The organism is Halomicrobium sp. HArcel3 (genome assembly GCF_058933135.1).
The window spans coordinates 610,829-665,638 of sequence record NZ_JBZYDN010000001.1; the positions used below are offsets into that span (position 1 = coordinate 610,829).

The 54,810-nt window shown below is 66.4% G+C and carries 56 protein-coding genes, 1 tRNA gene, 3 rRNA genes and 1 pseudogene (2 of these 61 only partly in view); 24 read left to right on the forward strand and 37 right to left on the reverse strand.

The window, feature by feature from the left end; all coding sequences use genetic code 11:
• Both AC5FRV_RS03055 and btuC read right to left on the reverse strand, forming a co-directional pair.
• Positions 1–308 carry the 5' end (the start) of an ATP-binding cassette domain-containing protein gene (locus tag AC5FRV_RS03055; RefSeq protein WP_493559648.1) on the reverse strand. The gene continues 931 nt to the left of window position 1, outside the view, so the window shows 308 of its 1,239 coding nt (coding positions 1–308); the start codon lies at positions 306–308; the stop codon falls past the left edge of the window.
• Positions 305–1,396, reverse strand: a complete 1,092-nt coding sequence (gene btuC / locus AC5FRV_RS03060) for a vitamin B12 ABC transporter permease BtuC (protein WP_493559649.1) — start codon at positions 1,394–1,396, stop codon at positions 305–307. The genes AC5FRV_RS03055 and btuC overlap by 4 nt, the downstream gene beginning before the upstream one ends.
• Before the next feature lie 160 nt (positions 1,397–1,556).
• Between btuC and srp19 the strand changes: the two genes are divergently transcribed.
• The 3 genes from srp19 (at position 1,557) to AC5FRV_RS03075 (ending at position 3,233) form a co-directional block, all read left to right on the forward strand.
• Positions 1,557–1,835 carry a signal recognition particle subunit SRP19 gene (gene srp19, locus AC5FRV_RS03065; RefSeq protein ID WP_493559650.1) on the forward strand — a complete coding sequence of 93 codons (279 nt, stop codon included), beginning with the start codon at positions 1,557–1,559 and terminating at the stop codon, positions 1,833–1,835.
• Positions 1,832–2,059, forward strand: a complete 228-nt coding sequence (locus AC5FRV_RS03070; protein WP_493559651.1) for an H/ACA ribonucleoprotein complex subunit GAR1 — start codon at positions 1,832–1,834, stop codon at positions 2,057–2,059. Before srp19 ends, AC5FRV_RS03070 begins: the two co-directional genes overlap by 4 nt.
• Positions 2,060–2,162: 103 nt before the next feature.
• Positions 2,163–3,233, forward strand: a complete 1,071-nt coding sequence (locus tag AC5FRV_RS03075) for a presenilin family intramembrane aspartyl protease PSH (protein ID WP_493559652.1) — start codon at positions 2,163–2,165, stop codon at positions 3,231–3,233.
• Positions 3,234–3,245: 12 nt separating this feature from the next.
• Here the strand turns inward: AC5FRV_RS03075 and AC5FRV_RS03080 are convergent, their stop codons facing one another.
• Together AC5FRV_RS03080 and AC5FRV_RS03085 are read right to left on the reverse strand one after the other, a co-directional pair.
• Positions 3,246–4,256, reverse strand: coding sequence for an ornithine cyclodeaminase family protein (locus tag AC5FRV_RS03080; RefSeq protein ID WP_493559653.1), 1,011 nt, complete (start codon positions 4,254–4,256; stop codon positions 3,246–3,248).
• A 102-nt stretch (positions 4,257–4,358) separates the two neighbouring features.
• Positions 4,359–4,568, reverse strand: coding sequence for a DUF8015 family protein (locus tag AC5FRV_RS03085; protein ID WP_089817131.1), 210 nt, complete (start codon positions 4,566–4,568; stop codon positions 4,359–4,361).
• 416 nt (positions 4,569–4,984) lie between these two features.
• Between AC5FRV_RS03085 and AC5FRV_RS03090 the strand changes: the two genes are divergently transcribed.
• The gene (locus AC5FRV_RS03090; protein ID WP_177227491.1) at positions 4,985–5,149 is read left to right on the forward strand and encodes a DUF7331 family protein; all 165 of its coding nucleotides are present in this window, start codon (positions 4,985–4,987) and stop codon (positions 5,147–5,149) included.
• Between the two features lie 152 nt (positions 5,150–5,301).
• Here AC5FRV_RS03090 and AC5FRV_RS03095 read toward each other — a convergent pair whose 3' ends face one another.
• On the reverse strand, positions 5,302–5,715 hold the full coding sequence (locus AC5FRV_RS03095) for a DUF3054 domain-containing protein (RefSeq protein WP_493559654.1): 414 nt from the start codon (positions 5,713–5,715) through the stop codon (positions 5,302–5,304).
• Positions 5,716–5,853: 138 nt separating this feature from the next.
• Here AC5FRV_RS03095 and AC5FRV_RS03100 point away from each other — a divergent pair, with 138 nt between their 5' ends.
• Positions 5,854–6,393: a GNAT family N-acetyltransferase gene (locus AC5FRV_RS03100; protein ID WP_493559655.1), complete on the forward strand. Its 540-nt coding sequence runs from the start codon at positions 5,854–5,856 to the stop codon at positions 6,391–6,393.
• A gap of 36 nt (positions 6,394–6,429) precedes the next feature.
• On the opposite strand, the gene AC5FRV_RS03105 is transcribed toward AC5FRV_RS03100, so the two are convergent.
• Entirely contained in the window at positions 6,430–7,296 is an 867-nt protein-coding gene (locus tag AC5FRV_RS03105) for a DUF8054 domain-containing protein (protein ID WP_493559656.1), read from the reverse strand.
• Between the two features lie 142 nt (positions 7,297–7,438).
• On the opposite strand from AC5FRV_RS03105, the gene fen reads away from it, so the two are divergent.
• The 5 genes from fen (at position 7,439) to rrf (ending at position 14,319) form a co-directional block, all read left to right on the forward strand.
• Complete coding sequence (gene fen / locus AC5FRV_RS03110) at positions 7,439–8,419, forward strand: flap endonuclease-1 (RefSeq protein ID WP_493559657.1); 981 nt, start codon at positions 7,439–7,441, stop codon at positions 8,417–8,419.
• Positions 8,420–9,167: 748 nt separating this feature from the next.
• Positions 9,168–10,641: ribosomal RNA gene (locus AC5FRV_RS03115) — 16S ribosomal RNA — on the forward strand.
• 138 nt (positions 10,642–10,779) lie between these two features.
• Positions 10,780–10,847 (forward strand) — tRNA-OTHER (locus AC5FRV_RS03120).
• Positions 10,848–11,137: 290 nt separating this feature from the next.
• Positions 11,138–14,061: ribosomal RNA gene (locus AC5FRV_RS03125) — 23S ribosomal RNA — on the forward strand.
• Between the two features lie 136 nt (positions 14,062–14,197).
• Positions 14,198–14,319, forward strand: a 5S ribosomal RNA gene (gene rrf / locus AC5FRV_RS03130).
• The 16S, 23S and 5S rRNA genes sit together here with 1 tRNA gene alongside, the layout of an rRNA operon.
• A 91-nt stretch (positions 14,320–14,410) precedes the next feature.
• Here the strand turns inward: rrf and AC5FRV_RS03135 are convergent.
• Positions 14,411–14,962: a cupin domain-containing protein gene (locus tag AC5FRV_RS03135; protein ID WP_493559658.1), complete on the reverse strand. Its 552-nt coding sequence runs from the start codon at positions 14,960–14,962 to the stop codon at positions 14,411–14,413.
• Positions 14,963–15,067: 105 nt separating this feature from the next.
• On the opposite strand from AC5FRV_RS03135, the gene AC5FRV_RS03140 reads away from it, so the two are divergent.
• Positions 15,068–16,474 carry a class II fumarate hydratase gene (locus AC5FRV_RS03140; protein ID WP_493559659.1) on the forward strand — a complete coding sequence of 469 codons (1,407 nt, stop codon included), beginning with the start codon at positions 15,068–15,070 and terminating at the stop codon, positions 16,472–16,474.
• Here AC5FRV_RS03140 and AC5FRV_RS03145 read toward each other — a convergent pair.
• Positions 16,471–17,304 (reverse strand): hypothetical protein, encoded by an 834-nt coding sequence (locus tag AC5FRV_RS03145; RefSeq protein ID WP_493559660.1) that lies wholly within the window; start codon positions 17,302–17,304, stop codon positions 16,471–16,473. The genes AC5FRV_RS03140 and AC5FRV_RS03145 overlap by 4 nt on opposite strands.
• A 49-nt stretch (positions 17,305–17,353) precedes the next feature.
• Positions 17,354–18,220 (reverse strand): hypothetical protein, encoded by an 867-nt coding sequence (locus AC5FRV_RS03150; RefSeq protein ID WP_493559661.1) that lies wholly within the window; start codon positions 18,218–18,220, stop codon positions 17,354–17,356.
• A 101-nt stretch (positions 18,221–18,321) separates the two neighbouring features.
• Between AC5FRV_RS03150 and gatE the strand changes: the two genes are divergently transcribed.
• Complete coding sequence (gene gatE, locus AC5FRV_RS03155) at positions 18,322–20,190, forward strand: Glu-tRNA(Gln) amidotransferase subunit GatE (RefSeq protein ID WP_493559662.1); 1,869 nt, start codon at positions 18,322–18,324, stop codon at positions 20,188–20,190.
• Positions 20,191–20,256: 66 nt separating this feature from the next.
• Positions 20,257–21,462: an outer membrane protein assembly factor BamB family protein gene (locus tag AC5FRV_RS03160; RefSeq protein WP_493559663.1), complete on the forward strand. Its 1,206-nt coding sequence runs from the start codon at positions 20,257–20,259 to the stop codon at positions 21,460–21,462.
• A 33-nt stretch (positions 21,463–21,495) separates the two neighbouring features.
• Here AC5FRV_RS03160 and AC5FRV_RS03165 read toward each other — a convergent pair whose 3' ends face one another.
• From AC5FRV_RS03165 to AC5FRV_RS03175, 3 genes are all read right to left on the reverse strand, one after another.
• On the reverse strand, positions 21,496–22,146 hold the full coding sequence (locus tag AC5FRV_RS03165) for a YqjF family protein (protein WP_493559664.1): 651 nt from the start codon (positions 22,144–22,146) through the stop codon (positions 21,496–21,498).
• A gap of 94 nt (positions 22,147–22,240) precedes the next feature.
• Positions 22,241–22,957, reverse strand: coding sequence for an RNA methyltransferase (locus AC5FRV_RS03170; protein ID WP_493559665.1), 717 nt, complete (start codon positions 22,955–22,957; stop codon positions 22,241–22,243).
• Positions 22,954–23,481, reverse strand: coding sequence for a DUF8114 family protein (locus AC5FRV_RS03175; protein WP_493559666.1), 528 nt, complete (start codon positions 23,479–23,481; stop codon positions 22,954–22,956). Before AC5FRV_RS03175 ends, AC5FRV_RS03170 begins: the two co-directional genes overlap by 4 nt.
• Positions 23,482–23,593: 112 nt before the next feature.
• On the opposite strand from AC5FRV_RS03175, the pseudogene folP reads away from it, so the two are divergent.
• Together folP and AC5FRV_RS03185 are read left to right on the forward strand one after the other, a co-directional pair.
• Positions 23,594–24,451 (forward strand): annotated as a pseudogene (gene folP / locus AC5FRV_RS03180) (dihydropteroate synthase); the annotation flags it as partial.
• Between the two features lie 357 nt (positions 24,452–24,808).
• Positions 24,809–25,507, forward strand: coding sequence for a 6-hydroxymethylpterin diphosphokinase MptE-like protein (locus AC5FRV_RS03185; RefSeq protein WP_493559667.1), 699 nt, complete (start codon positions 24,809–24,811; stop codon positions 25,505–25,507).
• Positions 25,508–25,543: 36 nt separating this feature from the next.
• Here the strand turns inward: AC5FRV_RS03185 and AC5FRV_RS03190 are convergent, their stop codons facing one another.
• Complete coding sequence (locus tag AC5FRV_RS03190; protein ID WP_493559668.1) at positions 25,544–25,666, reverse strand: hypothetical protein; 123 nt, start codon at positions 25,664–25,666, stop codon at positions 25,544–25,546.
• A 44-nt stretch (positions 25,667–25,710) separates the two neighbouring features.
• Positions 25,711–26,715: a TIGR04024 family LLM class F420-dependent oxidoreductase gene (locus AC5FRV_RS03195; RefSeq protein ID WP_493559669.1), complete on the reverse strand. Its 1,005-nt coding sequence runs from the start codon at positions 26,713–26,715 to the stop codon at positions 25,711–25,713.
• A gap of 206 nt (positions 26,716–26,921) precedes the next feature.
• Here AC5FRV_RS03195 and AC5FRV_RS03200 point away from each other — a divergent pair, with 206 nt between their 5' ends.
• Positions 26,922–27,938 (forward strand): phosphotransferase family protein, encoded by a 1,017-nt coding sequence (locus tag AC5FRV_RS03200; protein WP_493559670.1) that lies wholly within the window; start codon positions 26,922–26,924, stop codon positions 27,936–27,938.
• Between the two features lie 28 nt (positions 27,939–27,966).
• On the opposite strand, the gene AC5FRV_RS03205 is transcribed toward AC5FRV_RS03200, so the two are convergent.
• The 15 genes from AC5FRV_RS03205 to AC5FRV_RS03275 form a co-directional block, all read right to left on the reverse strand.
• The gene (locus AC5FRV_RS03205; protein WP_493559671.1) at positions 27,967–28,887 is read right to left on the reverse strand and encodes an ATP-dependent ribose-1-phosphate kinase; all 921 of its coding nucleotides are present in this window, start codon (positions 28,885–28,887) and stop codon (positions 27,967–27,969) included.
• 117 nt (positions 28,888–29,004) lie between these two features.
• A complete protein-coding gene (locus AC5FRV_RS03210; protein WP_493559672.1) occupies positions 29,005–29,514 on the reverse strand; it encodes an HTH domain-containing protein in 510 nt (169 codons plus the stop codon).
• 96 nt (positions 29,515–29,610) lie between these two features.
• Complete coding sequence (locus AC5FRV_RS03215) at positions 29,611–30,678, reverse strand: methionine synthase (RefSeq protein WP_493559673.1); 1,068 nt, start codon at positions 30,676–30,678, stop codon at positions 29,611–29,613.
• Entirely contained in the window at positions 30,678–31,673 is a 996-nt protein-coding gene (locus AC5FRV_RS03220) for a 5-methyltetrahydropteroyltriglutamate--homocysteine methyltransferase (protein WP_493559674.1), read from the reverse strand. Before AC5FRV_RS03220 ends, AC5FRV_RS03215 begins: the two co-directional genes overlap by 1 nt.
• A 63-nt stretch (positions 31,674–31,736) precedes the next feature.
• Positions 31,737–32,552 (reverse strand): CPBP family intramembrane glutamic endopeptidase, encoded by an 816-nt coding sequence (locus tag AC5FRV_RS03225; RefSeq protein WP_493559675.1) that lies wholly within the window; start codon positions 32,550–32,552, stop codon positions 31,737–31,739.
• 71 nt (positions 32,553–32,623) lie between these two features.
• Positions 32,624–33,217 (reverse strand): HemK2/MTQ2 family protein methyltransferase, encoded by a 594-nt coding sequence (locus AC5FRV_RS03230; protein WP_493559676.1) that lies wholly within the window; start codon positions 33,215–33,217, stop codon positions 32,624–32,626.
• A 4-nt stretch (positions 33,218–33,221) separates the two neighbouring features.
• Complete coding sequence (rsmA, locus tag AC5FRV_RS03235) at positions 33,222–34,169, reverse strand: 16S rRNA (adenine(1518)-N(6)/adenine(1519)-N(6))-dimethyltransferase RsmA (RefSeq protein ID WP_493559677.1); 948 nt, start codon at positions 34,167–34,169, stop codon at positions 33,222–33,224.
• Positions 34,166–34,741, reverse strand: coding sequence for a DUF655 domain-containing protein (locus AC5FRV_RS03240; protein WP_493559678.1), 576 nt, complete (start codon positions 34,739–34,741; stop codon positions 34,166–34,168). Before AC5FRV_RS03240 ends, rsmA begins: the two co-directional genes overlap by 4 nt.
• 104 nt (positions 34,742–34,845) lie before the next feature.
• A complete protein-coding gene (locus tag AC5FRV_RS03245; RefSeq protein WP_493559679.1) occupies positions 34,846–35,835 on the reverse strand; it encodes an mRNA 3'-end processing factor in 990 nt (329 codons plus the stop codon).
• A 232-nt stretch (positions 35,836–36,067) separates the two neighbouring features.
• Complete coding sequence (locus AC5FRV_RS03250; protein WP_493559680.1) at positions 36,068–36,424, reverse strand: RNA polymerase Rpb4 family protein; 357 nt, start codon at positions 36,422–36,424, stop codon at positions 36,068–36,070.
• Between the two features lie 3 nt (positions 36,425–36,427).
• Positions 36,428–36,718: a 50S ribosomal protein L21e gene (locus tag AC5FRV_RS03255; protein WP_493559681.1), complete on the reverse strand. Its 291-nt coding sequence runs from the start codon at positions 36,716–36,718 to the stop codon at positions 36,428–36,430.
• A gap of 117 nt (positions 36,719–36,835) precedes the next feature.
• Positions 36,836–37,102 carry an elongation factor 1-beta gene (locus AC5FRV_RS03260; RefSeq protein ID WP_089817229.1) on the reverse strand — a complete coding sequence of 89 codons (267 nt, stop codon included), beginning with the start codon at positions 37,100–37,102 and terminating at the stop codon, positions 36,836–36,838.
• Positions 37,103–37,104: 2 nt separating this feature from the next.
• A complete protein-coding gene (locus AC5FRV_RS03265) occupies positions 37,105–37,284 on the reverse strand; it encodes an HVO_2753 family zinc finger protein (protein WP_089817230.1) in 180 nt (59 codons plus the stop codon).
• A gap of 86 nt (positions 37,285–37,370) precedes the next feature.
• Positions 37,371–37,973, reverse strand: a complete 603-nt coding sequence (locus tag AC5FRV_RS03270) for a DUF2391 domain-containing protein (protein WP_493559682.1) — start codon at positions 37,971–37,973, stop codon at positions 37,371–37,373.
• A complete protein-coding gene (locus AC5FRV_RS03275) occupies positions 37,970–38,887 on the reverse strand; it encodes a 3-hydroxyacyl-CoA dehydrogenase family protein (RefSeq protein WP_493559683.1) in 918 nt (305 codons plus the stop codon). Before AC5FRV_RS03275 ends, AC5FRV_RS03270 begins: the two co-directional genes overlap by 4 nt.
• Positions 38,888–39,011: 124 nt before the next feature.
• On the opposite strand from AC5FRV_RS03275, the gene AC5FRV_RS03280 reads away from it, so the two are divergent.
• The 3 genes from AC5FRV_RS03280 (at position 39,012) to AC5FRV_RS03290 (ending at position 42,447) form a co-directional block, all read left to right on the forward strand.
• Positions 39,012–39,965, forward strand: coding sequence for a transcription initiation factor IIB (locus tag AC5FRV_RS03280; protein WP_089817232.1), 954 nt, complete (start codon positions 39,012–39,014; stop codon positions 39,963–39,965).
• Positions 39,966–40,225: 260 nt separating this feature from the next.
• Positions 40,226–41,716, forward strand: a complete 1,491-nt coding sequence (locus AC5FRV_RS03285; protein ID WP_493559684.1) for a protein kinase domain-containing protein — start codon at positions 40,226–40,228, stop codon at positions 41,714–41,716.
• Positions 41,713–42,447 carry a hypothetical protein gene (locus tag AC5FRV_RS03290; RefSeq protein WP_493559685.1) on the forward strand — a complete coding sequence of 245 codons (735 nt, stop codon included), beginning with the start codon at positions 41,713–41,715 and terminating at the stop codon, positions 42,445–42,447. Before AC5FRV_RS03285 ends, AC5FRV_RS03290 begins: the two co-directional genes overlap by 4 nt.
• Positions 42,448–42,456: 9 nt before the next feature.
• Here the strand turns inward: AC5FRV_RS03290 and AC5FRV_RS03295 are convergent, their stop codons facing one another.
• Positions 42,457–43,116 (reverse strand): glycerophosphodiester phosphodiesterase, encoded by a 660-nt coding sequence (locus AC5FRV_RS03295; protein WP_493559686.1) that lies wholly within the window; start codon positions 43,114–43,116, stop codon positions 42,457–42,459.
• A 96-nt stretch (positions 43,117–43,212) separates the two neighbouring features.
• Here AC5FRV_RS03295 and AC5FRV_RS03300 point away from each other — a divergent pair, with 96 nt between their 5' ends.
• A complete protein-coding gene (locus AC5FRV_RS03300; protein WP_493559687.1) occupies positions 43,213–43,920 on the forward strand; it encodes an SDR family oxidoreductase in 708 nt (235 codons plus the stop codon).
• Positions 43,921–44,041: 121 nt separating this feature from the next.
• Here AC5FRV_RS03300 and AC5FRV_RS03305 read toward each other — a convergent pair whose 3' ends face one another.
• From AC5FRV_RS03305 to AC5FRV_RS03315, 3 genes are all read right to left on the reverse strand, one after another.
• Entirely contained in the window at positions 44,042–44,944 is a 903-nt protein-coding gene (locus AC5FRV_RS03305; RefSeq protein ID WP_493559688.1) for a CPBP family intramembrane glutamic endopeptidase, read from the reverse strand.
• A 66-nt stretch (positions 44,945–45,010) separates the two neighbouring features.
• Positions 45,011–45,457 carry an SHOCT domain-containing protein gene (locus AC5FRV_RS03310; RefSeq protein ID WP_493559689.1) on the reverse strand — a complete coding sequence of 149 codons (447 nt, stop codon included), beginning with the start codon at positions 45,455–45,457 and terminating at the stop codon, positions 45,011–45,013.
• A 75-nt stretch (positions 45,458–45,532) separates the two neighbouring features.
• On the reverse strand, positions 45,533–46,159 hold the full coding sequence (locus tag AC5FRV_RS03315) for a uracil-DNA glycosylase family protein (protein ID WP_493559690.1): 627 nt from the start codon (positions 46,157–46,159) through the stop codon (positions 45,533–45,535).
• A 233-nt stretch (positions 46,160–46,392) separates the two neighbouring features.
• Here AC5FRV_RS03315 and AC5FRV_RS03320 point away from each other — a divergent pair, with 233 nt between their 5' ends.
• The 4 genes from AC5FRV_RS03320 to AC5FRV_RS03335 all read left to right on the forward strand — a co-directional run bounded on the left by AC5FRV_RS03320 (position 46,393) and on the right by AC5FRV_RS03335 (position 51,356).
• A complete protein-coding gene (locus tag AC5FRV_RS03320; protein ID WP_493559691.1) occupies positions 46,393–47,943 on the forward strand; it encodes an acyl-CoA carboxylase subunit beta in 1,551 nt (516 codons plus the stop codon).
• Between the two features lies 1 nt (position 47,944).
• Entirely contained in the window at positions 47,945–48,247 is a 303-nt protein-coding gene (locus AC5FRV_RS03325) for a DUF8022 family protein (RefSeq protein WP_493559692.1), read from the forward strand.
• A gap of 233 nt (positions 48,248–48,480) precedes the next feature.
• Entirely contained in the window at positions 48,481–50,319 is a 1,839-nt protein-coding gene (locus tag AC5FRV_RS03330; RefSeq protein ID WP_493559693.1) for an acetyl-CoA carboxylase biotin carboxylase subunit, read from the forward strand.
• A 104-nt stretch (positions 50,320–50,423) separates the two neighbouring features.
• A complete protein-coding gene (locus AC5FRV_RS03335) occupies positions 50,424–51,356 on the forward strand; it encodes a biotin--[acetyl-CoA-carboxylase] ligase (protein WP_493559694.1) in 933 nt (310 codons plus the stop codon).
• A gap of 15 nt (positions 51,357–51,371) precedes the next feature.
• Here AC5FRV_RS03335 and AC5FRV_RS03340 read toward each other — a convergent pair whose 3' ends face one another.
• From AC5FRV_RS03340 to AC5FRV_RS03355, 4 genes are all read right to left on the reverse strand, one after another.
• Positions 51,372–51,854, reverse strand: a complete 483-nt coding sequence (locus AC5FRV_RS03340) for a universal stress protein (RefSeq protein ID WP_493559695.1) — start codon at positions 51,852–51,854, stop codon at positions 51,372–51,374.
• 33 nt (positions 51,855–51,887) lie between these two features.
• Complete coding sequence (locus AC5FRV_RS03345; protein WP_493559696.1) at positions 51,888–52,913, reverse strand: amidohydrolase family protein; 1,026 nt, start codon at positions 52,911–52,913, stop codon at positions 51,888–51,890.
• 20 nt (positions 52,914–52,933) lie between these two features.
• Positions 52,934–54,157: an HD domain-containing protein gene (locus AC5FRV_RS03350; RefSeq protein ID WP_493559697.1), complete on the reverse strand. Its 1,224-nt coding sequence runs from the start codon at positions 54,155–54,157 to the stop codon at positions 52,934–52,936.
• A gap of 104 nt (positions 54,158–54,261) precedes the next feature.
• On the reverse strand, positions 54,262–54,810 hold the 3' portion of the coding sequence (locus tag AC5FRV_RS03355) for a protein-tyrosine phosphatase family protein (RefSeq protein ID WP_493559698.1). 3 nt of this gene lie beyond the right edge of the window; only the last 549 of its 552 coding nucleotides appear in the window; its start codon lies beyond the right edge, outside the window; it ends in the stop codon at positions 54,262–54,264.

Consider the following 54,810-nt stretch of genomic DNA (forward strand, 5'->3'; position numbering starts at 1 on the left):
TGAGGTGTCCGCCCCATCGCGACGACGTCCGCGACGTCGAAGGCGAACCGGACGCTCGTGTCCTGGGGGACTGTCGCGACGCGGCGACTCGCTGCCCGCGAGGACAGGTCGTGGATCCGGTCCTCGCCGACGAACACGTCACCCGAATCGGGGGTCAGCGCGCCGTTGACCGTGCGCAGCAGCGTCGTCTTGCCGGCGCCGTTGGGGCCGACGAGGCCCACGAACTCCCCTGCCTCGACCGTGAGGTCGACGCCGTCGAGCACCTCGACGTCGCCGAACGCGACGTGGACGTCGTCGACGCGGATCACACCGTGTGCACCTCCTTGCGCCGCAAGAGGTAGAGGAAGAAGGGCGCGCCGACCGCCGCGGTGACGATGCCGACCGGCACCTCCGCAGGTCCGGAGCGTGCGAGCGTATCGGCGGCGACCAGGAAGGTCGCGCCCGCGAGTGCGCTCGCGGGGAGGAGTATGCGGTGGTCCGGGCCGACGATCAGCCGGAGGACGTGGGGGACGACCAGGCCGACGAAGCCGATGACGCCGGCGACGGCGACGGCGGCGGCTGTGATGACGCTCGCGACGGCGAGCAGGATACGCTTGGTCCGCTCGACCTCGATACCGAGCGCGTGGGCGTCCTCTTCGCCCATCAGGAGGACGTTCAGGTCGTGGGCGTAGACGTGCAGGACGGCGAAGGCGAGGAACGCGGCGGGCAGGGTCACCTCCACCTCACCCCAGGTGCTGTTCTGGAGGTGCCCCATCAGCCAGTAGATGGCCTGTTCGAGGCTCTCGCCGGCGTGGACGAGCATGTAGGAGATGACCGCACCGAGGAACGTCTGGATGGCCACGCCGGCCAGCAGCAGCGTGGCGACGGGCGTCTCCCCGTCCCGCGTCGCGATGAGGTAGACGGCGAAGGCCGCCAGTATCGCACCGGCGAAGGCCATCGCCTGGAGCGGGAGGCCGACGGCGAAGACGATGGCCGCCACCGCGCCGACGGCGGCGCCAGACGAGACGCCGATGATCGACGGGTCGGCCAGCGGGTTCCGGAAGAACCCCTGCATGACCGTTCCCGCCGCGGCGAGCGCGAAGCCCACGATGGCGCCGAGGACGATGCGGGGGAGCCGGATCTGGCGGACGATGGTCTCACTCGAGTCGGCGACCGCGAAGGAGAACGGATAGACGTACCGGAGCGAGACGCCGGGAAGGGGCACGGAAACCCCGAGGATCCGCGTCGTCCCGACGCCGACGGAGAGGCCGGCCGGGACCCCCACCGCGTTCAGCGCCGCCTTCGACACCGTGAGCAGGTCGATGCTCACCGGGCCGACCGTCGCACTCGCCAGTACCGTCGCGACGAGCGCTGCCCCCAGGCCCAGGAGTACGGGCGCGCGTGGCGGTGACTCCACTGTATCAACTACGGTTACTCTAGCCCAATACTTATTGTATACGGTCGCTCGCCGACAGGTCCGAGCGAGGGGTGGGGAGGCCGTGCCTGTGGGGCGGCGGATAGCGCACGTCTCCCCCGCCATCATAAAGGCGTATAAGCCAGGGGCGGCCACTTCCGGTATGGTCGAGAACGTCATCTGGCCGGCGTTTCTGGACGCCGACCGCTCGCGCAACGAGGGACGCCGGGTCTCGCTGGACCAGGCCATCCCCGACCCCACGGTCGACGAGATAGCCACGGCGGTCCAGCAGGTCGGCTACGACGCGGTCATCGAACGCGACAAGACGTACCCCCGCGAGTACGAACAGCGCGGGCGCGTGCTCGTGAAGAACGCCGACGACGCGACGAAGTCGGACCTCCTGGGCGCCGTCGCGGCGTACCTCCAGGCCATCCGGGCATGAAACGCGTCGGCGACGTCGTCCGCGTGGCCCAGGGCCTGGCCGTCGCCCGCTGCCCGGACGACGACCACCCCGACATCGGGCGCGCCGTCCTCACGGACGACCTTGAAGACGCCGGCCGCGTCGTCGACGTGTTCGGCCCCGTCGAGCGCCCCTACGTGGCCGTGACGCCCGACGACGACGTCCGACTCGCGTCGCTCGTGGGCAAACCGCTGTACGCGCGCTGACGCAGTGGTCGGATCTCGGCGCACCAATTTTCTGTAGTTCTCGTTAGAGGATCGCCGGCAGCCTCCCGTAACGCTCAAACCCTTCCCACCGGACCACCGGACAATGACAGAGCGAAGGCGGGTCGCGTTCGGCGTCGGCATCATCGTCGCCATCTTCCTGTTCATTCAGCTGTCCGCGATAGCGCTCGTGGAGCCGTTCGAGGCGGCGGGGTACCAGCCCGTCGAGAACCCCGAGGACCCGACGAACAGCCTCGTCTACGTCGGTGCAATCCTCGTCGCGACGGCGTTCATGCTCGCCGCGTTCAAGCTGAACGTCGACGCGCTGATCCGGCTGATTATCGTCGCCTCCGGGGCGTGGCTCTCCCTGTACGTCTTCCGCGTCCTGATGCGGTTCGTCGCGCCGGCTCCCCTCGCCGACGTCGTCGCTATCCCGTTCGCCATCGCGCTGGGCGTCGCGCTGTACGTCCATCCGGAGTGGTACGTCATCGACATCGCGGGGGCCTTCATGGGCGCCGCCGCCGCTGGCCTGTTCGGCATCGGCTTCGGCGTCCTCCCGGCGCTGATACTGCTGACCGTCCTGGCCGTCTACGACGCCATCAGCGTGTACGGCACCGAGCACATGCTGACCCTGGCGTCCGGTGTGATGGACCTCAAAGTACCGGTCGTCCTCGTCATCCCGATGACGGCGGACTACTCGTTCCTCGACGCCGACATGCCGGACCCGATGGCGGACGACGCGGACTCGGCCGAGCAGTCGGCGATTTCCGGGTCGTCGGTCGACGCGGAGTCCGGCGCGGACGGCGAACCGACCACCGACTTCACGCGCGGTGGCAGTGACGGCCAGATCGACGAGACGGAGGCCGCAGACCCGCTCGAACGGGAAGCCATGTTCATCGGCCTCGGCGACGCCGTCATCCCGACGGTGCTGGTCGCCAGCGCCGCCTTCTTCGCGCCGGAGAGCGTGCCGACGCTGGCCGGCGTCGCCCTGCCCGCGCTCACGGCGATGGTCGGGACGTTCGCCGGACTGGCCGTCCTGCTGTGGATGGTGATGAAGGGGCGCGCCCACGCGGGGCTCCCGCTGCTCAACGGTGGGACGATAGCCGGTTACGTCCTGGGAGCGCTCGTGAGCGGCCTGACGCTCGTTCAGGCGCTCGGACTCGACGCGTACCTTTAGAGACCCGTCAGTCTACCGTCCCGTGAGCGCCTGACTCGCCGGCGAGAACTCGATCTCTCTCCCCAGCCCCTGCTCACTCGCCCGCTCGTACAGCATGTGGGCCGCCGCGACTGTTTCTATGGCCGTCCCACCGCTGTCGAAGACGGTGATCTCGTCCTCGTCCGTGCGCCCCTCTGCCTCGCCAGCGACGACATCGCCGAGTTCGGCGTGCACGTGGTCCTCGTCGATAGCTCCCTCCTCGAGGGCTCCGATGAAGGACCCGGCGTCCTGCGTGACGCGCTCGCGCAGGTCCGGGACGTACGTGGACCGCCGTATCGTCGTGGCGTCGAGTTCGCGCTTCTCGGGATTGTACTGGCCCATCGCGGTGACGTGGGTCCCCGGTTCCAGGAGGTCGCCGTCGAACACCGGCTCGTCCGCGTTCGTCGCGGTGACGACGACGTCGGCGCCCTCGATAGCGGCGTCCGAGGTCGCGACGGCGGCGACGCTGGCGTCGAGTTCGTCGTTCATCTCGGCGACGAAGCTCTCCCGGTGGTCCTTCGTCGGCGAATACACCTCGACGCGGTCGAGGTTCCGGACTGTCGCCGTCGCCCGGAGCTGTCCGCGGGCCTGCGGGCCGCTCCCGAACAGCGCGAGGTCCGACGCGTTTCGGCGGGCGAGAGCGTCGACGCCGACGGCGCCGGCAGCACCGGTCTTGAAGGGGTTGAGTGATGCGCCGTCGAACACGGCCAGGGGCGCACCGGTGTCGGCGTCGAACAGCGGCAGGGAGAAGTAGGCGTCGCGTTCGCCGAAGCCGGCGGTGTAGACGTAGCCGCCCATCGCGCCGGTCTCCGGGAGGATAGCCGTGTAACTGGTCACCATTCCCGCCGGGACGTCGTTGAAGAGGGCGGTCCGGGGCGCGGCCGGAGCGCCTCGCCCGCGTTCTCGGTACCCCTCGCGGACGGCGTCGACGTACTCTTCCGGCGTCGCCAGTCCGGTCACGTCCGCACTCGTCAGAAACAGTGCCGTCGATTCGGCGTCGCTCATACCGGCCGTTCGCTTCGCCGTCCCTTAGGCGTACTCCTGTCCGCACTGGTCGACGGAAAGATCGAACGCTAAAATCGCACGACGGGGTGACGGGCTGGTGGCTCAGTCGGCTGTCTTGCCCGGTTCGCGGCGAGCGGGCGGCGAGTCGACCGGGGTTCGGACGAACATCGCGTGTCCGATGAGGCCGACGGCGACGACGGATGCCAGCGGGATGGCGGTCGTCAGCGCGAATCCGGCGAGGACCAGAACACCGGTGATACCTGCGAGTGCGAGCGGAATGAGTCCAAGGACGATGTCGTAGTAGCCCGTCATGAATATACTCGTAATTACGATAAATACCCATATAAGTGTTTCCCGTAAATCTCTCGTATGGTTGGACATTGGTCCTGTGTAGTCACGGCGTGGGTTATTAAAAACAAATTCATAAGTTATAGGCGGCGTATTTATCCGGAATATATCTCGCGCGCGCTCTGTCGACGGCGCCAGCGTGCGCTATCGCTCAGATCGCTTCAGCGCTCCCGAACCGATCGAGCAACGGTCGCTCGCGAACCGCTCACCAAACACGTGTGTGATATATTCCCAAAATATGCCGATTGATAACGAGTGGGACGTTACTTACTGACCATCTAATGCCGATTATGCTGTTTGATAATCGAGGAGGAGCGCTTATTGGGGGGAACTGGATATCACGTAGTAGAGGGACACCCGACCCCCGTTCCTCGAAATCTATGAGCACGAACGCCACGGACGATACGAACGAGGCCACGGACGGCGAGCAGACGCGATTCGCCGAACTGAACATCGGCGACGACGAGTTCGTCATCTACGACCGACAGAATCACCAGTCGTGGATTCAGTCGACAGTGGCCATCGACGTCGGTTCGATGCGATGAGCCCCGACGGCGTGGTACGGAACCCATAGAAATTCGAGATGGCCGGCGGTACGCGGGTTCGGCCGTTCTGGCAGACCGTCTCCCGCTTTATTCCGGCGACCACCCTTTCCTCTCTCTTCGACGGAATACTTCCTTTCCGACGACGTATGCCGTCACCTGACGATCGAGACGAGCGCTCGCCACCCGACGAGCAGGGCGCCACCGACGCCAAAGGATACCAGCGCGAACGTCACGGCCGCCCCACCGGGAAAGACCGACGTACTCCGGAGTGCCTGCGCGATGACGACGGCGAGAGCCCATGCCCCTAGTGTTCGGAGTGCCTCCGTTTCGAGGTCACCGACTGTACTGTGACTGTACAGGCGGCCAGGGACCGAAACGACTGCCCATCCGACCAGAAACGTGACCAGTGTCGCGGCGATACGCCCCGCGTATTCCAAGAGGCCGTACCCGTGGGAGAGCTCGCCAGCGACGACGAACGTTGCGATCGCGAGGAGGTCACCGACGGCAACCAGTGCCGTCAGCGACGTCGGTTCGACTCGCCGTCTGAGCGACCACGCCTGGTTCATATCTCCGCATCGAACGCGACCGACTTGGCTCTCCCGACTCGACGTTCGGGAGAGTGATACGATGCCCGACTGTCCGGGGCAGACGACGTCCCGCTGACACTGCGCCACCTACTTTTCGGTGCGCTTCGAACCGCTGGTATGGAGTTCGAACTCCTCGGCTGGCCGTCGGACGGCCCCACGCTCGAACTCGACTGGCGGCGGTTCAGTTACGCCGGGAAGTTCGTCATGTCCTCGACGGGGAAGGTCGTAGCGAGAGACGGCGGCACCGTCGTCGCGGCGCTCGCGTTCAACGAGGACCGGACCGACCCGGACACGCTCTGGTTTCGCTACGTCACCGTCCGGGACGACCGTCGGGGCGAGGGAATCGGTCCGAAGTTGCTCGATTTCGCACTGGATCGCGCGAGCGAGCGCGCGTACGAGAGAATGAAGATTGCTGTCAACAACCCGTTCGCCTACGAGGCCTGCTACCGCGCCGGCTTCGCGTTCACCGGCGAGACCACTGGCATCGCGGAACTCGTGCTCGCCTGGACGACGGCAGGCGATCCCGGCGGCGACGCCGAGCGCTATCGTGACGGACTGGACCGGTTCTGCGACCGAGACCTGTCTGACGAAGAGGAAGCGTTTCTCGCCGAGCGCACGGAGCGACCGTCGCCGAACGGCGCCTCGAACGCCGAGTGACCGCCCGGACTGTCCGTTCCTTCTTTCGCCACCGACTCACTCGACCGGGTCTGACTCGTACACGCGCGCGCCACAGTCGTCACAGGAGACGGCCGCGACCTCGCGTGTGGTACAGCAGGACTCGACCGTGTCGATGCCGAACGAGAGCGGCCCGCTGCAGGCGGGACACGTCGTCAGGTACAGCCTGAGACCGTTGAGTAACTCTCCGCGCTGGTCGACCGGAAGGTCGTCCCACTCCGGGAGCCGGTCCGCGAGGACGGCGGCGCCGGCCACGTCGGCGAGGAAGGCCGGCCGAGACTCCCACGTCCCGACAGGGGTCCCGTCACAGTACACCCGGAACGCGGCGCCGTGTTCCTCGAACGCGACGTCCCCCCGGGTGACGGCGAGGACGTCAAGCAGTCGTGCCCGGGTCACGTCATCCGTCCGGAGGGCTGTCACCACTTCGTCGATGGACCGATCGGCCTCGGCCGTCAGTCGGAGTTCAGTGCCGTCTTCGGACTCGGTCAGTACTCCCCCATCGAGGAGCGTCGACTCGACGTCGACTACCGATTCCTGTTCGTGTTGGACGGATTGCTCAGAGACGCCGGTTCCCACGAGGCCGGTGGTGTCGTGTTCCTTCCCGAACGCGGCCAGCAGCCAGTCCGGGAAGTACCGCTCGGTCAGCGTCGGCGTGCCGGGAACGAGGTAGCCACGCAGGTAGATGGTTCCGAGTCCGACGACGAGGACGGCGGCGCTTCCGGGCACCGCGAGTGCCGGCACGTCCAGCCGGAACGTTGCGGCCTGGACGGTGACCGCGAGACCGAACGCGATGCAGACGTTCACGACGCTACACGGGAGACAGCGGTTCTCGCCCGTGTACTGGCCGTGTCTGAATCGCGCGATGCGACCGTCCCCGGATTCCATACGTGTGTCTTCGGATCAAACGCCAAAGAACCTTCTCGTTCCGACGATTTCCGTGACGCCGTGTCGGTCTGACGGTCGACCCTGTCTGGCGGGTACCCGGCAGCCGACAGTATCAAGCCCTGCACTGTCCTACGGCCGGTCAATGGGTAATTCAGACCTCCGGTCGCTCGCCGCGATCGAGGACGTCTCCTTCGAGGACGTTTCGGGAAGCGTCGTGGCCGTCGACGCGCACAACTGGCTCTATCGCTACCTGACGACGACGGTGCGGTTCACCCGGGACGGCGCGTACACGACCACGGACGGGACCGAAGTCGCGAACCTGATCGGCGTCGTCCAGGGCCTCCCGAAGTTCTTCGAACACGACCTGACGCCGGTGTTCGTCTTCGACGGCGCGGTGACGGACATGAAGGACGACGAAATCCAGGAACGGCGTGAGCAGCGGGAGCAGCGGGAGGAGAAACTCGCGGACGCACGCGAAGCGGGGAACGTGACGGAAGTGGCCAGGCTGGACTCCCAGACCCAGCGGCTCACGGACGCGATCCTTCGGACGACGCGGCGGGCGCTCGAACTGCTGGACGTTCCCGTCATCGAGGCCCCGGCCGAGGGGGAGGCACAGGCGGCACACATGGCTCGCCAGGGCGACGTCGACTACGTCGGGACGGAGGACTACGACGCGCTCCTGCTCGGGGCACCGCTCACGCTCCGCCAGCTAACGAGCAGCGGGGACCCCGAACTGATGGACTTCGAGGCGACTCTGGACGCCCACGCCATCACCTGGGAACAGCTCGTCGACGCCGCCATCCTCATGGGGACCGACTTCAACGCTGGCATCGACGGCGTCGGCCCCAAGACGGCCGTCAAACTCGTGAAAGAACACGGCGACCTCTGGGGGGCCCTGGAGGCCAGAGACGCCCACGTCGACAACGCCGACCGGATCCGTGACATGTTCCTGACCCCGGCGGTGACGGACGACTACGATCTGGACCTGACGATGAACCCCGACGTCGAGGCGGCGAGGGACTACGTCACCGGGGAGTGGGAGATCGCTGCAGACGAGGTGGAACGGGGGTTCGAACGCATCGAGGATTCGCTCGTCCAGACCGGCCTCGATGAGTGGACCTGATCCGGGAAGCTCGAAACGGATCCGCCGACGAGTCCAGTCAGTACGACACAACTTGTGATTGCGTATCACCCGTCACGTGGCCTGTGTCGCCGTCTCACGGCAGGTTCGAGACGGAGGGTTTATCCGTTACCTTCCCATCGGAATGTTATGTGAACGCCGCGCCGGGACGCCCCGGCACGGTGCGGAGGAGTCGACGTGACTTCCTGCCGCGAAGCGAGAGTTCAGCGTGCTCGCCTCTGTGCAAGCACCTGCTCCCGCGAAAGATGAGGATCCCAGCCCTGCGGTCCGCCGTACAGGCGGGATCTGATGTGAGCCCTGACAGTTCGGTGACGCCGTCCGTCAGGGCGGCAATCGAGCTCGAACGGAGTAGCGGGCTTCCACATAAAGCCACTCAGTGCCTGATCCGTCAGGCCGGTTCCGTCGTGTGATTTCGACTATCATACACGGACCACAATCGGTGGCTTTATGTGGGGTAGTCCTCTACAACTATATCCGTTCGAAGGATGGCGCCCAGCGGGAATCTGCCCGCTACGCCGTCCACCTTAGACGAGTGCTTCTCGTCGATGATGGGATTCGAAAGCTATGAGTATCTCACCCCTGCGGTCCGCCGTACAGATGAGATATGATGCAAGCCCTGACAGTTCGGTGATACCTGGTTCGGTACGACCGACGCGGTGTCGCCGACTGACGACGAGACAACGTATGATAGCGTGTCTCCGCCAGATCCTGACCTTGAGTCAGGAAACCCATTCCGGTTGATCCTGCCGGAGGCCATTGCTATCGGAGTCCGATTTAGCCATGCTAGTTGCACGGGTTCAGACCCGTAGCAGATAGCTCAGTAACACGTGGCCAAACTACCCTACAGATCGTGATAACCTCGGGAAACTGAGGCTAATAACGAATACAGCTCACAGATTTGAACATCGTGAGCTGGAAACGCTACGGCGCTGTAGGATGTGGCTGCGGCCGATTAGGTAGACGGTGGGGTAACGGCCCACCGTGCCGATAATCGGTACAGGTGGTGAGAGCCAGAGCCTGGAGACGGAATCTGAGACAAGATTCCGGGCCCTACGGGGCGCAGCAGGCGCGAAACCTTTACACTGCACGACAGTGCGATAAGGGGACTCCGAGTGCGAGGGCATATAGTCCTCGCTTTTGTCGACCGTAAGGTGGTCGACGAATAAGGACTGGGCAAGACCGGTGCCAGCCGCCGCGGTAATACCGGCAGTCCGAGTGATGGTCGATATTATTGGGCCTAAAGCGTCCGTAGCTGGCCGAGCAAGTCTGTCGGGAAATCCAGTAGCTCAACTACTGGACGTCCGGTGGAAACTGTTCGGCTTGGGACCGGAAGATCCAAGGGGTACGTCCGGGGTAGGAGTGAAATCCTGTAATCCTGGACGGACCACCGATGGCGAAAGCACCTTGGAAGCACGGATCCGACAGTGAGGGACGAAAGCTAGGGTCTCGAACCGGATTAGATACCCGGGTAGTCCTAGCCGTTAACGATGCCCGCTAGGTTTGGCGCAGGCTACGAGCCTGCGCTGTGCCGAAGTGAAGACGTAAGCGGGCCGCCTGGGAAGTACGTCCGCAAGGATGAAACTTAAAGGAATTGGCGGGGGAGCACTACAACCGGAGGAGCCTGCGGTTTAATTGGACTCAACGCCGGACATCTCACCAGCACCGACAACAGTGATGACGGTCAGCTTAACGAGCTTACCCGCGACGCTGCTGAGAGGAGGTGCATGGCCGCCGTCAGCTCGTACCGTGAGGCATCCTGTTAAGTCAGGCAACGAGCGAGACCCGTATCCGTAATTGCCAGCAATACCCTTGTGGTAGTTGGGTACTTTACGGAGACTGCCACGGCTAACGTGGAGGAAGGAGCGGGCAACGGTAGGTCAGCATGCCCCGAATGTGCTGGGCAACACGCGGGCTACAATGGCCGGGACAACGGGTCGCAACGCCGAGAGGCGGAGCTAATCCCTTAAACCCGGTCGTAGTTCGGATTGTGGGCTGAAACTCGCCCACATGAAGCTGGATTCGGTAGTAATCGCGTGTCAGAAGCGCGCGGTGAATCCGTCCCTGCTCCTTGCACACACCGCCCGTCAAAGCACCCGAGTGAGGTCCGGATGAGGCCTGGATTCCCAGGTCGAATCTGGGCTTCGCAAGGGGGCTTAAGTCGTAACAAGGTAGCCGTAGGGGAATCTGCGGCTGGATCACCTCCTAATGACCGGGACCAGGCCGACGCGCCTGGCCCACCTTTACTTCGCCAGCCATTGTGGCAGGCGATGGTGACACCACGGCCGTACCGGCCGGGCACCGAACTGTCAGGGCTTACTTGCAGTTCACCCCTCTTCGAGGGGCGATCGATAGCTCAGTGGAAGAGCACCTCCTTCCGGAGGCGGCCCCGGTTCGATTCCGGGTCGATCACTACCGCGGACGGCACCGTGCCGTCACGCGAAACCGATGCACCATCCCGCGAAAGCGTGGTTGGGAAGGGTAAGACCGTCGCTCCCGTTCACCACGGGAGTGTTACGATGACGACCGTGTGTACGTGCAATCCAGACGTCAACTGGATCCGTTTCATCGTGGAACGTGTATCCGAACGTCGCTGCAACTGTAACGCACTGATGGATCTCTCCGGCTTCGGCCGGAGAGGACCCGAAGCGGTTACAGTTGCAGCTCATTGTTAGTCACGGTGATCGTTCACCCGACCACCGTGCAACGTGGCTACTACGCCACTCGGTGAATGGCTCGGCTCGAGTGCCGACGAAGGACGTGCCAAGCTGCGATAAGCCCGAGGGAGCTGCATGGAAGCGAAGAACTCGGGATGTCCGAATAGGAATCCTCTCCGCAATTGCCTTGCGCAATGGGGAACGCCGGGAATTGAAACATCTCAGTACCGGCAGGAAGAGAAAGCAACTGCGACGTCGTTACTAACCGCGAGTGAACGCGACACAGCCCAAACTGAAGCCCTCACGGGCGATGTGGTGTTCGGGCTGACTCTCATCACGCGACAGCCGTCGAGAACTCTCCTGGAAGGGAGGACGATACAGGGTGACAGTCCCGTATCGACGACCGGTAACGTGTGCGTCAGTCCCAGAGTATCGGGGGTTGGAATTCCCTCGTGAATATGGCAGGCATCAACCTGCTAAGGCTAAGTACAACTCGAGACCGATAGCGAACAGTAGTGCGAACGAACGCTGAAAAGTATCCTCAGAAGGGAGGCGAAACAGCGCCTGAAATCGAGTGGGTATAGAACGACGGGGCATACAAGGTCCTGTACAAAACGACCGAGACGCGAGTCTCCAGTAGGACGTACAGGAAGCCGATGTCGCGTCGTGCGTTTTGAAAAACGAGCCAGGGAGTGTGTTTGCGAGGCGAGTCTAACCCGATCATCGGGGAAGGCACAGGGAAACCAACATGGCCGCAGCGCTTTGCGCCAGGGCCGCCGTCTTCAAGGGCGGGGAGTCCCGCTGACACGACCCGAAACCGGACGATCTACACGTGGGCAAGGTGAAGCGTGCCGAAAGGCACGTGGAAGCCTGTTAGGGCTGGTGTCTTACAATACCCTCCCGTGACCTTCGTGTAGGGGTGAAAGGCCCATCGAGTCCGGCAACAGCTGGTTCCAACCGAAACATGTCGAAGCATGACGTCCGCCGAGGTAGTTCGTGAGGTAGAGCGACCGATTGGGATGCTTCACTCCGAGAGGAGTGAACTTCCCTGTCGAACTCCGAACTTACGAACGCTGTCGACGCGGGCAGTCCGGTGTGCGGGGTAAGCCTGTGCACCATGAGGGAGACAACCCAGAGTTAGGTTAAGGTCCCCAAGTGTGGACTAAGTGTGATCGAAGGTGGTCTCGAGCCCTAGACAGCCGGGAGGTGAGCTTAGAAGCAGCAATCCTCTAAGAAAAGCGTAACAGCTTACCGGCCGAGGTTCGAGGCGCCGAAAATGATCGGGACTCAAGTCCACCACCGAGACCCGACCGCAGGAGTCAAATCCTGACCGAGTAGGTTGGCGCTCCGATTGGATGGAAGCAGGGGTGAGAATTCCTGTGGACCGATCGGTGACGACAATCCTGGCCGCAGTAGTAGCGATAGTCGGGTGAGAACCTCGACGGCCGAATGAGCAAGGGTTCCTCAGCACTGTCAATCAACTGAGGGTTAGCCGATCCTAAGTCTACCCGTAATTCGAAGTAGACGAAATGGGAAGCTGGTTAATATTCCAGCGCCGTCGCACATTGAAAACTGACGTCTCGGGGTCGACCAAGCCGGGCCTTCGCCCGGTCCAACCGTCCAATTCCGTGGAAGCCGTAATGGCACGAAGCGGACGAACGGCGGGAGTGCGCAAGTTGGTTCAACCTGGGACCCGTGAAAAGGTGAGTGCGATGTCCGTACCGAGATCCGACACAGGTGCTCATGGCGGCGAAAGCCAAGGCCTGTCGGGCCACAACCGACGTTAGGGAATTCGGCAATCTAGTCCCGTACCTTCGGAAGAAGGGATGCCTGCTCAGGAGATGAGCAGGTCGCAGTGACTCGGGGGCTCGGACTGTCTAGTAACAACATAGGTGACCGCAAATCCGCAAGGACTCGTACGGTCACTGAATCCTGCCCAGTGCGGGTATCTGAACACCTAGTACAATAGGACGAAGGACCCGTCAACGGCGGGGGTAACTATGACCCTCTTAAGGTAGCGTAGTACCTTGCCGCTTCAGTAGCGGCTTGCATGAATGGATCAACCAGGGCCCCGCTGTCCCAACGTTGGACCCGATGAACCGTACGTTCCAGTGCGGAGTCTGGAGACCCCCATGGGGAAGCGAAGACCCTATAGAGCTTTACTGCAGGCTGTTGCTGGGACATGGTCGCTAATGTGCAGCATAGGTAGGAGCCGTTACACAGGTACCCGCGCTAGCGGGCCACCGAGGCATCAGTGAAATACTACCCGTTAGTGACTGTGACCCTCACTCCTGGCGGAGGACACCAATAGCCGGGCAGTTTGACTGGGGCGGTACGCGCTCGAAAAGATATCGAGCGCGCCCCAAGGCCATCTCATCCGGGACAGAGATCCGGAGAAGAGCGCAAGAGCAAAAGATGGCTTGACAGTGTTCTTCCTAACGAGGAACGCTGACGCGAAAGCGTGGTCTAGCGAACCAATTAGCCCGATTGATGCGGGCAATTGATGACAGAAAAGCTACCTTAGGGATAACAGAGTCGTCACCCGCAAGAGCACATATCGACCGGGTGGCTTGCTACCTCGATGTCGGTTCCCTCCATCCTGCCCGTGCAGCAGCGGGCAAGGGTGAGGTTGTTCGCCTATTAAAGGAGGTCGTGAGCTGGGTTTAGACCGTCGTGAGACAGGTCGGCTGCTATCTACTGGGGGTGTTCTGGTGTCTGCCGAGAACGTTCGTATAGTACGAGAGGAACTACGAATGGGTGCCACTGGTGTACCGGTCGTCCGGAAGGGCGCTGCCGGGCAGCTACGCACTACGGGTTAAGAGCTGAATGCATCTAAGCTCGAACCCCCCTCGAAAAAGAGACACCGCTTCAAGGTTTCTCGTAGAAGACGAGTTCGATAGACTCGGGATGTACGCGCCGAGGTAACGAGGCGTTTAGTCCGCGAGCACTAACCAACCGAAGCCACACCAATCATACTGGACGCACTGACCCGCTGAAACGGGTCCAGGCGTAAACTGGATTGCACGTACACACGGTGATCTTACCACCGACATTGGTACCCGAACACGAGTTCGGAATATCGCGGTTCGATTCCGCGAGTCGGCGTTAAGGCGGCCATAGCGGCGGGGCGACTCCCGTACCCATCCCGAACACGGAAGATAAGCCCGCCTGCGTTTCGGTGAGTACTGGAGTGTGCGAACCTCTGGGAAACTCGATTCGCCGCCTGCCACTTATACCACTTTCAACCCTCGAACAGCCACTGCGCTGTTCGGGGGTTTTCGTCATTTCTGCCGTGCAGTCACGACTGTTTCCGTACCCATCACTTCCACTCCGTACCGCACGTTTTGCACTTCGAGACCGGCGTTTCGCCGTCCTCACCGAGCACGGCATGCAAGTCCTGCCCGTCGCACTCCGGGCACCTGGGCCGGGACTCGGTTCCGCAGTCGGCACAGACGAGCGCACCGCCGGTCCCAGTCTCCACCAGTTGCTGCTCGTCGTGGCCACAGTCCGCACAGGCGATCGGAATCAACAACTCGTTCGTGTCCCGGGGGGCACCGAGTGCGAGCACCACCGCGTCGCCGTCGGCGTCGTTCTTGCCGGACTGGTGTTCGCCGGGCTCGAACCGGATGGCCTCGCCAGCGGCGACGGTGACTTCTCCGTCGAGCGTTTCGAAGGTGAGCGTCCCGTCGAGCACAACGAATATCTCCTCTTGGTCGGCGTGGGCGTGCAGCCCCGCCAGTCGGGTCCCGGGTTCGACGCGGTAGCGATTGATCGCGATGTCGCTGGTTCCGAGGCCTTCCCCGAGCGACTGCTTTTCGGCGTCGCTCCCGACGTCGGCGGGTTCGATCCGGTCGATTGCGACCGTTTTCATACGCGAACGACGACCGCATCACGCAAAAGTTTCGGTAGCCGGCGCACCTGCCATCGGCGGCGAAACGGTGGCTTTTACGCGCATGCGAGCGACGTCTCACGTGTCATGAGCGACGAGTTCCGGACCGAACGCGACAGTCTCGGCGAGATGCAGGTGCCGGCGGACGCCTACTGGGGTGCACAGACCCAGCGCGCCGTCGAGAACTTCCCTATCTCGGAGGTCACCTTCGGGCGGCGCTTCGTGCGCGCGCTCGGGGTCGTCAAGAAGGCGGCCGCGCTGGCCAACAGCGACCTCGGGACGGTCCCCGACGACAAGGCGGAAGCCATCGTCGAGGCCGCCGACGAGGTCATCGCCGGCGAACACGACGACCAGTTCCCCGTCGACGTGTTCCAGACCGGGTCGGGCACGTCATCGAACATGAACGCCAACGAGGTCATCGCCAACCGGGCCACGGAGATCTACGGCGGAGAGATCGGGACGCGCGAGATCCACCCCAACGATCACGTCAACTTCGGCCAGTCGAGCAACGACGTCATCCCGACCGCGATGCACGTCGCGTCCCTGGAGGCCGTCGAGAAGGACGTCCTCCCCGCGCTGGCAACGCTTCGCGACGCGCTCGCCGAGAAGGAAGACGAGTTCGACGACGTCGTCAAGACGGGGCGAACGCACCTCCAGGACGCGACGCCCATCACGCTCGGTCAGGAGTTCTCGGGCTACCGGACCCAGATCGAGAAGGGAATCGAGCGTGTCGAGGGGACCCGGGACCACCTCTCCGAGCTGGCGCTGGGCGGGACTGCCGTCGGGACGGGGCTCAATACCCACCCCGAGTTCCCCGCGAAGGCAGCGGAGTACATGTCGGAGGAGACTGGCGTCGAGTTCCGCGAGGCCGACAACCACTTCGAGGCCCAGGCCGCACACGACGCGATGAACGAGGCCCACGGCGCCCTGGAAACGGTCGCCGGGAGCCTCAACAAGATAGCAAACGACCTGCGCCTGTTGGCCTCCGGCCCCCGGAACGGCCTCGGCGAAGTCGACCAGCCGGAGAATCAGCCTGGCTCCTCCATCATGCCCGGGAAGATCAACCCCGTCGTCGCCGAGGCCGTCAACCAGGTCCACAAGCAGGTCGTCGGCAACGACGCCGCGGTGTCGGCCGGCGCGGCCGAGGGCCAGATAGACCTCAACCTCTACAAGCCAGTCCTCGCGAGCAACTTCCTCCAGTCCGCGCGGCTGATCGCCAACGGGAGCGAGGTGTTCGCCGAGAAGTTCGTCGCCAAACTGGAGGCCGACCGCGAACACTGCGCAGAGCGCGTCCAGCAGTCGATGGCACTCGCGACTGCCCTCAACCCCGCCATCGGCTACGACAAGGCGAGCAAGGTCGCGAAGCAGGCCCTCGCCGAGGGCAAGACCATCCGCGAGGTCGTCCTCGAGGAAGGGTACCTCGACGAGGACGAGGTCGACGAAGTCCTTGACCCGGCGAAGATGACCGAACGCGTCATCCTCGGCGACGACTAGATGTCGGTCCTCTTCGACTCGTTCGCGTCGTCGGCGACCCACTCCGGTTCGGTGACCGTCGCCGCCCCGACCTGCCGGTACGTGAAGTTGTCGCGTACGTCGATCCGTTCGTCGTTCCGCCGGACGGTGAACGTGACGTTCAGGCTCCGAACGAACCCGTCTGATCGCACAACGGCACGCGCACGATAGGAGTCGAGGGCACCGTACCGCGGCAACGTCGGGCGCGTCCCGACGACTTCGTAGTGAGGGGCGTCACCGACGTCGATGCGCGAGACTGTCTCGTTCTCGAGGCGGAGATATCGTCGTATCGCGACGGTCACGAGGTCGGCTTCGGCGGGGCGCTCGCCCGCGGACGCGTTTTTGCGGACGACCCGGCCGTCGTCGGTCTGCCAGGTCCGATAGGCGACGTCGCCGTCGACGTAGGCCTCGTAGTCGTCGAGGCTCTGGATGCGGCCGTCGATCACCGTCTCGTACGGGTCGGCCGCCAGGTGATACCTCGACGCGTTCTCGTACGTGAGCCGTCGGACCACGGCGCTCTCGGCCGTCGTATTTCCGAACCGGTGGACGACGGAACTCGTCCGATCCATCCGGTAGCTCGTTCTGTCCGTGATTTCGCCGTGAGATTGCGCGAGGGAACCGGGATCGGTGACGCCAGACGCGTCCAGTCCGGGGGCGAGAGATCCGCCCGGTTCCTCGGGGCTCGGTGAGGGCGTCGGCACCGGTGCCGGCGTCACCGTCGTCGTCTCCGTGGGGCTGTCGGTCAGCGACCCGCAGCCGGCGGTGACCACGAGGACGACCAGACCGACTGAACCGAGGAACCGCCAGCCCATTACCTGTGTACTGGCGGGTCCTGGAGCAATAAATGCTGGAGTCGGGCTTCTACTCACCGTTGTCATCCACCCGCGGGCGGGACAGTCGTCGTTCGCTCTCGGTCGCCGCCTGGGGCCACTGCTCGTCGACCCAGCCAGGTCTGTCGACAGAAACGTCGTCACGCCGTTCGTACCGGAAAGAGTACTCGACGGTGACGGCTCGATCGGGTCGGTCGACGACGTACGAGACGTTCATCGCCCTGACGAAGCCCTCGGGTGAGACCAGCGCGGTGGCCGAGAAGTTCCGTCCCCTCGTGAATCCCGGGACCATCTCGCGCTCGGAGTGGACGCGGTAGTAGGGCTCCCCGTCGACACGTGCCTCGGCGACGGTGGCGTTCGGGACCGCAAGGTACCGTCGGACTGGCCCGGCCATCTCGCTCTCGTACCGGACGCTCGCCGCCTCGGCGGGCTGTCGGGCGTAGGTGAACTCCTGTTGAGAGAACGGGATGAATCGGCGATACACGGTCTCTCCGTCGGCGAACTCGCTGACGTCGTTCAGGAGCCGTTCGTCACCGCGCTGGGCGAGGTCACGTCGGTTGGTGTAGAACTGATACCGCTGTTCGCTCTCGACGCTGAGATTCTGGCGGACGACGTGTTCCTGCCCGGAGACGTTCGGCAGGGAATCAGTCCGGCGGATCGAGTGCCAGACGTAGCGCTCGCCCTCGATGGCGTTCGTGTGGGCCTCGGCCAGGCGGTTGACGTCCCGGACGCCGCCACCGAATAGCCCCGGCGCGATACCCGTGGGTGTCGGTTCCTCCGTCGGGACGCCGGTGACTGGCACGGGCGTCACGGTCTCTGTCGATTCGCTCGCGGTCGTGAACGTCCCACAGCCGGCGGTGACCGCGAGGACGAGGACGGCGAGCAGCCCCCAGCGCATAGCCGAGCATTCGGGGCCGGGCGCAAAAAGGTGGGTCCTGCCGGGAGGCCGCTACCGGGAACTGGACGGTTTTTTACCGTCGGAGGGCCGACCTACGCGTAATGACGGAGTACGATTACGAGGATCTCGGCCTCGTGGCCGGCCTGGAGATCCACCAGCAGCTCGACACGGACACCAAACTCTTCTGTGAGTGTCCGACCGATATTCGGGACCCCGGAGAGGCGACGCGCACGTTCACCCGCTACCTCCACCCGACGAAGAGCGAACTGGGAGAGATCGACCAGGCCGCCCTCGAGGAGAGCATGGTCGACCGCGAGTTCGAGTACCTGGGCTACGACTCGACCTGCCTCGTCGAGGAGGACGACGAACCGCCCCACCGGGTCGACCGCGAGGCGATGGACGTCGTCATGGAGATCGCCCAGCTGCTGGACATGACGCTGGTCGACGTCGTCCACGTGATGCGAAAGATCGTCGTGGACGGCTCGAACACCACCGGGTTCCAGCGCTCGATGCTCGTCGCCAACGAGGGGGAGATAGAGACGAGCGAGGGGTCCGTCGGCGTCGAGGACATGATGCTCGAAGAGGAGTCCGCCCAGCGCGTCGAAGAGACCGAGGACGGCGTCCGGTACTCCCTGGACCGACTCGGCATCCCGCTCGTCGAGATCGGGACCAAGCCCGACATCCGCTCGCCCGAACAGGCCCGCGAGGCAGCCGAACAGATCGGCATGCTCCTGCGTTCGACCGGCCACGTCAAGCGTGGACTGGGCACCATCCGCCAGGACGTCAACGTCTCCATCGCCGAGGGCGCCCGTATCGAGCTGAAGGGCGTCCAGAGCCTCGACGACATCGACGACATCGTCCGTAACGAGGTCCGCCGCCAGGTCGAACTGCTGGATATCAAAAGCGAACTCGCCGAGCGCGAGGCCGTCGTCCACGACCCGCAGAACGTCACCGACGTCTTCGAGGACACGGACTCCGGCGTCATCGGCGGTGCGCTCTCCTCCGGCGGTGAGGTCGAGGCCGTCCGCCTCGAAGGGTTCGACGGCCTGGTCGGCCGGGAGATCCAGCCCGACCGCCGCCTCGGGACGGAGTTCTCCGACCACGCGAAGCGCCACGGCGCCGGCGGCATCTTCCACACGGACGAACTGCCAGCCTACGGTGTCACCGAGGACGAGGTCGAGGCCCTGCGCGACGCCGTCGACGCCGAGCCCGAGGACGCCGTCGCCATCGTCGCGGACGACCCCCAGACCGCACAGCAGGCCATCGAAGCCGTCGCCGACCGGGCGAAGACGGCGATGGAGGGGGTCCCCGAGGAGACCCGCGGCGCGAACGACGACGCCACCTCCCGCTATCTCCGACCGCTCCCCGGCGCGGCGCGGATGTATCCCGAGACGGACGTCCCGCCAGTCCGCCCGGACCCGACGGAGGTCGAACCGCCGGAGTTGCTGACCGAAAAGACCGAGCGCTATCAGGCCGAGTTCGACCTCGGTGAGGGGCTGGCCGAACAGGTCGCCTACGGCCAGCGCTGGCGTCTCTTCGAGGAACTCGTCGGCCAGGGCGTCGACCCGAACCTCGCCGCCGGCACCCTGGAGTCGACGCTCACCGAACTCCGGCGCGACGACGTCCCCGTCGCGCACCTCACCGACGATCACCTCCGCGAGACCATCCTGCTGGTCCACGGGGGCGAGGTCCCGCGCGAGGGCGTCAACGACCTGCTCACCGCGCTCGCCGAGGACCCGACGCTCACCGCCGAGGAAGCGGTCGAGCAGGAAGACCTGGGCGGCGTCGACGAGAGCGAGGTCCGCGAGGCCGTCGCCGAAGTCGTCGAGCGCAACGCCGACCAGGTCGAAGACGAGGGCATGGGCGCCTTCTCCGGCCTGATGGGCGAGGCGATGGGCGCGCTGCGCGGGAAGGCCGACGGCGACACGGTCAGCGACGTGCTGCGCGAAGAGATTCAGAAGCGAGCTTGAGTAGTTGATTCGGCATTCCTGGCCGAGTGTAAAAGAATTTAACGTCGTCGTGGGGAGGAACGAAGGATGCCCTCCACTCGCAGACAGTTCCTCGCCTTCGTCGGCACGGGAGCCGCAGGTGCCGCGGTGTACGCCGGAACGCGCGAATCGCAATACTCGCCCGGGACTGACGAATCCTCCGAGTGGCCCATGTCGGGATACGACCCGAGATCTACCGCGTTCAACCCCGATGCTGCCGCGCCTCGTGACGGCGTGACGGTCCGCTGGCAGACTGCCACCCCGAGCAAGCCGTCTGGACGACCGGTGGTCGCTTCGGACGTCGTCGTCCTCCCGACTCCCGCTGGTCTCATCGGATACGACCTCGAAGACGGCTCGGAGCGATGGCGCGTAGGGGGTGATCAGCCCTGGCCGCGGTCGCCGCTGGTCCACGATGGAACCGTCTACGCGGGCTTCGGCGACCCCCCGCAACCGTCTCTCCGGGCACTGGACGTCCGGAGCGGCGACGAACTGTGGAGCTACGACACACGCGGCTATCTCCAGGCGCCGCCGGTTCCGAACCTCGATTCGGATGGTGGCATCCGCGGGCTCTACGTCGGTGACGACACTGGCCGAATCTACTCGTTCGAACCCGAGACGGGGACGCTCAAGCACTCGACCGACGTGTTCGGCACCGTCACCTGTCTCACACACGGTCTGTCTCTCACTGTCGGGACGGAAGGTGGTGAGATATTCCGTTTCCTGGACGACGGCGACCGATTTCAGGGACTCTGGCGACGAAAACTCGGCGGCAAAGTAACTTCGATGACCGACGCCATGGGGGACGTAATCGTCGCCACGTTCGGTGGACCGCTTTACCGGTTGCAAGACGGTGCCCACGCCGGCCGAAGCAGGTGGACCGTCGAGCGCGGCGCTATCGACATGGCCGCCACGGGGAGAGAAGTGATCGGTTCGGACGGTGGGGGTCTCCGGATACACGACGAACGAACCGGTGACCGACGCTGGGGGGTAGAGAAGGGGTTCAGCGCCGCGCCGGCCGTCGCAGGTGATATGCTGATCGCTGGTGGCGGTGAAAACGGCGAGGACCAGTCCGGTTTCGTCTCCGGCTATCGGGTACGCGGTGGCGTTACCGACGCTGTCCTCGGTCGCGATCGCTGGACCTTCGAGACGGAGACCACCGTTACGGGCGGCGTCACGGTCGCGGACGGCGCGGTGTTCGCCGGCACGCAGGGTTTCGGGGGAACCCCGACGTTGTACGCTCTGGACCCCGCGTAACCGAACTCCCTCTGCTAATTGTGGGACAATCGTTCAAGGCTGCCGCTTCAACCGGAATTCCGCACCCGGCGAGTACCGGAACACGGCGTCACCGACCGGCTCGGGCAAGTCCAGTCGGTCGAACAGGCGATTCTCCTCGATACTGACCGACGCTGCGGCGAGTTTCCAGGGCGGATGTCCGGCCACGCCGTGACTCCCGTCCGGGAGGTAGTACCGGTAACGGTCGGTGAGCCAGCCTGCGAGGATGTCCGGGTCCGCGACGGCCGGGTCCCCGCGGGGTTCGAAGCGCGCTCGGAAGGCGTCGCCGGTCACCTCGAACTCGTTTCCGGCCCGACGGTGCGTCACCGCGGTGTGCCGGAAGGGGACATCGTACAGCAGCCGAGCCCCGACGCTGGCGAACCGGCTTGCCGACTCGACGTCGAGGAAGTGGACGCCGACCTCGGGTGACGGTTCCCCCGAGTCGACCGGCACGACGTACGTTCTGACCGCGAGTTGCGCGTACTCGTAACGCCAGGAAACCCCGCGAAGGCCGGCACGGGTCCGTTGTCCGAGGACCGACACCCACGCCGAGCCGTCACGGGTGGCCGGCGCGAGCGCCGCCGGCAACCGGGCCGCGAGTTCGCCGGCCTCGACTGGCCAGTGGGCGAAGCAGACGTCGCGCACGTCGGCGCGGGCGAGGGGCATCGTCCGGAACTGCGCTCCCGGTCAGGTAACAGTTCTGGACGCGCCGCTCGTAAGCGTCGTCCAGCGAAAACCCGCCGCCGTCGACGGACCGCAGTCACTCCAGCTTGTTCGTCGCCCGTCGCAGAATCCCGCGGAGCGTCACGGTCTCTCGCCCCGTCGGGTGTGCGCGTCCCATCACCCGGCGAAAGAGCCGGCCAGCCTTGGCGTGTTTCTCCTCTGGGTGGCCCGCCGCGGCGACGAATTGGTCGAACTGGTCGTACAGGCCCTCGATCTCCCGTTCGCTCGCGCGCTCGTGGACGGTTTCGGGGAGTTGCGTCTCGTCGAGGGTCAGGTCGCGGAGTTCGTACAGCACGATGGTCGCGGCCTGGCCCAGGTTGAGCACCGGGTAGTCGACGCTGGCCGGGATCGAACAGATCTCGTCGAGGCGGGCGAGTTCGTCGTTGGTCAGGCCGACGCGCTCGCGGCCGAACACGACGACGGTGTCCCCCTGGACGCCGGCGAGGCTCTCGGCGAGTTCGGCTGGCGTCCGGAACGGGTAGCGAACGTGGCTGTCCTCGTCCTCGTTGGTGACGGCGGTGCAGCCGACGGTGTGGTAGTTCTCGACGAGGTGGTCGAAGGTGACCTCGCGGGCGTTCGGGAGGATGTCCTCCCGGGCCTGCCCGGCGAAGCCGTATGCCTCCCCGTCCGGGTCGAGTTCCGGCGGGTCGACGAGGAGCAGGTCGGAGAGCCCGAAGTTCTTCATCGCGCGAGCGATGGTTCCGATGTTTCCCGGGGTTTTCGCGTCGACGACGGCGACGCTGACGTCGGTCATACGTCGAGGTCGTCGAGGTTCACGTCGAGGGCCTCCAGGTCCTCGTCGTCCATCTCGCGCAGTTCCTGTTCGAGACCGGGGAGTTCGTCGTGCAGATCCCCGGCGTCGGGGACCTCGTCGGGCGATTCGTCGACGTGGTCGAGCGGCGGGAACGCGTCGGGCGCGCGCCCGCCGTCCATGAACCACTCGTGGAACGCGTCGCCCAGTTCGGGGTGGCCGACCAGGTCCTCGTCGGCCTCGTTCCGGAACCAGTAGACGAAGTCGCGCTCGTGGTCGCTGCAGAGGACGACCTCGCCCTGGGGTTCGCCGTAGATGACCTCGGCGGGGTTACACTCCTCGAGGTTCTCCTCGCCGTGGATCAGCCAGCAGGCGTCACACGGATCGCCGACGCGTTCGGTGAGCCGCAGGATCCGGTCACGCGCGTCGGGGTCCATCACTCCGAGCGGGCGGATGCGGCCCTCGTCGTCGAAGACCTCGTCTTCGTCGAACCGCCAGCCCCGGAGTCCGATGTTGACCTTGCCCATGGCCGACGGTAGGATAGAACCGGATAAAAGCGCGATGATGCGCCTCCAGCGTGTCGCCGGATGCACCGTCGATATCCGGTCGCTTAACAGGTCCCGGACCGAGTGGCGAGTCATGAACGCCGTCGACGCGGCCGGGCTGGGCATCGGAGACGACTATCCGACGCGGATCATGGGTGTCCTCAACGTCAGCCGGGAGTCGCCGTACGACCCGAGCGTCTTCGACGACTCGGGCGAGGCCGCCGCTTACGTCGACGAGGAATTGGTCGGCGAGGGCGCCGACATCGTCGACGTGGGGCTCGAATCCGCCAACAAGCGCTTCGACGTCCTCTCGGCCGAACAGGAACTCGACCGGCTGGACACCGCCGTCGAAGCCATGGAGTCGGTGAGCGGTGACGCCGTCTTCTCGATCGAGACGCGCTACGCCGAAGTCGCCGAGGCGGCCATCGACCGCGGGTTCGACATGGTCAACGACATCTGCGGCTTCGCCGACCCCGAGATGCCCGACGTCTGTCGCGAGTACGACGTCGCCGTGGCGAAGATGGCCAGCCCGCCGAATCTGGAGCGTCCTGGCGCAGTCGAGGAGACGTCGTGGTCAGAGCGACGGTCGCAGGCGTGGGCCGACGAGGCCGACTACGTCGACCAGGTGTACGAGGCGCTCACGCAGAACGGCCTCACCGACAAGACCATCGTCGACCCGGCCTTCGGCGGCTGGTCCGAGGCCAAGACTCTCGAGGACGACCGGGAGACGTTCCGCCGTCTGTCGGAGTTTCGCGAACTCGGGCAGCCGATGCTCGTCTCGATCAACCGCAAGAACTTCCTCCGCGACCTGGCGGGCCGCACCACCGAGGAGGCCTTGCCGGTGTCGCTGGCCGCCACGTCGATGGCCATCGACCGCGGCGCCCACGTCGTCAGGACTCACGACGTGGCCGAGACGGTGGACGCCGCCCGCGTCGGTGACGCGTTCGCCGACGACCGTCGGTGAGCACTGAATCCCCGCATCACTCGACCACGACGGCGTCACCCGCTCTCTCGACGGTCTTCGCATCTCACCTGGAATCGAGACGTGCCGCGTCAGACGGCGGAGAAACGTCCCTGAATTCTGGAACGTTACAGCAGATCGCCTGTCTCGGGTCTCAAGCGGGCCGTTCTACTCGCTTCCCTGACGTCTTCGATCTGATACTCGGGCGGTGTGAGTAAGAGAAAGCTTATACCGGATGCCTCGAAAAGAAGCGATGAAGGCCGAAAGGGCAACCGGGTAGGGGTACACGGTTATGCCATTTCGGCTCAAACTTCGCTTTATCGTGGACCGAACCGTCCAGTGACTGCTATGGAGTTCGACGAGTGGGAACCCGTCTACGAGGCCGTCCTCGCGGACTTCGGCTACGACCGGACGGGCGACGAGCGGGCTCGCGACGTCCTCGCAGAGCTACTGCCGCCGGGCTTCGAGGCAGCCCTCCCGACGTTCGGTAGTGACTCCGAGACGGTCGCAGTCGCGGGGGCCGGGCCGTCACTCGAAGACGACCTCGCACTCGTCGAAGGTGCCGACGCGGTGTTCGCCGCCTCGACGGCGGCGGATCGCCTGTTCGACCGTGGAATCGCCGTCGACTGCGTCGTCACCGACCTTGACAAACACGCGGGGACGGTCGAATCCCTGAGCCACGACGGGACGCCCGTGGCCGTCCATGCCCACGGAGACAATGTCGACCTCATCCGGGAGCACGTCCCCGAGTGCGACGCCGACCGGCTGATACCGACCACCCAGGCGGCGCCCGTCGGCCCTGTCCGGAACTTCGGCGGGTTCACCGACGGCGACCGCGCGGCGTTCCTGGCCGACCACCTCGGCGCCGATGCCCTCGTTTTCCCCGGGTGGGACTTCGACGACTCGAGTGTCGATTCGGAGAAAGCGCGGAAACTCCGCTGGGCCGAGCGCCTGCTCTACTGGCTGGAACGTCGCCGGGGTGACCGGTTCGCACTCCTCGACGGCCGTCGGTCGGGCATCGACCCGACCGGGCTCCCGATGGAGTGAACGTGCGAGGGGGACGGGACCGTTCGATCACAGCGACTACCAGAGGAGTCCCTGGTCGCGGACGTGGTGTTCGAGCGTGGCCTCGTCCTCGAACTCACGGCCGCAGACAGAACACCGGACGGGGCGGTCGACTGTCCCGTCGTCCATCGAATCTCCCATGGGACGTCCTAGGCGCCAGCGCGGTAAGTAGATTGGCCGGTCAGTCACTCGGACGCGAGTTCGGCCATCGTCGCGTCGACGTCGTCGGGCTCGGCGGCCCGCGGGAACGATACGGACAGTGCGTCGACGCCGTCGATTTCTGCAAATCGCTCGATTCGGCCACGACACTCCTCGGGCGTCCCGGCGACGGCGAGTTCGTCGAGCAGGTCGTCGTCGATCGCGGCCGTCGCGCCGTCGTGGTCGCCGTTGGCCCACCGTTCGGCGACGGTGTGGGCGGTCTCTTCGTAGCCCTGGCGGGCCAGCGAGTTGCGGTAGAACGTCCCCATGCCGCCGACGTAGAACGCGACGTGCTGGCTGACGAGGTCACGCGCTCGTTCGCCGTCCGGGAGGACACAGCAGGGGACCGAGAGCGTGACGCGCTGTTCGGATCGGTCGCGGTCGCCCAGTTCAGCGCCCCGGTCGAAGTCGTCCAGCCGGTCACGGAGTCCGTCGCGGGTGAGCATGAGCGCGTGCCAGCCGTCGGCGAACCGGCCGGCCAGTTCGACCGACTTCGGCCCAAGCCCGCCCGCGTCGACGCCGGGCCTGGGTTCGGGCGCCTCGTGACGGAGTCTGAACCCCGACAGCTGGAAGACGTCGCCGTCGTAGTTCAGTTGCTCCCCCCGCAGGACCGTCTTGACTATCTCGACGGCCTCGCGTGTGCGCTTGAGCGGCTGGTCGAAGTCGACGCCGTGCCACCCCTCGACGACGATGGGGCCTGATGGACCGAGCCCGATGCGGAACCGGCTGTCCGACACCTCCTGGAGCGTCGCGGCCGTCTGGCCCAGCAGCGCGGGCGACCGGGAGTAGACGTTCGCGATGGAGATGCCGAGACCGATCGATTCTGTGCGTTCGGCGATAGCCGTCAGCGTGGTCACCGCGTCCCGGCCCCAGGTCTCGGGGAGCCAGGCCCGCTCGTAGCCCAGCCCTTCGGCGCGGCGGGTCAACTCGACCAGCGTATCGACGCTGGGCTGTGCGGCAACGGGGAGGTAGACGTCGCGTGGAACGGTCATCGTGAGTGGTCCTCGCCCCTACAAACGAGCCCGGGGTTGTTAGTTTCGTGGGTGACGCGACCTCTGTCTCCCCGTCTCGAAGCGTGCGCCGTGGGGCCGAACGTCTCGTTCGTGTAATCGAAAATGACAGTCTCACGGTCCGTCGCGCCCGGTACCGGGCAACGGGAACTGACAACTTTTTCCCCTCCCCCCGATTAGCGTCTCCTGTGTCGTCGCCAGTAGCGGATCTGGAGGCCGTGCTCGCGGAGTCAGGCCCCGATTACACGGACTTCACGTTCGAGCGGCCCACCGGTGGCCACCAGAGTGACGTCTTCATGGTGACGCTCGAGTACGCGGGCGAGGAGTACGAGGTCGTCGTGAAGTTCGAGCCCCCGGAGATGGCCTCCTTCGCGGTCGAACCGAAGATCCACGACTTCGTCGCCGAGCGAAGCGACGTCCCCGTCCCGGAGATACTCGTCTTCGAGCAGGACCCTGTCAACGACGTGCCGCCGTACTTCATCACCGCGCGACTGGAGGGACAGAACCTCGCGGAGGGGTTCGGCGACCTCTCGATGGACGTCCGCCAGCGGGCCGTCGCCCAGGTGGGGCGGATGCTCGGTGACCTCCACTCCGAAATCGCCTTCGAGGCCTTCGGCTGGCTCGATCTCTGGCAAGAGCGGATCATCGTCCGCGACCTCACCGGAAGCTGGCGGGAGTACTTCGAACAGCTGATCAGGGGCCACGTCGACGCGCTGGCCGAGACGCCCTTCGCCGACGTGGCCGAGCGAGCCCGAGAGCGCATCGAACCGGCGCTCGCGCTGGTCCCCGAAGACGGCGTCCCGCGGCTCGTCCACGACGACTTCCGACCCGCGAACCTGCTGTTCGATGCCAGTCTCGAGGAACCGATAACGGCCGTGCTCGACTGGCAGGACGTGCTGGCCGCCCATCCGGAGTACCACCTCGCCCAGACGGAGTTCCTCTTCATCGATTCGGCTTTCCAGGACCCGGCTATCCGCGACCGCCTCCGCGAGACGCTCCACGACGGCTATCGCGAGGAACGGGCGTTCGCCTTCGACGACGGGTACGAGGAGCGCCGCCCGCTGTACCAGCTCTCGACGTTGCTCTGGCGGATGGGTGGGTTCGAGGACGCCTTCGCCGACGATTCCGGACTCGCCCGGGCTCGCGCCGAGGCCCAGTACCGCCAGCAGTTCGAGCGGCTCGTCGAGTCGCTTCCCCGGCCCTGATCTTCCTTCCCGCTAATCTTCTTCGCCGCTAGTCCTCCGAACCCGACGCGACCCCGTCCGCGGCGGACGGGTCGGTCGAGTCGGTCTGTTCTCCGTCGAGTAGCGCCTCGACCGCCTCGCGGTCGACCTGCAGACGCGCACCGGTCCGGGCCGCAGCGAGCGCGCCACAGGCGTTCCCGACCGACAGCGCGCGTTCGTCGCCCCCCTCGAACCGGCCGGCGATGAACCCCGCCGCGAAGGCGTCGCCGGCGCCCGTGGTGTCCACGGGGTCGACGGGGTACCCCGGGTGGGTCACCGTCTTTCCCCCGGTTCGGAGCTCCGCACCACCGGCGCCGCGCTTGACGACGACGGCGGCGACGTCGCCGAGCAGGTCCTCGCTCGCGGCAACGCGCCCCTCGCGCTCGTTCAGGAAGACGACGTCGACGCTGGCGAGCGTCTCCTCGTAGGTCCGGTCCCCTAGCCGTCGCCCGGGGTCGAAACTGACGGGCGTCCCGACGTCGTTCGCCAGCCGCGCGAACGCGGCGGCCGTGTCCGGATCCTGGCCCGTGAGGTGAAGGTGGTCGGCCTCGGCGAGGGCGCCATCGGGCAGGTCGCCGGGGCCGAAGGTCTCGTTGGCGCCGTCGTTCCCGAACACCATCACCTCGCCGTCGTCGGCGACGACGAGGTACTTCACGGACGTGGCGGCGTCGGGCGCCTCCACGAGAGTGGTGTCGATGCCCACGCCCTCGAGTTCCCGGCGAGCCAGCTGGCCGTGCTCGTCGTCGCCGACGCTCCCCAGCAGGTGCGTCGAGACGCCGAGGCCGGCGAGGACGACGGCGACGTTCGAGGCACTCCCGCCACCCGACTGTCGCTGTTCAGAGATGGTCGCTTCGCCGTCGACGGGCGGCAGGTCGTCGACCCGGAGGGTGACGTCCCAGTTGACGTGGCCCGCGCAGATGACCCGCGGCATTGTCCAGAAGTCGGCCGCCCGCCGGTAAATAGTTCCGGGCGGCGTCGCCTCGACTCCGCAGTGCCGCGAGCCGACGGCGAAGTGGCTCCGGAAGACAGGTCGTCGGGACTGCGCGATTCAGGCCCGCAGTCCGGCGTCGAGGCGGGGCTCCGCCCGGTCGACGGTGACGGCGTCGAACTGGTCGAGCCACTCGGCGTCGTCGCGTTCGAAGGCGTCGAGGCAGTCGCGGACGGTGTAGGCCCGGTCGCCGTCTGAACACGGGAAGACGGCCTGTAGTCGCTCGTCCTCGTAGACGGCCAGCGAGACGACGGGGAACACGACGACGTCGTCGATCTGGTCGAGGCCCAGGTACGAACGCGTCCGTCGTTCGAACGCCGGCCCCAGCGAGTGACCGTTCCGGTCGGCCCACGCTGCAAACTCGAGATACGTCTCGATCGCCCCGTCCCTGGTGTCCTCGTTCAGCGTCCGGATCCGCTGCCACTCACCGGCCACCGCGGCCTCGTCGAGGACGCCCTCGCCCTCCAGCGCGCGGACGCGGTTCAACACGTCTTGCTGGGCGTCGAACGTCCCGTAGGTGTCTCCGCGGAGGTACAGTTCGGCCCGGCTCTGGGTGGCTGGCGCTGGCATGGTTCTCAGGCGAACGAAGACGTGACGCGCTATTAATACTTTCTACCACCGCGAGAACGGCGCGGAGTCTGGCGGTTCGAACCGTCGATCGGTCGCTCAGTCGGCGCTGGCTTCCGGACCGGCGACGACGTCGATCTCGCCGGCGTCGAGTTCTTCCTCGACCTCGCGGGCGGCCTGCACCATGTTCTCCATCTTGCCGTAGGCGACATCGCGTGGGAGGAGCTTCACGCCACAGTCCGGCGAGACGGTGAGGCGTTCCGGCGGGACGACCTCCAGGCCCTTCTTGATGTTCGCCTTGATCTCCTCGACGGACTCGACCTCGGCGACGTGGACGTCCGTGACGCCCATCGCGAAGTCCTTCGTGAACTCGTGCTCTTTGAACACGTCGAGCTGTTCGTAGTCGCCGTTGGCGAGTTCGAGGTCGAACTCGTGGACGGGATAGTCGAGAATCTCGGGGTAGATGCGGGAGTAGTCGCCGTAGCACACGTGGAGTCCCAGGCGGACGTCGTCAGGGACTTCGTCGGCGATCCGCTCCAGGCACTCGCCGACGATGGCGTGGTCGTCCGGCGTCGTCGCGAGGGCGGGTTCGTCGATCTGGATGTAGCGCGCGCCGGCCTCGACGAGCGCCTCTATCTCCTCGTTGACCAGGTCGGCCAGGTCGTAGGCCAGCGCCTCCTCGTCCTCGTAGACCTCGTTGAACGCCCAGTTGGCCAGCGTGTAGGGACCCGTGATGGGGACCTTGACGGGTCGGCTCGCGACGGAGCTGGTGAACTCGTACTCGCTGACGAGCCACTCCTCGTCGTACTCGACCTCGTCGGTGACACTGGGCTTGTCGTAGTAATTGTGGCCCCACACCTTCACGCGGCCGTTGAACTCGTAGCCGTCGATGCGCTCGGCGAAGTACTCGACCATCTCGTTGCGGCGCATCTCGCCGTCGACGACGACGTCGAGGCCCGAGCGCTCGTGCTCTTCGGTGATGAGTCGGGCGGCGTCGTCCTTGGCCTCCTCCCACTCGTCGCTCCCGAAGTCCGCGTCCTCGTCCTCGAACAGCTCGCGGGCGCGGTCGTGCCACTTGGGCTTGGGGTAGGAGCCGACGACGGTCGTCAGCAGGAAGTGGTCGTTCGGGTGGTCCTCCGGTCGGAATTGCTCTCGTGGTCCAGTCATCAGGCTTGCACCTCCTCGAGTTCCGCGGCGTCTGCGAGGGCAGACAGCTTGGCTTCGAACTTGTTCACCGGCAGGTAGAACGTCTCGGTGTTGGCCGTCGCGTAGACGGTGTCGTAGTCGCCGGCCGTCTGGTCCGCGAACCAGTCGATTCGCTCGCGGATAGTCTCGGGCGTCTCGACGAGCGTGTTCTGCCCGTCGACGAGGCCGAGCGCGACCGAGTCCTTGGTCCCGTACTCCTGGACGTTGTAGACGGTCTGTTCGTGGTCGGCGATCAGGTCGAAGCCGATGGCGTCGACGTCGGCGTCCATGAGGTGGGCGTACACCTTCTCCTCGATGGCGCCCCAGTAGGTGTGGGCGACGACGTCGGCGTCGACTGCGTTCGCGACCTGGTCGATCGCCTCGCTCGCCCGTTCGTCCGCGCCGTCGCCCGGCGCGTTCTCGACGAGCGAGGGCTCGAGCAGGAACAGCGTCTCGACGTCGGGGAACTGCCCGGCCTCGTCGGCCAGGAACGCCGCGATGGCGTCGAGGAACGCGGCCTCGTCGCCGTAGTGCTCGTCCGTCGCCAGGTCGGCCAGCGAGTACGGCCCCGGGAGGACGGCCTGGAGTCCCGAATCGACGTGCTCGGCGGCCGCGTCGAGTTCGGCGGCGACGTCGCCCGTCGCTTCGAGGTCGCCGGTGACGACCGGCTCCCTGTAGAAGTTGTTGTTGTCGTAGTAGCGGACGATGCCGCGGGTGTCGACGGAGTCGGCGACGGCCAGCGGGTGGGCGATCATGTCGTCCCAGCGGAGCTGCCCCTCGACGACGCGGTCGAGGCCGGCGTCGGCCTGTACGTCGAGGACCTCACGGCGGGCGCGGTCGTACGCGTCCGTTATCTCGGCGGACTCGTCGCCGCTGATGAGGTCGGTCTTCTGGTGTCCTTTCAGGTCGGACAGTTCGTCCTTCGCCCAGTCGGGTAACGGGAACAGGCCGGGCGTCGTGGAGACTACCTGCGTCATTGGAAAATCGTACGAAATGACGGGCTTTAATATTTGCCATTCGATCTGATGCACAGCAGTTATTCACGCCGTTCCGAGCGGCCACCGAATCGGCCGCGATGGGCGCCACGCGGCGACGACGGCTGCGGTGACGACGAACTGCCCGACGACGAATGTGAGCGAGCCTGGATCCGTCTCCAGCACCGGGATCAACCACGTCGTCCAGTTGAACGACGTGTGCACGAGGAGCATCGCGAGGAGACTTCCGCCGGTCCGGTCGTAGAGCCAGGTCATCACCACGGACACCATGACGATGGACGCGACGAACCCCCAGATCGGCTTCTGGTAGTAGATCGTCATGCCGGGGACGTAGAACAGCGGCAGGTGCCAGAACCCCCAGATCAGACCGAGAACGACGCTCCCGCCGAGGGCGCCGATCCGGTCGACCAGCGGGTCGAGGGCGTATCCGCGCCACCCGAACTCTTCCTGGAGGGGGCCACCCAGGAAGAGGATGTACGCGAAGGCGATGGGAACGGCTAGGGGCTGTCCGGCCCAGGGCGGGGTCGGGAGGCCGGCGCCCGAGGATCGCGCGACCAGCGCAGCGACGAGTGCGAGCGCGGGAAACAGGCCGAGTATCGCCAGCCAGAGGCGCCCGGGGAAGTCGACGGCGACCGCCCGCCGCCCCAGTTCGACCAGCCCGGATCGACCGCGTCGCCAGCCGATCACGACCACGCCGGCTATCGACGGACCGAACGCGCCGAGGGCCGGCAGGGTCGGAAAACGCCGGAGGTACCCGGTCGCGACCAGTGCCTCTGGGCCCCAGAACGCCCACGACCAGCCGAAGGCGATCAACAGAAAGACTCCGAAGGTCGCGGACGTCGAGCGGTCTCGGTCGGTCATCGCCTGGAACGTCGCGGGGAACTGTCATCAAATTGCGTGTCGAACGCGACGCGTTGGCCGTTGTCCGACTCCTACTCCCCGGAGACCGAGAGCCGAAGCACGAGGAGTCGTTCGAACGGATAGGCCTCCCGCTCGACTTCGGTGGCGTCGAGTCCGTTCGCCGCCGCGCGTTCCCGGACGGCGTCCGGGTCGGTGAGCGAACTCACGAGGAGGTAGGCGGCGCCGTCCGGGGCAAGCACCCGGTCGACGTCGTCGAGGAACGGGTCGATGGCGGCGCGGCCGTCCTCGCCGCCGGAGAGCGCCGTCTCCATCCAGTCGCCCCACTCGTTGTCCGGGTCCGTCGGGAGGTACGGCGGGTTGAAGGTGACGACGTCGAATGAGTCGTCGCGGAACGGGTCGAGCAGGTCGGCCCGAACTACGGGGAGTCCCCGTTCGCGCGCCTGCCGGCAGGCGGCGGGGTTCAGGTCCGAGGCGACGACGTCGGCACCGGCCGCGGCCAGTTCGTCGGCAACGTAGCCCGACCCGGTGCCGACGTCGAGCGCGCGGTCGCCCGCTGCGACGCCCTCGCGAGCGGCCGTGGCGAGCAAGTGCGAGTCCTCCGCGGGCTGGTAGACGTCGGGCGTCTCGCGGCGGTCGGCGAGTGACGGTCGGTCGCGGTCCGTCATCGAATCAGTACCCGCCCGGGTCACCGACCTCGTGGGCCAGCGACGCCAGGTCGGCGAAGGTCGCCGGCGGGAGTTCGCCGGCCCGTTTGCTCATCAGCTCCTCGTCCGCGGCGTCGACCACGGCATCCGGATCCCCGAGCCCCGAGATGTGGGCGGTGTTCCGGACGGCGTTGCGCATCGTCTTCCGGCGCTGGGTGAAGATCGCCTTCAGGAAGTCGAGGAAGAACTCGTCGTCGGGCACCTCGTAATCCGGATCACGGGGCGTCGTCCGGACGACGGCGCTCTCGACGCGAGGCTTCGGATCGAAGGCCTCCGCCGGAACTATCTCGACGACTTCGACGTCGGCGTAGTGGCCCGCCGTCACGGAGAGCCGGCCGTAGTCGTCCGTACCCGGGTCGGCGGCCATTCGCTCGGCGAACTCCTTCTGGAACATCAGGACGAGGGGTTTGCCGAGTGGGAGCAACCGGAAGGCTATCTCGCTGGATGCGCCGTAGGGAAGGTTGGAGACGGAGACGTCGAAGTCGGGGAGGTCGACGTCCAGCGCGTCGCCCTGGACGACGGTGAGGTCGCCGGCGTCGATGGCGTCGGCGAACTCCTCGCGGAGAAACTGTGCCAGCTTCCGGTCGCGCTCGACGACCGTGACCCGGTCTGCGGCCGCGAGTAGTCGGTCCGTGAGCGCTCCCGTCCCGGCGCCGATCTCCAGGACGTGCCCGAGGTCGAGGGTTGCCGGGTCTGGGTGGCCGTCGTCGTCGGAGGTGTTGTCGTCGACGGTGCCGTCGGAGCCGTCGTCGCCGCTGTCCGGGGCGGCGTAGCCGGGCAGCCGGTCGAGGACGCGGTCGTCGACGAGGAAGTGCTGGTCCTTGTTCGGGTCGCCGCGGACGCCGGCGCGTCGCCTGAGCCCGTCGGGGTCCCGGAAGTCGCGGTCGTCCGTGGTTCCGGCCCGGCCGGTCACTCGTCTTCCCCCTCGCGGCGGGCGAACGTCCGGTACTTCAGGTCGTCCTCGCGGAGCTCCTCGAGGATCCGCTCGACGAGCACCTCGGAGGGGTCGTGGAGGCCGCTGACCCGCGATTCGATGTCGTCGAAGCTGGCGAACGGCTTGCGCTTTCGCTCGTCGAGGATGGTGTTCCGGAGCTTCTTCCCGATCCCGGGCAGGAGATTCAGCTGGTGGAGTCGCAGGGTGATGGGCTGGGCGTCGTTGTAGAAGTCGACGAAGCGCTGTTCCTCTCCGGCGACGACGTCCTCGACGGCGTAGTCGAGTTCGGACTGGGCGCCGCCCGAGAGTTCCTCGTACTCGATCTCGTGGATCCGGTCGAAAGCGTCGCTCTCGATACCGAGCCGGTCCCCGATGTTGACGCCGGCGTCCTCGGCGACCACGGCCTCGTAGAGACGGAAATCCTCGATCCCCATCGCGTATGCCAGCGGCTGTTTCTGGTACTGCGGACGGTCGTCGTCTGCCTTCCCGTGTGGCAGCAAGTCCAGCAGGACCACCGTCTCGCCACTGTCGGCCCCCTCGGAGTCGTTCATGGCGGATGGTATGTCTAGAACCCACTTAATGGCGAGGGTCCGGGGAACGGGACCTCAGCGATTCTCGAACCCGGCTGTGCGCAAACGGACGGCGCCGTTCCCCGTCAGAAGTCGGCGAGCGTGTGCTGGTCGCGCTTCAGGGCCCGGCTCTCGACGCCGAACGCCGACGTGACGTGTCGCGCGAACTCGTCGGCGAAGCCGTGGTGAGTGAAGACCCGTTCGGGGTCGACGGCCTCGACGAGCGCTTCCAGTTCGCCGAAGTCGCAGTGGTCCGAGAGCGGAAACGCGACGTCGTACCCCCGCCGGTACCGGTACGAACTGTCCACGGCCCATCCGGAGAAGCCGGCGTCCACGGACTCGGACTCGCCGACGAGACCGTCGACGAAGCCCCGGTGCTTCTCGTGGGGCGGCACCACGACGGCGTCGCCCGGTCGGAGGTCGACGTCCGCGTCCAGTCGATCGACCGCGAACGAGAGGTTCCGGTGGGCCTCGATCACCTGGTTGACGTCGGCGACGGCGTCGGTGACGAAGACGCGGTCACGGCCGGCCTCGTTGGCCAGCACCTGGAGTTTCTGCGCGCGGCCGAGGGCGTACCCGTAGAGGAGAACGACCTGGTCCATCGTCTCCCGCAGCCAGCCTCGGATCTCTGCGAACACCTCCTCGGTGGGCGGCAGCCGGTACTCGGGAGTTCCGTACGTCGTTTCGAGTATCAGGTCGTCCGCTGGGCGCGGGTCGAACCCGTCGAGGAACAGTCGGTCGCGGGTGCAGACGTCGCCAGTGTAGCAGACCGTTCGGCCGCTGGCCGGGTCGGTGACGTACGCGACTCGCGATCCGGCGACGTGGCCGGCGGGCCGGAGGTCGACGTCGGGATGGCTCCCGGCTTCGAGCGGATTCGCGAGATTCCGGCGCTGGGTCGCGAGCGCCGCCGTGAGGGGAGAACAGACGAGTCCTTCGGGATTCGCGCTGGTGGTGTGGTCGCCGTGGGCGTGACTCAGGACGGTGACGTCGGCCTCGTCGCTCCCGTCGAAGACGATGGTCTCGCCGTCGGCGAAATCGAGCGTGATGCCGCGCCCGAGCGACACGTCCGCGGTCATAGCGAGAGACTAGCCGTCAGCGCCGATATGGCTTCCGGGGAACCGGCCGACGACGGAATCGTGCGTCTCGCTGTTCGTCGTCCGCGTCGACGGGGGCGCCGTACGGCGAGCGTCGACCTGGCCGGTTTCGAGGGGTGACGCTACCGCTGACGGAACTGTGGACGTCGCGATCAGCGGGCAAAACGCGAACGGACCCGGGCCGACGTGTCGGACGGAAGCGGGGCCGAGTCGGTTACGCGTACTGCTTGACGATGTTGAGGATATCGTCGAGTTCGTCGCCGGACAGGGAGTACCGCTCCTGGGCGAAGACGGCGCGGAGTTCGTCGCGGTCCAGCGGCCGGAGGTTCGCGATCTTGTAGGCCGTCGCCTCGTCGACCTTCTCCAGTTCCCGGAGCTGGTCGACGAACTCGTCGGCCTCCTCGACGTCGAGTTCGGCGAAGCGGTTGACGTGCTCGATGGCGCGCGCGAGCTCGTAGCGCATCTCGCGCTCCTCGTCGACCGCGCGGTCGGCCTCGATGTCTTCGAGGATCTCCTTCGTCTCGGCGAGGGTCAGGTACTCCTCGTCGAGCTTCTTTTTGAAGATGGTCATCCCTTACTCCTGGTGTCGGAGGTGCGCCGCGGTGACGATGATCGTCTTCTCCTTGCCGCCGTCGTTGATCTGCACCTTGAAGGCGTCACCCTGCTTGCCGACGACGGTACCGGTCTGGCCGTCGAAGCGCGGGTGGAATCGACCGTCCGACACGGAGGGGTCCGTCTTGAGGTGGACTTTCTCGTCTGTCTCGAACTCCTCGATGGCGCGCTGGGGCGGGCTGGTACCCCGCTGGCGGGGCTTGTTCTTGAGCTTGTTCCGGGTTCCTTTTTTGGGTCCGTTTGAACTCGGCATTCGTGCGGTTCGCTTGTCCGCTCGCCCTAATAAAACGTCCGTTCCTGTCTTCTCACGTGCGGGACTCGTCGGTCACGACTGGTGGTATCGGAAACGAACCGGAGAAAGTGTGACCGCTCAGATGCGGCCGACGTTCTCGACGGAGACCGACTCGACGCCCTCGACCTCGGTGAAGGCCTCCTCGACGGCCTCGGTTCCGCCGGAGTCGTCGGGGACGATGACCGTCGGGAACAGCGCGACGAGCCCGAACGCGACGTCGTCGCGCTCGAAGCCGTTGATCTTCGCGCCCTCGGAGAGAGCCCCTTCGAGGCGCTCCTGAAGCGCGTCGAGGTCGACGTCAGGGCTCTGGGGCATGACCTTGATCTTGGCTGCGACTTTCCCCATGATCAGGGCCCCCTGAACCCGCAGTCGGGACACTCGTAGAGGTTGCTCTGCTTCCGGCACTTGGCGCAGCGGTAGATCTGCTGGCCACAGTCCGGGCACTTGAACGCCGCCGCGTTCGTCCCGGCGATGTTGATGCCACAGGAGACGCACTTTTGCGCCCGCTTTTGCTGGCTCTCGCTCATACCACTCTCTATCGGACCGCCGCTTTTAACGGTTACCAAACCGCGTCGCAGTCGTGCGAGTCGTTGTCTAGGCCCGGTTCACCCGGTCAGCTCCCGGGGAGGATGTCGCCGAGCGCGGCGCCGATGCTCATGGGCAAGAGCGCGACGAGACACGTACTCAGGGCGACCGTCGGATCCGCCCAGTCGACCCGTCCCCAGGCAGTCAGCAGCAACACCGACGTAACGAGCGCCGTGCCGAGGACCCCCGCGAGCCGGAGGGGGATTACGCCCAGTATCCGGCGACGCACTCGCACGTCCTGGATGTCGGCGACGTAGAGGATGCCGACGACCAGGGCGACGGTGGCGCCGACCGTTCCCGCCAGGAGGGCCGGACGCGTCGCGAGGAACTCACCGGCCTCGTTGGTCCCGCCTTCGACGGCCATCGGGATGCCGAAGAGGAGCGCGCCGAGAATCGCTTCGGAGAGGTCGGCCCGGTCGAACCCCCAGACGACGCGGCCGAACACGGCGTCGTCCTGGGCTTCGGTCGCGGTCCGCATCGCCTCGCGAACTCGCGCGCGCTCGTCGGGGTCGTCGACGAACTCTTCGAGTTCCGCCAGTTCGTCGAAGAGGTCGCCCATGTTCGGGGACTCCTCGTCCTCGGGTGCTGGCGCGTCCCTGTCGGCGCTGCGCCCGGAACGCCGGGAACTCATCCGTCGTCTGAGCCCATCGGCCCGCCCGGCTCGGGCGGTGTTCCCGCGTCACTCTCTGGATCGGGACGGCCGCGCACCACGGGGTTCGGGTCGGCTGGACCGACACGCTCGCCGTTCTCCCACTCGTAGAACCCCTCGCCGGTCGTGACGCCGAGAGAGCCGTCGTTCACCTTCTCGCGGAGCAGTCCAGGTGGGTCGAACCGTCCGCCGAGCCGGTTCGCCAGGTCTTCGAGGGCTTCGAGGACGTTCCCGAGTCCTATCTCGTCGGCCAGCGCGAGCGGACCGGCGGGATGGTCGCGGCCCAGTTCGAGCGCCCGGTCCACGTCGGGGACGCTGGCGACGCCCTCCTCGACCATGCGGACGGCTTCGACGATCAGCGCCAGATCCAGGCGCGTGCTCGCGAAGCCCGGGACGTCGCGGACGACCAGCGGCGTGCCGTCGAGGCCCTCGACGAACTCGACCGCGCGCTCGCGGGCCGTCTCGGCGGTCTGGTCGGCGACGACGACCTCCACGAGCGACGATTCGTCCGGGTCGACGAAGTGGAGGCCGACGGCCCGGCCGGGTTTGCGGAGGCCGGCGGCCACGCCTGTCACCGACACGGCGGCGCCGCTGGTCGCGATCAGCGTCTCGTCGCCGACGGTCTCCTCGACGTCGGCGACGAGTTCGCGTCGCGTCCGCTCGTCACCCTCTGTCGCGTCGACCACCACGTCGGCGTCGCCGACCGCGGCGTCGAGGCCCGTCGTCCCGTCGATCGCTGCCAGCGCCTCGTCGCCGTGGCGTTGCTCGATAGCGTCGATGGCGTCCATGACGACGTTCGCGTCCCCGTCGTGGAGGCCGACGGCGTGGCCAGCGAGCGCGCACTGGCTCGCGATGGCTCGGCCGTCCCCAGTGGCGCCAAGTACGGCAACTTCCATGCGACGTACCCGGTCGCGTGACCGGATAAGCTTTTGCGACCCGGGCCGCCCGCCCCCGATTCGAGTGTTACCGCTTGCCAACCAAACATTTATATGTCTGAAATCGTTCTCCCTAAAAGAACACATGGAGCGGCCCACGCGCACGCGCGAGCAGGAGGGGACGCAGGAGCAGGAAACAGAGGAGTCCCAGCGCACCTGTCCGGAGTGTGATTCGACGGAGATCACCTCTGACGGGAGCGGGGAGCTCATTTGCGAGGACTGCGGCCTGGTCATCGAGGACGAGAACATCGACCGCGGGCCGGAGTGGCGCGCGTTCAACCACTCGGAACGGCAGAGCAAGTCCCGCGTCGGTGCACCGACGACGCAGACGATGCACGACAAGGGGCTGACGACGACCATCGACTGGAAGGACAAGGACGCCTATGGTCGGTCGATATCCTCGAAAAAACGGAGCCAGATGCACCGCCTGCGCAAGTGGCAGGAACGCATCCGAACCAAGGACGCGGGCGAGCGCAACCTGCAGTTCGCGCTCTCCGAGATTGACCGGATGGCCAGCGCGCTCGGGGTACCGCGCTCGGTGCGAGAAGTCGCCTCCGTCATCTATCGACGGGCGCTCAACGAGGACCTGATCCGCGGCCGGTCCATCGAGGGCGTCGCGACCTCGTGTCTCTACGCCGCCTGTCGCCAGGAGGGTATCCCACGCTCGCTCGAGGAGGTCTCGGACGTCTCCCGCGTCGAGCAGAAGGAGATCGGCCGGACGTATCGATACGTCGCCCAGGAACTCAAGCTCAAGATGGAGCCGGTCGACCCCAAGCAGTACGTCCCCCGCTTCGCCAGCGAACTCGAACTCTCCGAAGAAGTCCAGTCCAAGGCAAACGAGATAATCGACGTCACCGCCGAGCAGGGACTGCTGTCGGGCAAGTCTCCGACTGGGTACGCCGCGGCGGCCATCTACGCCGCCTCACTGCTGTGCAACGAGAAGAAGACCCAGCGCGAAGTCGCCGACGTCGCCCAGGTGACCGAAGTCACCATCCGCAACCGGTACCAGGAGCAGATCGAAGCGATGGGGATTCACTGACAGGCTGGCACCGAACCCAGTGAGGGGCCAGCTTTTGTGCGAGCGGTGCGCGAAGCGGACCGCGAGCAGGTCGGCGCCGAACGCAGTGAGGGGCCGACGAACACACGAACGGGGAGCGAAGCGACCCGTGAGTTGGCTGGCGCAGACCGACCAGTTTTCTTTGGTCCGTTCATTCGCGACCAGCGACTGCAGCAGTTCTCGGCGACGATACTCACCGCAACAGTCATGGCGGGGGCCAGTCGATACGCAGGAACGAATCGATGACCGAGGACGCCGCTCCTGGCCGCGACGAGCCGATCGCGTCGTTACTCGCGGTGTTCGACGACCCGACCACGGGACGTCGTCGGCTCCCCGGGCTCGTCGGGAAACTCGACGCCGAGGCGGAGTCGGTGCGTCTCGGCGCCGCGTGGGCCATCTGTCACGTCGCGGCCCACCTCCCGGACACGGCCGCCTACCTGACGCGACGTCTCACCGACCGGATCGACGACGAGGAGCCGTCTCTCGAAGCCGAACTGGCGTTCGACTACGTCGCGGCGCGGTACCCGGAGGCCGTCACCGAGGAACTCGCGGCGATGGAGACCGAAGCCGAGAGCCGACCGCGGTACTGGCCGGTCGAGGGGAGCCTGGCGAGGGCGAACTACCACCGGCCGGCCGTCGGCGAGCGAGACGTCGGGCGGACGCGACTCGCGGGCGAGGGGAACTCGTCCGGGCCACAGCGCGTCTACACCCACGACGGGTCGTCCCACGACCGCTTGCAACGGGGGACCGATGGTGCGACCGGCGATCCGATGGACGAAGACGAGGCCGACGACGGCGACGTGTCTAACGAGAGTCCAGACGCGAAGTCGGCGTCTGCGAACGATAGCGACGGACAGTCGATCGACGGCCCAGGTTGGCAACCGGCGGACGATATCCCAACCGTCGTCGCCGACAGCCGCTTCGACCAGCTCACGGTCCTCGCGAAACGTCGCCGGGGCCGGTACGCCGACGTCTACCGGACGCTGGGCGTCGTCGACGGCGAGCAGCTCCCCGTCGGCCTGTCGCTCCTTCACCGACCGTCGCAGGGGGCCGACGCGTTCGCGACAGCCATCGACGAGCGGCTCGCGCGGTGGGCTGGCGTCGACGACCACGACAACGTCGTCGCCGTCTACGACTGGGGCCTCGACCCGCGACCGTGGACGGCAACGGAGTACATGGGTTTCAGTCTGGCCGACCGCGACCGACTGGACCGCTCCGAGGCGCTCTTCAACGCCCGCGGACTCGCGGCGGCCGTCACCCACCTCCACGAGAACGGCGTCGTCCACGGTGGTATCGACCCCGGGAACGTCGTCTACTCCGGCAACGTCATCGACGAGGACGAGGTCCAGCCGCCGCTGCTGGACGACGTCGGTCTGCTCCACGTCGTGCGAAACTACTTCGATCCGACCTCGCGGCTGGACCCGCGCTACGCCGCGCCGGAGTACTTCGACCGGCGCTTCGGGCGAATCGACCACGCCACCGACGTCTACCACCTCGGCGCACTGGTGTACCTGCTGTTCACGGGGGACCCGCCCTACGACGGTGAGTACGGACGAATCAGGGACCGCGTCCTGTCGGACCCACCGCCGCGGCCGAGCGACGTCGCCGACGTGCCGGAGGGCCTCGACGAGGTGGTGACGAAGGCAATGGCGCGCCAGAAACTGCAGCGCTACGAGGCGGTCACGCACATGGAACAGGAGTTACGCCGGATAGGGATGGAGGACGAGACGTGATCGCTGCCGTCGAACTGGGGCTCGACCTGGTCGGTGGGAACCCGAACCTCACGTTCATCTTCTTCATCGCGCTGGTCCTGCTCGGCGTGCTCGGCCTGCGATTCACGTTCTACGCGTACCGCAACGACCGCGTGGCGGAACTGGCCGGTCAGGACGCGCTGTGGCGCACGCTGGCGTTCGTCGGTGTCACGGCCGTCCTCTTCGCGCTGCTCGGCGTCGTCGACATCGTGAGTTCGCTCCAGACGTCGTACCGCCGCGGGGTCATGCTCGCCCACGTCCTGTTGCTCGCGCTCGTGCTCCAGTCGCTGTACCGCAATTCGGTGCCGACCGGGACACCGGGGTCGGGCGCAGTCGGTCCGGGCCGTCCATTCTGGCTCGCGGGCGCCGTCGTCGTCGTCGCCGTCACCGTCGGGACTGCCTGGAACGCGGACCATCACGCCGTCGCCGCCCTGGAAGGCATCGCTGCACTCGTCTTCCTCGCGGTGGGTTTCGTCGTCGGCCGGCGCGGGACGTCGGCCTCGCGCGTCCAGGGGACAGTCGTCGACACGCTCCTCCGACACCTGCTGCCGGTGTTGCTGTTCGCGTCGCTGATCCCCATCGCCGAACTCGCCGTCGTCGCCGGCCTGGACCAGGTCGTCGTCCTCCACATCCAGGTCGTGTTCGTCATCATGACCGCGACGGCGCTGATGACGGCGACCATCAAACTCCGGCAGAACCTGGCCGGCCTCTGAGCGACCGTCCTACTCCGCGCAGAACTCGCTGTGATCGGTGATGAACCCGTCGACGCCGGCGTTCCGGGCCGAGACGGCGCCGACGCTGTCCCGGATGGTCCAGGCGTTGACCGTCAGGTTGGCGTCGTGGGCCCGCGAGACGAACCGCTCGTCGCAGATGTCCCAGTGGGGGTGGATGGCGGTGCAGTTGAGGTCGGCGGCCCGGGCGAGTCGCTCCTCCGGGTCGGCTTCGACGAGGAGCGCGCGCGGGTAGTCGGCGAGCACGGTCACTTCCGCCAGCACGCCGGCGTCGAACGAGGAGACCAGCACGCCGCCGTCGTGGGCGCCGAGGACGTCGACGGCGTCGGTCGCGAGGCCGTTCTCCTTCAGGTCGACGTTGATCCCGACAGACGGCGGGAGGACCTCCAGCACCTCCGCGAGCGTGGGAATACCCTCACCGCTGCCGAGGACGTTCAGCTGGGCCAGTTCGGCCTGCGATAGCTCCGCCACCTCGCCGGTGGCGTCGGTCACCCGGTCGACCGTCTCGTCGTGAACGACGACGAGTTCGCCGGAGCCACAGCGACGGACGTCGACCTCGACCCAGTCGGCGATCTCAGCGGCGCTCGCGACCGCTCCCACGGTGTTCTCGGCGAACTCCCCCGCGAACCCGCGGTGGGCGATACAGCGCATGGTGGTTCGTCGCCGGGGCGGGTAAAGTGCTTTCCCGTCCTCGCAGCCCTGACAGCCCGACGAAACTTTATCTCTTATCCGGCCGACAGTTCGGGCATGAACGTCGACTTCGATTTCGGCGGCGACGTCGTACTGATCACGGGCGTCGGCGGGGCGCTGGGCAGTGCTGTCGCGCGGGCGTTCGACGACGCGGGCGCCACAGTCTGCGGTGCCGACGTTGTCGCCCCGGATAGCGAGGAGTTCGCGCTGGACCCCGACCGGGTCGACTTCTACCAGGGTGACTTCACCGCGGAGTCGGAGGTCAAGCGCGTCGTCGACGACGTCGTCGCGGACCACGGCGGCCTGAACGCGCTGTGTAACATCGCCGGAACCTGGCGCGGCGGCGACCCCATCCACGAGACTGACGTCGACACGTTCGACTTCCTCTTCGACGTCAACCTGAAAACCACGTTCCTGGCGTCGAAACACGCACTCCCTCACCTCCGGGAGAGCGAAGGAGCGATCCTGTCGGTCTCGGCCCGCTCCTCGCTCGAAGGCGGCGAGGGCGACGGCATCTACCGCGCGACGAAGGCGGGCGTCCGACTGCTCACCGAGACCATCGCCGAGGAGAACCTGGGGACGGTGCGGGCCAACGCCGTCATGCCGAGCGTCATCGACACGCCGATGAATCGGGAGATGATGCCCGACGCCGACCACTCCGAGTGGGTCGACCCGGCCGACATCGCCGAGGTCGTTATGTTCCTCTGTTCGGACGCCGCGACGGTGACGAGTGGGGCTGCGGTGCCGGTGTACGGGGAGACGTGACAGTCCCAACGAGCGCGACGGCGCGAGCAGCGTATCAAGCCGAGTGAGGCGTAGCCTGCTGGTTCCCGGTCGACCCCGGGGTCCTTCGGTTCCCGCGCCGGTACGTCCTGACGGACAGCCGCTATCTCGCGACGGTCGCCGTGGTGTCTTCTCGCTTCGTCCACACTGGCAACGTCTCGGCCCCGGACGCCCACCGTCTATAGACGACGATCATCGCGACCAGAATGACCAGGAACGCGAGCGAATCGACGGCCGTAGCCCACGCCGGCCACCCACCGGTGTCGTAGAAGAGAATGCCAGCGGTTCCCGGCATGTTCCCCGCGGCGTGGAATACGACTGGGACGTACAGGTTCTGGGTCGCTTCGTAGAGGGCCCCGTAGGTCATCCCGCTCAGGGTGAGCGTGACGAGGTAGACCAGCGGCGTCATCCCTCCCGGTGACCCGTCCGTGAGTATTCGCGGTATATGCGCCAGCGCGAAGAGAGCGCCCGCGAGACCGATTCCGAGCGCGATTCGCTTTCTGGTCGCGTCCGTGAGGAGGCCGACGACCTTGGTCTGGAGATACCCGCGGTAGGTCAGTTCTTCGACGAACGCGACGGTGACGAGCTGGAGCAGGAACTCGACGACGGCCTCTCCCGGTGGGACTGTCCAGTGGTACCCGACCGACGCGAGGCTCTCCGTCGCGAATGCGAGTCCGATACCGAGGGCGTTGATAGCGACGTAGGATCCGGCGACGGCGACGGTCGCTGGCACCAGGAGTCGTGGTGAGAGACCGATTTCGCCGAATGCTACCCCTTCGGATCGAAGCACCCACCAGACGAATCCGACGAACAGCATGGACTGCCCGGTCGTGATGGCGTTGGACTCGACGACCGGAATTGCGGGACCGATGGCCCAGACGTTCGCGATCAGGTTACCTGCTGCCACTTCTAGAGCAGCAACGACGAGGAAGAACGCGAGCCACGTCACCCCGCCCTCGAAGGTGATTCGCCGGGACGCCCCCTCACCGCTCGATAGTTGAACCATGCCCGTAATGTCAACGAGAATAGTATAAAGCACCCGATCGGTCTTTCTAGAACGAGGACCGTGGTCTCAGGCCCGGTCAAGTTCTTGATCACGGCCGTCGCTCGCCTCGACCCGGTTGTCAGTCTCGACCAGTCGTTCGACGCGCTTCTCGAACTCCTCCGTGGATAGTTCTCCTTGAGCGTATCGGTGCTGGAGGTCGGCGATAGGATCCGCGTCGCCGTCGGCGGACGCCTGCCCGTACCCAGTCTCGCGGGCTGATTCCCGTGAGTGTTCGGGCGCCGCTTCCGCGCGACGCACGACCGCTTCCGCCTCCCAGTAGGCGAGCGTCGTGAAGACGAGGCCGACGGTCGCCATCAGGAGGAGCGACGCCGACTCCGTGAACTGGTACTGAATCGCGACGAAGTGTGCGAGGACCATGAACAGCGCGGTGAAGCCGATGGACCCGAAGACGGCCGACGCGACGGCGCGGCCGCGCGGGGAGTTCGGACCGTATAGCTCGACGATACGTCGCATAGACGACGTGTCCTCGGCAGTACGTCAAAATTCTATCGGTGCGCGAGGTGCGCCGTCCCGACTCGCGGCCCGAGGCTACCTGACGAGGTACGACTCGCCAGTGGGCCCGAACCGGCCGAGGTCGGCCTCGCGCCGGTAATCCGTTTCCTGGAGGGCCACGAGTGCGTCGACCAGTGCGGTCTCGTCCTCGTCGGTCCACGCCATCGGTTCCTTGATCGGGTAGACGAGCCACCCCGACCCCATCACCTCGGTCGCGTGCAGGGCGTCCATGTCGACGTCGTCCGCTGACTCGGCCGTCGCGACGGAAAAGACGTGACGCGTCGCCCGCTCGCCGACGGGGAGGATGACGTGGGCGGTGATGGCGCGGAACTCCGAGTCGAACAGCGGTTCGAGGTCGTCGTAGGACGTCTGCGAGGGCGTTCCGTCGGCTCCGCACATATGGAGGTAGGAGAGGTAGGTCTTGCCCACTTCCGGGGGTGACCCCGCGGCGTCGAGCAGGCCGGCGTCGGCGAGCGCTCGCTGGAGTCGCTCGCCGCTCTCGGACCCGGTGAACGGGATGCCGGAGTCGACGCCGCCGTGGACGCCCGGATGGTCGCCGACGACGTGGAAGTGGGCGTTGGCGTCGCCGTATCCGGGGACGAACCGGTCACAGCCGGGGTCGAAGCCGAAGGGGTTCGAGAGGGACTCCGCGACGTTCTTCACGCACGGACTGAGGCGACTGGGCGTCAAAACTCCGACGGTCTGGTGCTGGTCCACGCATCGGAGGCGCTCGGCGACGACTGCGACAGTATTGCGGGAATCACTAGTTCAATATAGGTGGTGGCGGAGGGGGTGGAACCGTATTTTACATTTTTGATCGTTCGGTTTCCGATAACGCTTTTCTCGTCCCCTCCCCTGGCCTGGTACATGGACGAGCGCAGGAGGGCTGGTGTGTCGTGACTCACGAAGACCGCGTCGATGACCTCCGCGAACGCAAGGCGGCAGCGGAGCGGGGTGGCGGCGAGGAACGCATCGAGTCCCAGCACGAGAAGGGCAAACTGACCGCGCGCGAGCGCATCGACTACTTTCTCGACGACGACAGTTTCGTCGAGTTCGACCAGTTACGGGAACACCGGAGCACCAACTTCGACATGGCCGAGAAGAAGGTGCCCGGCGACGGCGTCGTCACGGGCTACGGCGAAGTCGACGGGCGCAAGGTGTTCGTCTTCGCCCACGACTTCACCGTCTTCGGTGGGTCGCTGGGCGAGGTGTTCGCCCAGAAGGTGTGCAAGGTGATGGACAAGGCCGTCGAGACGGGCTCACCGATCATCGGACTCAACGACTCTGCGGGCGCCCGCATCCAGGAGGGAATCGACTCGCTGGCGGGCTACGCCGACATCTTCCACCGGAATCAGCAGGCCAGCGGCGTCGTCCCCCAGATCTCTGCCATCATGGGGCCCTGCGCCGGTGGTGCGGTGTACTCCCCAGCCATCACCGACTTCGTCTACATGGTGAACGAGACGAGCCACATGTTCATCACCGGCCCGGACGTCATCGAGACGGTCACCGGCGAGGAAGTCGGTTTCGACGAACTCGGCGGCGCCCAGACCCACGCCACCGAATCGGGCGTCGCCCACTTCACCGCCGACGACGAGAAGGCGGCGATGGACGACATCCGGTACCTCCTCTCGTACCTCCCGCAGAACAACGTCCAGGACCCCCCGCGCGTCGAGCCCTGGGACGACCCCGACCGGGCCGACGAGGAACTGATCGACGTCGTTCCGGACGAGCCACAGAAGCCCTACGACATCGTCCGGGTCGTCGAGGGGGTGATGGACGAGGGATCCTTCTTCGAGGTGGCCGACTCCTTCGCCCGGAACATCGTCACCGGCTTCGCCCGACTGGACGGTCACAGCGTCGGCGTCGTCGGCAACCAGCCCCGGGTCAACGCCGGGACGCTCGACATCGACTCGTCGATGAAGGGCGCGCGCTTCGTTCGCTTCTGCGACGCGTTCAACATCCCCATCGTCACCTTCGTCGACGTGCCCGGGTTCATGCCCGGCAAGGACCAGGAGACGGGCGGCATCATCAAGCACGGCGCGAAGCTGCTGTACGCCTACTCGGAGGCGACGGTGCCGCTCCTGACCGTCATCACCCGGAAGGCCTACGGCGGGGCGTACGACGTCATGGCATCGAAGCACGTCGGCGCGGACGTGAACTACGCCTGGCCGTCGGCCGAGATCGCGGTGATGGGGCCACAGGGCGCGGTCAACGTCCTCTACGACGACGAGCTCGACGCGGCGGAGAACGTCGAACAGCGTCGCGCGGAGCTCATCGAGGAGTACCGCGACGCCTTCGCCAACCCCTACACGGCGGCGGAGCGCGGGTTCGTCGACGACGTGCTCGAACCGCGGGAGACCCGTTCGCGTCTGATCGGCGACCTGGAGACGCTCCGGGGCAAACGAACGGACCGCCCGGACCGGAAACACGGAAATATCCCGCTCTAACATGGCGACGGACAGTGCAGGCGCCGTCGAACCGGCGCTCGTCGACGCCGTCACGCGGGCAGTGCCGTCGGCGAGTCCCGACGAGGCGGCCGCTATCGCCGTCGCTATCGGCGCCCACGTGCGAGACGGGGAACTGGCGGCCGCGGCGGCCGCCGCCTCGTCGGGCAACGAGGAGCCGGACTGGGAGGGTCGCGAGTGGACCTTCGCCGGCCGCATCGAGGCGACCCAGCAGCGAACGATCCGGATTCGAGACGACGCACCGGGCGACGAATGGACGGCAGCAGGGCGGACGGACCGAATGTAGATCCAATCGACTATGACCGAGGACACAACGTCAGGCGAAGGCACCGGTTCTGGACCACAGAGCGGCCGTTTCGACGACGCCGCTCCGCATAGTTTTAAGGTCGGACTGTCGGTACAGAGTGGTATGTTTGACAAATCCCGGACTGGACGTGCGGATTTGTACGGACGACGTCGGACCCCTCGCGCTGGGTCGCCCGACCGTCCACGTCCGAACACACCGAGGAGGTCGGTCTGATGTTCGACAAAGTGCTCGTGGCCAACCGGGGCGAGATCGCGGTTCGCGTGATGCGGGCCTGCGAGGAACTCGGAGTCGGCACGGTCGCCGTCTACTCCGAGGCGGACAAACACTCGGGGCACGTGCGGTACGCCGACGAGGCCTACAACGTCGGCCCCGCCCGGGCGGCCGACTCCTACACCGACCAGGAGGCGATCATCGAGGCGGCACAGAAGGCCGACGCGGACGCGATCCACCCCGGATACGGCTTCCTGGCCGAGAACGCCGAGTTCGCCGGCCGGGTCGAAGAGACCGAGGGGATCACGTGGATCGGACCGGCGAGCGACGCGATGGAGTCCCTCGGCGAGAAGACCAAGGCCCGGACGATCATGCGGGAGGCCGACGTCCCCATCGTCCCGGGGACGACCGAGCCGGTCGAAGACGTCGACCAGATCAAGGCGTTCGGCGAGGAACACGGCTATCCGATTCTGATCAAGGCCGAGGGCGGGGGCGGCGGGATGGGCCAGAAAGTCGTCGAGGGCCCCGACGAGGCCGAGGAGCAGTTGGAGACCGCCCAGCGCGAGGGTGAGGCGTACTTCTCGAACGCCTCGGTCTACCTGGAACGGTTCCTCGACAACCCGCGCCACATCGAAGTACAGATCCTCGGGGACAAGCAGGGCAACGTGCGTCACCTCGGCGAACGTGACTGTTCGCTCCAGCGCCGCCAGCAGAAGGTCATCGAGGAGGGCCCCAGCCCCGCGATAACCGACGAACTCAGGGAGAAGATCGGCGAGGCCGCCCGTCGCGGCGCCGACGCCGGGGACTACTACAACGCCGGCACCTTCGAGTTCCTCGTCGAGGACGAGGACCGGAACGAGGAGGGCCTGCTCGACGCGGATTCGGACTTCTACTTCCTCGAGGTCAACACGCGCATCCAGGTCGAACACACCGTCACGGAGGAACTGACGGACATCGACATCGTGAAGTGGCAGATCCGGGTCGCCGCCGGCCAGGAACTCACCTTCGCCCAGGACGACGTCGAACTGGAGGGCCACGCGATGGAGTTCCGCATCAACGCGGAGAACGCCGCCAACGACTTCGCGCCTGCGACGGGCGGCGAGTTCGACGTGTACGACCCGCCGGGCGGTATCGGCGTCCGCGTCGACGACGCTGCCCGACAGGGCGACTCGCTCGTGACCGACTACGACTCGATGATCGCGAAGCTCATCACCTACGGGTCTGACCGCGGGGAGTGCATCGCCCGCGGGAAGCGCGCCCTCCCCGACTACGACATCCAGGGCTTCCCGACCATCATCCCCTTCCACCAGTTGATGCTCACCGACGAGGAGTTCCTCGCGGGCCGGCACACGACGAAGTACCTCGACGAGAACCTCGACCCCGAACGTATCGAGGAGGCCCAGGAACAGTGGGGCACCGAGCCCGCACCCGCCGACGGCGACGACGAAGAAGTCGTCGAGCGCGAGTTCACCGTCGAGGTCAACGGCAAGCGGTTCCAGGTCGAACTCGAAGAGCGCGGCGCGCCCGCCATTCCCGTCGGCGATCTCGACCAGTCCGGCGGCGCCCAGCGCCCCGACCGGCCCGGCGGCGGAGGCGACTCCGGCGGTGGCGGCGGGTCGAGCGCTGCCGGCGACGAGGTGGCCGCGGAGATGCAGGGGACCATCCTCGAAGTGAACGTCGGCGAGGGCGACGAAGTGGAGTCCGGCGACGTCCTCTGCGTGCTGGAGGCGATGAAGATGGAGAACGACATCGTCGCCGAACGCGGCGGCACCGTCACCGACGTCGCCGTCGGCGAGGGCGACTCCGTCGACATGGGCGACCGACTCGTCGTGATCGAGTAGCTCTCACTCTTTTGCGGTCTACGCCGAACTACGCGACGTACTTCACGCTCGTTCGTCAGCCCGCCTTGGATGCGTTTTTGGTCGTCGGGCGAACACCGATTGATATGCAAGCAACGCGCCGCCGCGTGCTGGACGCCCTCGCCGACGGGCCCGTCACCGGCCCCGAACTGGCCGACTCGCTGGACGTCTCGCGGGCGGCGGTGTGGAAACACGTCGAGGCGCTCCGCGAGGCCGGATTCACGATAGTGAGCGACGACGCGGGCTACGTGCTCGACGGCGTCCCCGAGTTCGGCGCCGAGGCCGTGGAGTTCGGCCTGGACGGGCCGTTCGACGTCGAGTACCACGACAGCATCGACAGCACGAACCGGCGCGCTCGTGAACTGGCCCAGGACGGCGCCGGCGACGTGGTCGTCCTCGCCGACGAGCAGACCGGCGGGAAGGGCAGACTCGACCGGGCCTGGTCCTCGCCGAGCGGTGGAATCTGGCTCAGCCTGGTTCTCGAGCCCGAAGTCCCCGCCGCTCACGTGCCGGCGTTCACGCTCGCGACCGCCGTCGCGGTCACCCGCGCGGCCCGCGAGGCGGGCGTCGACGCACGGATCAAGTGGCCAAACGACGTCGTGGTCGGCGACGACGAGAACAAACTCGCGGGGATTCTCACCGAAACGCAGGGCGAGGCCGACCGGGTCTCGTGGGTCGTCGTCGGCGTCGGAATCAACGCCAACGTCGACGTGTCTGCACTCCCGGCGGAGCGGGGCGTGACGAGCATCAGAGAGCAGGTCGGCGACGTCGACCGGCGGGTGTTCACCCAGCGGGTGCTCGAAGCGCTCGACGAATTGCAGGGGGACCTTCCCGGCGCGGTGGAGGAGTGGACCGAGTACGCGTCGACGCTGGGCAAGCGAGTCCGCGTGGAGACGCCCGGTGGGACCGTCGAGGGCGAGGCCGTCGACGTCGAGTTCCCCGGTGCCCTGGTTATCGAGACGGGCGACGAACGAGTGAGCGTCACCGCCGGCGACTGCGAACACCTGCGTCCGGTCTAATCTCCCCCGACGCGACTAGTGCTCGACCTGCTGGAGCGGCGATTCTTCGCCGGACTCCGGGTCCACCTCTTCGCCGACGCGGACGGTGACGACGGGGACCGACGACCGACGGACAACGTGTTCGGCGACGCTACCCAGTAGCAGGCGGTTCAGGCCGCCGCGGCCGTGTGTTCCCATCACGACGACGTCACAGTCGGCCTCGTCGGCACAATCGATGATCTGCGTCGCGGGCGCGCCATCGGTGATCGTCCGGTCGACGTCGACGCCGTCGGGCATGCGACGCCGAGCTTCCGCCACGGCGCTCTCCCCTTCCTCTTGCATCAGTCCGTGCAGGCTGTCGAGCGACACGTCCATCGGCATCGTCGTCAGGCTCGCCGTGTCGACCACGTAGAGGGCGTGAACCGATGCGTCGTGGATGTGGGCGAGTTCACCCGCGTGGTCTATCACCCGCGTCATCCCCGCGGAGCCGTCCGTCGGGAGCAGTATGCGGTCGTACATCGTCCTATGCTAACAAGTTACGCGGGGGAGCGGTTAAGCGTTGCCGGGGGCGACGACGCGGTCCACGTCGGAGACACCGGCGCGACGGACGACCGCGCGGACGACCTCGCGCGCACCGGCGAGGTTGTGGGAGTCGCCGTCGAGTACGAGCAGGCGGGCGTCGCGGCCCTCCTCGACGAGACCACAGTTCAACCCCGCCATCTCGGCTCCGTTGACGGTGGCCATCCGCAGAACTTCGGCGGCCGACACGTCGGCGAGTTTCGCGGTGAACTCCATCTCGCGGAACATCGACGGGCTGTTCAGGAACACGTTGTCCGTCCCCAGCGCCACGGTCGTCCGTTCGGCGAGTTCGGCGATGGGCGGGACGCCGACGCCTGTGACGAGGTTCGAGCGCGGGCAGACCGCGACCGGAATCTCGCTGTCCGCGACGCGGTCGAGGTGGACGTCGTCGGCGTACACCATGTGGACCAGGAAGTCCGGGTCCAGGTCCAGCGCGGGGTTGATGTCCGACGGGTCGACCTCGCCGGCGTGGATGCCGAACAGTTTCCCCGCGTCAGCCGTCGCCTTGCGCTTTCGGCCGAACTCGGCGTCGTTCGCGCCGCTCGCGCCGAAGCCGTCGCTGGCGTCCATCGCCTCGACCGTCTCGCGTCCCAGGACGACCGATTCGAGTTCCGACCCGGCCAGCGAGTCCTCGATGGCCCGGACGCCCTCGACGCCGCCCTCGCGGAACTCGACGAACGAGCCCGTCCCGGACTGCTCCATGAACGCGAACGACCGCTCCATCGCCGCGACGAGTTCCTCGTGGCTCGCCTCCCGGAGCAGCCGGTGTTTGAGGCCGTCAGGCGGCGCGACGAGTTCTTCCAGCGAGAGGCCGCCCCCCGCCTCCTTGGCGATCGAGTCACCGACGTGCGTGTGCGCGTTGACGAACGCAGGCAGGATTATCCGGTCGCTATCGACGTCGGCGGCCTCGACAGCCGCTATCTCGCCGTCCTCGACGACGACGCGTCCCTCCATCGGTTCGAACGATCGCCCGCGTAGAATCGTCCCTTCGAGTTCCATAGTCGTGGTTCCCGTCACGGTCAGTTGAACTCGTCGAGTGTGGCGTGGATGCCCGGACGTACGTCGCGCACGCGAGCTCCCTCCAGTTCCAGCCCGAGTACACGGATGGCCGCGTCACCGACCCGGTCGGCGACGTCCGGTGGCGCGTACACCCCGAGGCGCCACTGGTCGTGTTGGGCGGCCCGGAGCGCGCTCACGAGCGTCGACTGTTCCGCGAGCGGGCGGACCTGCCCGTTGACGACGACGCGGCTCGTCGACTCCGTCATCGACGGTTCGTCCGGGACGTCGAGGACGACGTGTTCGGGGTCGACGTTGGCCGAGTCCGCCACCTCGCGCTCCAGCGACCGCACTCGTTCGTGGTCGCTTTCGAGCAGCGGGTCCGGGACGGCGTCCATCTCGGCCCAGACGGAGCGCTTGTAGAGGGTTCGCCGGCTCAATCGGCCGGCGAGGTCGGCCGTCGCTTCGCAGTTCCGGAGCGCGACGAGGAGGTCGCTGTCGTCCCAGCGGCGAAGTTCCGATGCGTCAGTCTGGGTCTCTGTGAGCAACCGTTCCGTCGCCCGTCGCAGCATCGATTTCGCGATGCGCGCGACGTGGTGCTGGTAGACGGTGGGGTTCATCAGCGCGCGTGCGAGCAGGAGCGACTCGGCCGTCTGGACGTTCCCCTCGTCGAGGACCAGGTCACCGTCGACGAAGCGGAGTTCACGCACCAGCCGTTCGTGATCGATGGTCCCGTAAGGAACGCCGGTGTGGTGGGCGTCCCGAACCAGGTAGTCCATCCGGTCGACGTCGAGTTCGCCGGAGACCAGCTGGCCGAGTTCGCCCTCTCCAGCGACCAGACCGGCGACGCTGTCGGGGTTGAGGCCGTGCTCGGAGAGGACGCGGGCGACGTCGCCCGTCCCGAGCAGTTCGTCGACGTCGTCGTGGTACAGCCCCGTCTCGCGGTAGACGAGTTCCTCGATGTTGTGGCTGTACGGCGAGTGGCCGACGTCGTGGAGGATGGCCGCCGCGCGGACGCGTTCGGCCTGCTGGCCTTCGATCCCCAGGTGGGTCAGTGCCTGGTCGGCGAGGTAGTACACCCCCAGCGAGTGCTCGAAGCGCGTGTGATTGGCCGACGGATAGACGAGTGTCACCGTCCCCAGTTGCTTGACGTGGCGCAACCGCTGGATGGGCGCGGTGTCGAGCAGCGCCTCGGCGACCCCATCGAGTTCGATGTGGTCGTGCACGCTGTCCTTTATGGTGGTCATGGCTGGTCGTTCGGGCCGTCTCGCTTTAAAATGCGTTCCTCGAACGGCCTGCGATTGCTCGCCCCCTGACTGGCCGGCCCCGTGACCGCCCGATCCCACCCGGATCAGGCGAAGTGTGCGAGCAGTTCGTACAGTTCACCGCGGCGCGCGTTGCCCTTCTCCTCGGCTTCCGCGGGCGAGCGCCCCATCTCCTCGACCGTCTCGATGGCGTCGACCGGGTCGTAATCCCGGCCGTGGACGAGCCACGCGGCGAGGACGTGGCCGGTGCGACCGATACCGGCGAGACAGTGGACCACCACCCGTTCGTCGTTCGCGACGGCGTCGTCGAGGAAGGGAAACAACTCCGTCTCCAGCGTCTTCGCATCGGCGAGGTGGTGGTCCGCTATCGGGACGTGTCGGACGTTCTCCGGATCGAACGCTCGCTCGTATCGCCCCTGGTCCGCGTCGGAGCTGTCGAGTTGATTGCCCGAGAGGAGATAGCACACCCGGTCGATGCCCCGTTCGAGCATGAAGTCGGCCCACTCGTCGACGGCGTGGTCGTGGTCCGCCGTCGAGTGCCAGCCGGGGCAGCAGGCGCCATAGACGTGTTCCTCTTCGGGCGCCGCCGGTGCGAACCGGTGGACGTCGGTGGGGGACCCGTTTCGTGCGTCGGG

Excerpts from the sequence above, each read along its gene's own strand:
- srp19 (WP_493559650.1), top strand. The coding sequence starts at position 1,557 with ATGGTCGAGAACGTCATCTGGCCGGCGTTTCTGGACGCCGACCGCTCG.
- AC5FRV_RS03070 (WP_493559651.1), top strand. The coding sequence starts at position 1,832 with ATGAAACGCGTCGGCGACGTCGTCCGCGTGGCCCAGGGCCTGGCCGTC.
- AC5FRV_RS03075 (WP_493559652.1), top strand. The coding sequence starts at position 2,163 with ATGACAGAGCGAAGGCGGGTCGCGTTCGGCGTCGGCATCATCGTCGCC.
- AC5FRV_RS03080 (WP_493559653.1), bottom strand. The coding sequence starts at position 4,256 with ATGAGCGACGCCGAATCGACGGCACTGTTTCTGACGAGTGCGGACGTG.
- AC5FRV_RS03085 (WP_089817131.1), bottom strand. The coding sequence starts at position 4,568 with ATGACGGGCTACTACGACATCGTCCTTGGACTCATTCCGCTCGCACTC.
- AC5FRV_RS03090 (WP_177227491.1), top strand. The coding sequence starts at position 4,985 with ATGAGCACGAACGCCACGGACGATACGAACGAGGCCACGGACGGCGAG.
- AC5FRV_RS03095 (WP_493559654.1), bottom strand. The coding sequence starts at position 5,715 with ATGAACCAGGCGTGGTCGCTCAGACGGCGAGTCGAACCGACGTCGCTG.
- AC5FRV_RS03100 (WP_493559655.1), top strand. The coding sequence starts at position 5,854 with ATGGAGTTCGAACTCCTCGGCTGGCCGTCGGACGGCCCCACGCTCGAA.
- AC5FRV_RS03105 (WP_493559656.1), bottom strand. The coding sequence starts at position 7,296 with ATGGAATCCGGGGACGGTCGCATCGCGCGATTCAGACACGGCCAGTAC.
- fen (WP_493559657.1), top strand. The coding sequence starts at position 7,439 with ATGGGTAATTCAGACCTCCGGTCGCTCGCCGCGATCGAGGACGTCTCC.
- AC5FRV_RS03135 (WP_493559658.1), bottom strand. The coding sequence starts at position 14,962 with ATGAAAACGGTCGCAATCGACCGGATCGAACCCGCCGACGTCGGGAGC.
- AC5FRV_RS03140 (WP_493559659.1), top strand. The coding sequence starts at position 15,068 with ATGAGCGACGAGTTCCGGACCGAACGCGACAGTCTCGGCGAGATGCAG.
- AC5FRV_RS03145 (WP_493559660.1), bottom strand. The coding sequence starts at position 17,304 with ATGGGCTGGCGGTTCCTCGGTTCAGTCGGTCTGGTCGTCCTCGTGGTC.
- AC5FRV_RS03150 (WP_493559661.1), bottom strand. The coding sequence starts at position 18,220 with ATGCGCTGGGGGCTGCTCGCCGTCCTCGTCCTCGCGGTCACCGCCGGC.
- gatE (WP_493559662.1), top strand. The coding sequence starts at position 18,322 with ATGACGGAGTACGATTACGAGGATCTCGGCCTCGTGGCCGGCCTGGAG.
- AC5FRV_RS03160 (WP_493559663.1), top strand. The coding sequence starts at position 20,257 with ATGCCCTCCACTCGCAGACAGTTCCTCGCCTTCGTCGGCACGGGAGCC.
- AC5FRV_RS03165 (WP_493559664.1), bottom strand. The coding sequence starts at position 22,146 with ATGCCCCTCGCCCGCGCCGACGTGCGCGACGTCTGCTTCGCCCACTGG.
- AC5FRV_RS03170 (WP_493559665.1), bottom strand. The coding sequence starts at position 22,957 with ATGACCGACGTCAGCGTCGCCGTCGTCGACGCGAAAACCCCGGGAAAC.
- AC5FRV_RS03175 (WP_493559666.1), bottom strand. The coding sequence starts at position 23,481 with ATGGGCAAGGTCAACATCGGACTCCGGGGCTGGCGGTTCGACGAAGAC.
- AC5FRV_RS03185 (WP_493559667.1), top strand. The coding sequence starts at position 24,809 with ATGGAGTTCGACGAGTGGGAACCCGTCTACGAGGCCGTCCTCGCGGAC.
- AC5FRV_RS03190 (WP_493559668.1), bottom strand. The coding sequence starts at position 25,666 with ATGGGAGATTCGATGGACGACGGGACAGTCGACCGCCCCGTCCGGTGT.
- AC5FRV_RS03195 (WP_493559669.1), bottom strand. The coding sequence starts at position 26,715 with ATGACCGTTCCACGCGACGTCTACCTCCCCGTTGCCGCACAGCCCAGC.
- AC5FRV_RS03205 (WP_493559671.1), bottom strand. The coding sequence starts at position 28,887 with ATGCCGCGGGTCATCTGCGCGGGCCACGTCAACTGGGACGTCACCCTC.
- AC5FRV_RS03210 (WP_493559672.1), bottom strand. The coding sequence starts at position 29,514 with ATGCCAGCGCCAGCCACCCAGAGCCGGGCCGAACTGTACCTCCGCGGA.
- AC5FRV_RS03215 (WP_493559673.1), bottom strand. The coding sequence starts at position 30,678 with ATGACTGGACCACGAGAGCAATTCCGACCGGAGGACCACCCGAACGAC.
- AC5FRV_RS03220 (WP_493559674.1), bottom strand. The coding sequence starts at position 31,673 with ATGACGCAGGTAGTCTCCACGACGCCCGGCCTGTTCCCGTTACCCGAC.
- AC5FRV_RS03225 (WP_493559675.1), bottom strand. The coding sequence starts at position 32,552 with ATGACCGACCGAGACCGCTCGACGTCCGCGACCTTCGGAGTCTTTCTG.
- AC5FRV_RS03230 (WP_493559676.1), bottom strand. The coding sequence starts at position 33,217 with ATGACGGACCGCGACCGACCGTCACTCGCCGACCGCCGCGAGACGCCC.
- AC5FRV_RS03240 (WP_493559678.1), bottom strand. The coding sequence starts at position 34,741 with ATGAACGACTCCGAGGGGGCCGACAGTGGCGAGACGGTGGTCCTGCTG.
- AC5FRV_RS03245 (WP_493559679.1), bottom strand. The coding sequence starts at position 35,835 with ATGACCGCGGACGTGTCGCTCGGGCGCGGCATCACGCTCGATTTCGCC.
- AC5FRV_RS03250 (WP_493559680.1), bottom strand. The coding sequence starts at position 36,424 with ATGACCATCTTCAAAAAGAAGCTCGACGAGGAGTACCTGACCCTCGCC.
- AC5FRV_RS03255 (WP_493559681.1), bottom strand. The coding sequence starts at position 36,718 with ATGCCGAGTTCAAACGGACCCAAAAAAGGAACCCGGAACAAGCTCAAG.
- AC5FRV_RS03260 (WP_089817229.1), bottom strand. The coding sequence starts at position 37,102 with ATGGGGAAAGTCGCAGCCAAGATCAAGGTCATGCCCCAGAGCCCTGAC.
- AC5FRV_RS03265 (WP_089817230.1), bottom strand. The coding sequence starts at position 37,284 with ATGAGCGAGAGCCAGCAAAAGCGGGCGCAAAAGTGCGTCTCCTGTGGC.
- AC5FRV_RS03270 (WP_493559682.1), bottom strand. The coding sequence starts at position 37,973 with ATGAGTTCCCGGCGTTCCGGGCGCAGCGCCGACAGGGACGCGCCAGCA.
- AC5FRV_RS03275 (WP_493559683.1), bottom strand. The coding sequence starts at position 38,887 with ATGGAAGTTGCCGTACTTGGCGCCACTGGGGACGGCCGAGCCATCGCG.
- AC5FRV_RS03280 (WP_089817232.1), top strand. The coding sequence starts at position 39,012 with ATGGAGCGGCCCACGCGCACGCGCGAGCAGGAGGGGACGCAGGAGCAG.
- AC5FRV_RS03285 (WP_493559684.1), top strand. The coding sequence starts at position 40,226 with ATGACCGAGGACGCCGCTCCTGGCCGCGACGAGCCGATCGCGTCGTTA.
- AC5FRV_RS03295 (WP_493559686.1), bottom strand. The coding sequence starts at position 43,116 with ATGCGCTGTATCGCCCACCGCGGGTTCGCGGGGGAGTTCGCCGAGAAC.
- AC5FRV_RS03300 (WP_493559687.1), top strand. The coding sequence starts at position 43,213 with ATGAACGTCGACTTCGATTTCGGCGGCGACGTCGTACTGATCACGGGC.
- AC5FRV_RS03305 (WP_493559688.1), bottom strand. The coding sequence starts at position 44,944 with ATGGTTCAACTATCGAGCGGTGAGGGGGCGTCCCGGCGAATCACCTTC.
- AC5FRV_RS03310 (WP_493559689.1), bottom strand. The coding sequence starts at position 45,457 with ATGCGACGTATCGTCGAGCTATACGGTCCGAACTCCCCGCGCGGCCGC.
- AC5FRV_RS03325 (WP_493559692.1), top strand. The coding sequence starts at position 47,945 with ATGGCGACGGACAGTGCAGGCGCCGTCGAACCGGCGCTCGTCGACGCC.
- AC5FRV_RS03330 (WP_493559693.1), top strand. The coding sequence starts at position 48,481 with ATGTTCGACAAAGTGCTCGTGGCCAACCGGGGCGAGATCGCGGTTCGC.
- AC5FRV_RS03335 (WP_493559694.1), top strand. The coding sequence starts at position 50,424 with ATGCAAGCAACGCGCCGCCGCGTGCTGGACGCCCTCGCCGACGGGCCC.
- AC5FRV_RS03340 (WP_493559695.1), bottom strand. The coding sequence starts at position 51,854 with ATGTACGACCGCATACTGCTCCCGACGGACGGCTCCGCGGGGATGACG.
- AC5FRV_RS03345 (WP_493559696.1), bottom strand. The coding sequence starts at position 52,913 with ATGGAACTCGAAGGGACGATTCTACGCGGGCGATCGTTCGAACCGATG.
- AC5FRV_RS03350 (WP_493559697.1), bottom strand. The coding sequence starts at position 54,157 with ATGACCACCATAAAGGACAGCGTGCACGACCACATCGAACTCGATGGG.